Source organism: Limnothrix sp. FACHB-1083 (assembly GCF_014696485.1).
In the GTDB taxonomy this organism is placed as follows: Bacteria; Cyanobacteriota; Cyanobacteriia; order CACIAM-69d; family CACIAM-69d; genus CACIAM-69d.
This window is the reverse complement of the sequence record NZ_JACJQD010000005.1, coordinates 57,672-115,342: the sequence shown is the minus strand read 5'-3', so window position 1 is coordinate 115,342 and position 57,671 is coordinate 57,672. Positions and strand designations below refer to the sequence as shown.

The following is a 57,671-nucleotide window of genomic DNA, read 5'->3' as shown; positions in this document are numbered from 1 at the left end:
ATTTGGAGCCAGCCCCTCCGCCCGATCGGGGTGATTTGCGGATCATTGCCATCAGCGATCTGAACAATGGCTATGGCGAAACGGATTACCGCGCGGAGGTTCATCAGGCGATCGCCCTGATTCAGCGCTGGCAGCCGGATTTGGTGATTTGTGGCGGAGACATGGTGGCGGGCCAAAAGCTGGGCCTCACCCGATCGCAGTTCCAAGCCATGTGGGGCGGGTTCGATCGCACCATCTATCAACCGCTGCGCCAAGGGGGGATTCCCTTTGCGTTCACCTTGGGCAATCACGACGCTTCAAACATCACCTTGCCCGATCGAACTTTTAAATATGCACTCGATCGAAACGAAGCCGCAGCCTATTGGCAAAGACAGCGATCAACCATGAATTGGGACTGGGTGGATGATGCCTGGTTCCCTTTTTTTTATGCATTTCGGATGGGAAATGCCCTAATTGTCTCCTGGGATGCTTCGGGGCCCGTCATTAGTGCGGAACAATTATTACGGGCCGAACAGTTGTTTACCTCAGAAGTCGGCCGAGCAGCCCAGGTGCGATTGCTGTTGGGTCATATGCCACTCCATGCGGTTACTCCCCAACGCAACCAGCCGGGAAATGTATTGCGAGACACGGCTCCAGTGCAATCGCTCTTGGAACGGGCCCAAGTCACTGCCTACATCACGGGCCATCACCATGCTTACTTTCCGGCGCGTATGGGTATGGTCGATCTATTACACCTGGGATGTTTGGGAGGCGGTGCGCGATCGTGGCTGGGCACCTCTAGCACTCCAATCCGCACTTTGACCGTCATTGATGCACGGTTTGGATCTCCCAATTTGCGGTATAGCAGTTATCAACTCAATCCTTTCCGCTCCTTGCGTGATGATCAGCTACCTCGGGAAATTGTTGGGTTTAACGGTCGGTTGGTGCGGCGCGATCAACTACTGTCCAAAAATCATGCTTTGAAGGTCAAAATTTAAATAGAGAACACTAAAAGTTGGGCGCGAAAAATTGAACGCTAATCCCAAACGCCAATCGATTTTTCGCCAATTCTGCAAAGTGTTGGTTGGGTTATTCCCGATCGACCATTGGGTAGACGATCGATGAGCGATGGCTGACTAGCACTCAAAAACGACGGCCCGGGATTGCCAAAACTAGGGCTGATGTCGCTGATAAGTAGGGGCAGGCATGACTCAAGGACGAAATGGTTGGGGTGTAGTGCGCAGTCAACGAAATCATCGATCGAGCTGCCGAATCCGGCGGCCGGGGGGTAAAAGTCGTCCGCCACGATCGGTTCTCCCGTTAGGGTTGGCTGTGGCCTTGGTGATCTGCTTGGGTTGCATTGAGGGGGTGGGGCGATCGGCCATGGCGCGATCGCCCCAAGATTTGGGAACCGGCCCAACGCCCACAACCCCTTGGCCCGAAGAATTGCCGCATCGCAGCCCCTACACGGAATTGTGGGGCCCCCTGGGCTTAACGGGTTTGTCCCTGGTGCTGTGGCTGAGCGATCGCCTCTTGCGCCATCGCCTGCTGAAGGTTTTGGATCCAAGCCTGATGGCGGCGGATTCCTTGGGGGCGGTTCCTGGGCCGCTGGGCCGTTGGCGCTGGCTCTGGCCTCGGGTTCGATCGCCCCAATTTCCCCGATCGCTCCGATTGCCCCGTTTTCTGGCCCATGCCAACCCTGAGGCGTTGGGGGATGGGGTGGTGCAAGGGGGCAACCGTTCCATGGGGCCCATGGGGGGTGCAGCCAGTGCAGAATCTTGCCCTTCCACCGTTGCGGCGGCTGCGTCTTCGTCCTTAGCCGAAGCCCAATCCCCGGCCTATGCCGACTTGTGGAACCGGGTTGTGGCCGTAACCAGTGCGGCGGCCGATTTTGACTCCGCTTTGGAAGAAGCGTTGCAAGTGTTAGGCCAAGAAACCGGCTGGGTGGCGGGCGAAGCTTGGGTTCCCAGCCTGGATGGTGCGTCGTTGGTTTGCAGCCCCGCTTGGTTCTGTGCGATCGAGGGGGTGAACTTGTTTCGGCAGGCGAGCTTGGACTTGACCCTAAAGCTGGTTTGCCAGCCACCGGGACGAGTCTGGCAAACCAAACGCCCGGAATGGATCAGCAACTACGAGCTGGAGTCGATCGACCATTGCAGCCGCAGCCAAATGGCCCTGGGGGTGGGCTTGCGATCGAGCGTGGTGTTGCCCATTTTGACCGGCGATCACGTGTTGGCAGTGCTGACTTTGTTTGCCACCAGCCCCCGAGAGCGGGACTTAACCTTGCTGAACCGGTTGGCGATCGTCACCGCCCAACTGGGGCCCATTTTGCAGCACAAACAGGCCGAAGCCCGTTACCGCAACCTGTTTGAACGGGCGATCGAGGGGATTTTTCAGGTGGCCCCCGATGGTCGCTATCTCCATGCCAATCCCGCCTTTGCGGCCATTTTGGGTTACGAGTCTCCCGCAGCGGCCCTGCGGGCCCTGAATGCCACCGATCGCCGCCTCTACGTGCGCCCGGCCGATGAAGTGCGTTTCCTGGAACTGTTGGAACAAAGTCAGGACGCTTGCAACTTTGAATGTCAGGTCTATTGCCAAGACGGCCAACGCATTTGGGTGGATCAACGGGCCCAGGCCGTGCGCGATCGCAACGGACGATTGCTGTATTACGAGGGATGCCTGCTAGACATCACCTCCCGCAAATGGGTGGAAGCCCAATTGCAATACAACTCCTCCCATGATGTGCTGACGGGCCTGTGGAACCGGGCTTGGTTTTTGGAGCGGTTGGTGGAGGCCGTGTCTCGGGGGCGGCGCGATCCGCAGTTTCGCTTTGTGCTGCTGTTTTTGGATATTGACGGCTTCAAACGGATTAACAACAGCCTGGGCTATTGGGTGGGCGATCGGCTGCTGATGATGCTGGCGGGCCGTTTGGAAAAGGCCATTTCCCCCGATTATGTGCTGGCTCGCACGGGGGGGGATGAGTTTGTGGTGTTGGTGGAGTCCGCCGCCACCTCCGACGAGGGGCAATTGGCCGCCGCCAAGGCCGCCGCCCACCGCCTTCAGGATGTGTTTCGCGATCCCTTTGTGGTGGATGGGCGCGATGTGTTTTTGCAAGCGAGCATGGGCATTGTTTGCCGCCCCGATTCCCACGGAGATTCGCGCCCCGACCAGCCCTATCGGATTTTGCGCGATGCGGATGCGGCTTTGCATCGGGCCAAACAACAGCGCAATGGCAGTTTTGTGATTTTTGATGCGGCCCTGCAATCGGACACGGAACAGCTCTTGCAACTGGAAACGGATTTGCGCTGGGCGATCGAGCGGCGGGAATTTTGTTTGCATTACCAACCGATCGTTTCCCTCGATTCCCGATCGATTGTGGGGTTTGAAAGCCTAATTCGCTGGCAACACCCGCGCCACGGGTTAATGATGCCCGCTTCTTTCATTGGGTTGGCGGAGGATCGCGGGGCGATTGTCCCGATCGGGAATTGGGTGTTGCAGTCCGCTTGCAAGCAAATTGCAATCTGGAAAACCCAAATGCCCGAAGTGTTTCCCATTTGGGTGAATGTCAACCTTTCGGCCCGGCAACTGGTTCCCGAGTTGGCTGACCTGATTGAAGTGCTGATGGATGCCTACGACCTGGAAGGCTACGAACTGCGCCTAGAGATCACCGAAACCTCCTTGGCGCTGGATCCAAACGCCAGCCGCGCCTGTCTCGATCGACTGCGGGAACGGCGGATTAAAATTTGCCTCGATGACTTCGGCACGGGCTACTGCTCCCTCAACTATTTGCGGGAATTCCCGATCGACTCGATCAAAATCGAGCGATCGTTCATTCAAGCCATGCTCGAAAATCAACGCGACGCGGCGATCGTCCGCGCCGTCATCGGTTTAGCCAACGATTTGGGCCTCAGTGTCATTGCCGAGGGCATTGAAACCCAACCCCAAATTGATCACCTGCAAGACTTGGGCTGCGGCTTTGGCCAGGGCTATTTATTCTCCAGAGCCGTGCCCGCCGAGGAAGCTGGTCAGTTTCTCAATGCCGGATTGCCACCGGCCATTCGTTCCTTGCCCCGTTCCCAGTCGGCTCGCCATCCCCTTTGCTAGGTTGCTGATTAACCCCCATGGTCGCGATCGGGTCTGATCGATGCCCGATCGAATGGCAGTATCAAAACCGATACTTTTTTGCTGACGGATGCTAACAAATACATAAGTTGAGATGGTCTCTCAACCAAGGCGTATCAACCAATGCCCGTAGGAAAATCCCACGAGCACCATTGAGATCCCGATTCATTGATCGCCCATCAACCTTCGACTTGATGACCCGAGAGCCGCCAATCTTCACGATTTCACCTGTCCACGAAACAGTCTTGGATGTGTAGGCTTCGTTGATATTGGTCAAAGCAATCTTGCCCAACTCCCAAGCTTTCCACTCCAGATGTTTCTTGAACTGGTAATGCGATAGGGTCAACATCTGCCGCACGGTTTTCGACTTGATCTTGCGACGTGATTTGCTCACCATTTGAGACGATTCAAAGCTGGGCAACAAGATCACATCAAAGTTTTCAGTCAGGAACCGTGCGGTTTTGTGGTGAAGTTCTTTCACCAGATGTTGCACCTTGGAACGCAGGCGATCGGCGGCTTTCTTGAGGCGGCGCTTTTGGGCTGATTTAGCCTTGGTGATTTTGGCAATCAGGCGATCCAGCTTGAAGCACAGCTTTTGAATCAGCAAGTTCGAGTCATTGCCGATCCATCCGTAGGATGACTCAGCAAAGAAGGTCATGAATGTGCGAACACCGGGATCTAAGGCAACCACTCGCCCTTGGTTTTCGGACTGAATGGGTTGCACCTCTGTTGAGGTGATCAGGTAATACTCACCATAGGCAAGTGTCAACCGACCATCACTGAAGCCATCAGGAATTGATTCTTTCAGAGCTGCTTTCCCCAAGATGGTGTGGTAAACACCGTTTTCACTGATGGCTGATTTGGGGATGTAGATCGTTTGTTGTCGATCTTTGCGACTACGAAAACGGCACTTGTGAATTTGCCCGTCTTTTTTGAAGCCCTTTTTAGCTTCTCGAACGGCCGTGCAAGCATCTTTGACCGCAATCTTTTTGATCTGATAGGGAACTGACTTGGCCCATTCGGGAAGCGAACCCAGGATGATGGGCGCAACTGCCATCCAATTGGCTTTGGTTCCCGGCTCCTGAAGATGTTTGATCGTGGTGTTGTAGACGTATCTAGAAACGCCAAACCATCGCTTCAGGAGCGCTTTTTGATCAGGGTTTAGGAAGATTCGGATCTTCCTGGATCGCCTTCCGGTAGCTTCTGAGTCCGGGCATTCGACGAGAGAAGAGGTGAAGGGTGGCGAGCAGATCCGCTGTGAGTTCGGATTCTGGGCAGTGAACAGATTGGTCGAGAACCATGAGTTCGCCACCGTTTTGTTGAGCCATGAACTCGAACAACTCGAATCCGAATCGACACAATCGATCGCGGCAGGCAACCACAATTTGGAGCTGATCGCCGCGCATGAGTCTGACCAGTAGGGATTGCAATCCTTTTCGCTGGAAGTTGAGACCTGATCCGATATCTTGGATGATTTCGGCATTGGGATAGCGATCGCGCATGAACTGGACTTGTCTTGCGAGATCATCTCGTTGCTTGGCTGAACTGACGCGGCAGTAGCAAACAACGGCAGATCGAGTTGCGTTGCGTCCATACGACTCAACGTTGTAGAGCCGCTGGCCCGCCTCGTTTCGGATAGTCTCGATCTTTCCTTCATCTGCGTACTTTCTTAGCGTATTTGGATGCAATCCCAGAAATTCGACCGCTTTTCTGAGAGGAATATATGCCATGGTTAAATATTGGCATACGTTAGCGAATGTTAGTAAATTAATTACTGTTGATCAACCTCGATCGGGAATTGGCTCAAGAACGCGCAATCAAGATCGGACAAGGCCGCCACAGCTCAAGGCAGCAAAATTGAGTGCAGAAAAGATTGTTACTGTCATTTGTTTAAATATTGGTTAAACGCATATTATCAACAGATCAAATTTCAATAAACATCCCCTTAGCTCATTTCCTAAAAATATCCCCAAAAAAGATCATGAAGATCTCTTAAACCGATGATTCAATAATGATCTTATTGTCACGGCAAAGCCTTGCCCTGACAACGCCAGGCTGATTGAAATCAGATGCTTTGACAAGATTTCATGGTAGATCTATTCTGTCTTTCCTGCTGTAAGATGCTAGCCTTGAAAAGGATAGAAGTCGGGAACGTTTACCTGCAACCAAGTAATCTTAAGACCCCGATTCCAAGCGATCGATTCATCAAACCGAGTCAATTGACCGAGGCCACTGACCAAGGCGATTGGTTGATCAACACTGGATTCCCTTGGGGTTGTATGGCTATCTAAGGCGATGTCAATCGAGCGTGCCAGCCTGATTCATTCTTTCCCATGACATCTCGGTTCTGATATCGGCCCCAGGCTCCGAGTGCAACGCTCTGAACCTGTTGGCGGCTCGCCCGTCCCTCTGCACCCTCATTTCCTATGCTTGCCACTTCCACTTCAACCATGGCTGCTCCGGCTGTGCTGCCCAATCTTGCTGCCTCGCTGAATTTGGAGTCCACGCTCAATGACCTGTGCCTATCCTGCTTTGTCATGGATTTGTCACAGCCGGGGATTGAGCTGGCCCAAGCCTTGGAGGCGGATCCCCTGCTGCCAGGGGCCGTATTGCTCGATCGAGGAGCCTTTGCAGGGCTGCTGTCGCGGCGGCGTTTTTTTAAGCACCTGAGCCGACAATACGGCCCGGAGTTGTTCTTACATCGGCCCCTGCGCGTAATGTATCAATACGCCCATGTGCCGCTGTTGGTGTTGTCGGGCAGCACGCTTGTGGTGCAGGCGGGGCGGGCGGCCCTGGAGCGATCGCCCGATTTGCTCTATGAACCGTTGGCGGTGGAATCCCAGGAAGGCTGCTATTGCCTGCTGGATATTCACCAGTTGCTGGTGGCTCAATCCCAAATTCACGAGCTAGCCATGCAGCGAATTCAAGAGCAAACCCGCGCTCAGGTGATTCAAGCGGAGAAAATGGCCAGCCTGGGGCGGATGGTGGCGGGCATTTCCCATGAAATTAAAAATCCGGTGAATTTCATTTCGGGCAATGTGGTTTATCTGACTCAATACGCCCGAGATTTGATTGAACTGGTGACGGCCTATGAAGCCCTGTTGCCGGAAATTCCCGAGACCTTGCAACAGTTGCGATCGACCATGGAGTTTGACTTCCTGCGGGAGGATTTGCCCAAACTGATCGACAGCATGGCGATCGGGGCAGACAAACTGAAAAAAACCGTTGCCGGTCTCCAAAGTTTCTCCCATGTGGGATCAGAAACCTTTAAACCCGCAAATTTGCACGATTGCATCGAAAGCACCCTGATTGTGCTCAACAACCGCCTGCGGGAAGGGGTGGAAGTGATCCGCACCTATGGCGAATTGCCCCTGGTGGCTTGCCAGTCGGGGCACCTGAGCCAAGTGTTCATGAACCTACTGGCCAATGCGGTGGATGCGCTGCTGGAGGTACAAAGCCAAATTCCACTGCTGGAACGGCGACGCTGGCAACCGACCATCATGATCCGCACCCAATGCGTGGATGAGTTACCGGCGGATTTGGCGGCGATCGAGCCGGCCTCGATCGCGGCGGTGGAACCCCGCACCATGGATGTGACGGGCTGGGTGATGGTGGAAATTGCCGACAATGGCCCCGGCATTCCCGAAGCGATTCAGACCAAAATTTTTGAGACCTTTTTCACTACCAAACCGATCGGGAAAGGAACGGGCCTGGGTTTGGCCATCACCCACGAAATCATTGCGCGCCATGGGGGCCACCTCCGCCTGCGATCGCCCCGTTGGCCAGAAACCTATCCCGATCGCCCCTTTGACTTACCCGGCACCAGTTTTGAAGTGTGGTTGCCCCTCACCGCCGATCTCTAAGATCACTCGATCGCCAACCCGGGCCCAGCGCCAGCCGTCCATGGGCGATCGCGAGCCAAAACTAGGGCGGGCCAAAGCTAGAGCGAGCCAAACTGAAGTTGCCCCAAGCTCACGGGAGTCGGCGGCGGGATGACTCGATCGATACGCCGTTGCCAGTCTGCCGCATCCGGCAGCGTCAACACCACCTGAGCGTATTGATGGCCCGTCAGCCTCAACGTCAGAAACTCTCCACCGTCATGAGTGGCATACCAAAACTCCCGGCCGCGCCTTGTGTAGTAGGTTCCTGCTTTGATCACACCCGGCAGAAACGTACCCGGCGCACGCAGTTCTCGCCAGTCACTGGGCGGTGCTCCTAACTGCACGGCTTGAATTTGTGCGATCGGGACTTCCAAGTAGAGGGGCCAATGAAAAGCCCACAGCTTTTCCCAACCCTCCAAGTCAATTCTGAGGGAATCGCCCATCAGGCTTAAATGCATGGGTTTTGCTCCTTGTGCTCGGCACAGAGTGGCCCATGGAGCACAACTGGAATCATCTCCATTCTGGCGCGGCCAACGCTGATTGGGAGCAACCGCCCAGCCACGCTGCGAACAGGCAGCCGAACCCCTCCCCAGTGATCGAAAGCCAACACCCGATCGCCTGGGATACCAGCCCATTGATTACCAGCGCCCATGCACGCCATTAGTTCACACCGTCTCCCCGTTTACAGTGGTTAGGGGGTTATTTGCCGCCCTTCTGCCTGGGATCTCTCAAGACTTCAACCGATCCCGACAGATCCCCACAGATCCCCATAGATCCCGATCGCCCAACATCTGGTCAAATTCACGACCTACCCCCGGTCGCACTTCGCCTTAAAATCTGCTAAAGCTTAAGCCAAGCTTTACGCCGATCCGGCCAGGGCGATCCCACGAGCGATCGCCTCAGCCTTATTAATTGCGCTCTAGGACAATTGCTATGACCCTTGGCTATGTCGCCCTCGTCCTGCACGCTCACCTGCCCTTCGTCCGGCACCCCGAAAGCGACTACGTTCTAGAGGAAGAGTGGCTCTACGAAGCCATCACCGAAACCTACGTCCCCCTGTTACGCGCCTTTGAAGGACTCGAGCGCGATGGCGTAGATTTCAAAATCACCATGAGCATGACCCCGCCCCTGGTGTCCATGCTCCGCGACCCCCTCTTGCAAGACCGCTACGATCAGCACCTCGCTCAGTTGCAAGAACTCGTCGAAAAAGAATACGTCCACAACGAATTCAACGGACACCTGCGCTACCTGGCCGAGCACTACATCAAAGAATTCCAGGAAGTACGGGAACTGTGGGAACGGTACGATCGCGACCTCGTAACCGCCTTCAAGAAATTCCAAGACTCCGGCAACATCGACATCATCACCTGCGGCGCAACCCACGGCTACCTGCCCCTGATGAAGATGTATCCCCAAGCCGTGTGGGCCCAACTGAAAGTTGCCGTTGACCACTACGAAGAAAACTTTGGCCGCGCTCCCAAGGGCATTTGGCTGCCCGAATGCGCCTACTATGAAGGCCTTGAACGGATGGTGGCCGATGCCGGCCTGCGCTACTTCCTCACCGACGGCCACGGGATCTTGTACGCGCGGCCCCGCCCGCGCTTCGGAACCTACGCCCCCATCTTCACCGAAGCAGGGGTGGCCGCCTTTGGGCGCGACCACGAATCCTCCCAACAGGTTTGGTCTTCGGAAGTGGGCTACCCTGGCGCGGCCGAGTACCGCGAATTCTACAAAGACATCGGCTGGGAAGCGGACTACGACTACATCAAGCCCTACATCATGCCCAACGGCCAGCGAAAGAATGTGGGCATCAAGTACCACAAAATCACCAGCCGCACGGCGGGCCTCTCGGATAAGGCGCTGTACGATCCCTACTGGGCGCGGGAAAAGGCTGCGGAACATGCCACCAACTTCATGTTCAACCGGGGCCAACAGGTGGCCTATCTGAATGGCTTGATGCAGCGGCCCCCGATCGTGGTGTCGCCCTACGATGCGGAGCTGTTTGGCCACTGGTGGTACGAAGGCCCCTGGTTCCTAGATTTCCTGTTCCGGAAAGCTTGGTTTGACCAAAACACCTTCCAAATGACCCACCTGTCGGACTACTTGCAAAAGCAGCCGACCCAGCAGGTCTGTCGCCCGTCCCAATCGAGCTGGGGCTATAAGGGCTTCCACGAATATTGGCTGAACGATACGAACGCCTGGATCTATCCGCACCTACACAAGGGCGCGGAACGGATGATCGAACTGTCCAAACTGGAGCCGGCCGATGAGCTGGAATGGCGGGCCCTGAACCAAGCGGCGCGGGAGTTGCTGTTGGCGCAGTCGTCGGACTGGGCGTTCATTATGCGGACGGGGACGATGGTTCCCTACGCGGTGCGCCGGACGCGATCGCACATGATGCGGTTCACGAAGCTCTACGACGATATCCGCGCGGGCAAGGTGGATTCGGGCTGGCTGCAAAAGGTAGAGGCGATCGACAACATCTTCCCCAATGTCAATTACCGCGTCTATCGCCCGTTGTAATTTCCCCGGCATCAATGGGGCGATCGGGTAGGGTGAGTGGGAGAATGCTTGCGGGGTAACGATTTGGCTGGTTTGGCTCCCACGCACCGTCGATCGCCCCTCGGGAGTACGAGTTTGCCCGCGTCAATGGTAGTAGCGGTGCGTAGGGCACAAACCCCATCTCGGGAACCTGCGAACCGTTGCCCTACGCACCGCTACGGGGTTTCGGGTGGGGTGTTGAGTAGTTGCAGGATGAGAGAAGTTCAGCCGAGGATTATTCTGCCCAGTTTTGAATGGCAAGGTCGGGAACACGGCTAAATTCTCGGACATTATTGGTCACGATCGTCAGGCTCAAGCTGAGGGCGTGGGCCGCGATGAGTAAGTCCATGTTGCCGATCGATTGTCCCTGGCGTTCGAGGCTGTAGCGAAGTTCGCCATAGTGATGGCTGGCAGTGCGATCGAAGGGGACGTTAAGGGCAACAAGAAGCGATCGAGGGCGGCCTGATTGCGATCGCGCTGTTGGCTTTTGGCAATGCCGTAGTCGAGTTCAGCAACGGTAATACTCGAAATGGCAATATCGCCGAGTTCGCAGGCGCGGAAGCGATCAATAACTTGGGGCGGTTTGTGTTTGATTAAGTAAATACAAATGTTGGTGTCGAGGAGGAATTTCATGGAAACCATTCCTCGCGTTCTTGGGGAAAGTCTTGGGGGCGAGTTTCTGGCCAATCCTCGAAGTAATCTTCGGAAAATAGGGTGAGGCTCTCAAACAAAATTTGCCAGGGATTGGCAGCGGGGAGCAAAATCAGGGCGCTGCCTAGGGGTTTGAGATAAACTGCTTCGCCGAGGAAGTCGATCGACTCGGGCAAAATGATTGTCCAGCCCTGATCTTGTTTAGTAATTTCGACTCGTTCCATCGAGAATTCCTTCGGTGATGGTGTTGGCGGTCATTAATCGTGGGTGCAGGACGTTCAGGATTGCGTTGTCTCAATGGTATCGCGGGTCTTGGGGTGGGGCGATCGCCCCTGGGGATCGCGAGTTGCTTGCCTGCGTCAATGGCCGACGGGTAGGGTGCATGGGAGCAAGGCCAAGGGGTCACGAAATGGTTGATTTGTACTCCCATGCACCGAGAATTGAGCGCCACTCAACCGATCGGGGATGGTCGGTGAATGCGGCATGGGTGGCGGTGCATGGGAGATTAGGGGCAACGATCATTGACGGCCGAGCGTGCTCCCATGCACCCTACGGCTACCCATGGCTTTTCCTCGCTCGATCACTGGGGGTGGATCTGTCCTTAGGGCGATCGTAGCTCGCAAATGGTTGATTAACCCTGGCTTAATTTGGAGCGGCGGGGCAATCATCCATCCACTAGTTTTTGGCCGTAGACTGGCTGGGTTGGGACTGTTGGGATCAAAACAATGTCGAACTCGTTGCTGCGCGATCGCTTTCGTCAGGCCTATCGCAACTTGAACTTGCAACCGCTGCTGGATGAAAAAGCGATCGCCCAATTTGGCATTGAGTATGGCGAAGAGTCGATCGCAGAACTCGAAAATCTGATCGACCTAGCCGAAGCGCCCCACAACAAAATCATCTTTGCAGGCCATCGGGGATGCGGAAAATCGACCCTGTTGGCCACCTTGGAGCGGCGGCTGAATGCCGACCCAGAACAGCGGTTTTTTATTGTGCGGTTCTCGATCGCCGATGTGGTGGAACAGTCGGACGTGAACCATGTGAATCTGCTGTTTTCAATCGCCTTGCAAATTATGGAACGGGCGGTTGATGCTCAAGTAGACCTTTCCCAAGAGCAACGAAAGCGGATCGAAAATTGGTTTGCCGAGCACACCCGAACCGTCACCGAAACGCCCATTAGTGCCGAAGTGGAAGCCGGGTTTGACTTTGTGTTCTTTAAGGGCAAGATGAAAACCGATTCATCAGTACGAGATGAAATTAAAAAGAAATTTGAGCGTAGTGTTTTTGATTTAATTCAACAACTAGATGGCATCGCTTCTGTGATTGAGTTGGTCACTCAACAAGAGCTTTTGGTGATTATTGACGACCTAGATAAATTAGATTTGCCCGTTGCTCGAAATCTCTATTATGAAAATGTTAATGCCCTATTTGCTCCTAGCTTTCGGATTTTGTATACGGTACCAATCGGGGCAGTACGAGATATTACCTTGCTGAATAGCGTGAAGACTGCTTCAGATAACCAAATGCACTTCATGCGGGTCTCGAAGCTTTATAAGCGGGGTGACAGTCGAAAAGCCGATGTGCCCCCGAATCCTCAAGTGATAGAAGAGCTGACGGAAGCACTCTATCGGCGGATTGACCAGGACTTGATGGAGCCAGGGATTGCCGGGAAAATCGCTGTGACGAGTGGTGGGGTGCTGCGGGAATTAGTCCGGATTGCCAATGAATGCTGTCAGCAAGCTCTGTTGAAATTGCGGCGCGATCGCACCCTGGCGAATCTCAAAATCAATGAGGAAATCTTGCAGCTCGCGATTAATGAATTACGCAATGATATTGCTGCGCCTTTAACCCAAAATAATTATCGAATTCTGCTGGAGATTTATCATAACTATATCTACGATGCCCAGGACGACCAAGAGCGCCAAACCTTCTTGGATCTGTTGCAGTGGCTGTATGTGTTGGAATATCGCAATGCAGATGATTGGTTTGATGTGAATCCGTTGGTGGTGGATTTGTTGAAGCGGCGAGGATTAACCAACAGCCATGACGAGTCTCCAAGATGATCCGGCGCGGCAAGATGAGCTGACCTTTGAGCGGTTAATTGAAACGATTGCCGCCAGCAAGGGAATGTCGGCCCTGTTGGTGGCGGTGAGTGATGACCCGTTTCAGGAGGAATCGATCGTCCGGCGCTGTGAGGTGGAGTTGTTGCAGCAAGAGGGCATCCACACGGTGGAGGTGCAGTTGGCGCGGCGCGACCCTAGTATGCGGGCGGCGATCGAACAGGCCTTGACCACAGCACCCCACGTCCGCGAGGGGCGGCCGAGTGTGCTGATGGTGCGCGGGGCGGGGGGCTTGTCGGGGTTGAACTTGCGGGCGGAGGACGACAGCCCCACGGAAATTGATCGCTTTTTTGGGTATTTGCAATGGACACGGGAGGCGATCGGGCAGATTCCCTATCCGATCGTCTTGTGGCTGACACCGCGCCTTTACAAGCAAATGGCCCAGCGTGCTCCTGACTTTTGGAGTTGGCGACGGGGCACATTTCAGTTTCGCCAGCGCACCCCCGTGGAAACGGGGCCAGTTCGCTCCCCGGATTCCTTCGGCCAGGTCGCCCGTGATGATTCCGATGACGACAGCATTCTTTCCCTAGAAGACTTGCAGGCCGCAATCGCGGCTAACTCCGACAACCGCACCCGCCTAGCCCGTTTGTGGAATCAGTTGGGTTGGCGATATAACGATCGCAGCAACTATCCCCAGGCGATCGCGGCGTTTGAAGAAGCGCTAGACATTGCTCGCGAATTGGACAATCAGTATGAGGAGGCCTATGCGCTAAATGGTCTGGGCAATGCTTACTATTTCCTGGGTGAGTATCATCGGGCGATCGACTTTTACGAGCAATCCCTAGCAATCAGGCGGGCGATCGGCGATCGCCAAGGAGAGGCAGGTTCTCTAGGCAATTTGGGCAATGTTTACAAGTCCCTGAGTGAGTATCAACGGGCGATCGACTTTTACGAGCAATTCCTTGCGATCAGACGTGCGATCGGCGATCGCCACGGTGAAGCAGCTTCCTTAAACAATTTGGGCAATGTTTACAATTCCCTGGGTGAGTCTCAGCGGGCGATCGACTTTTACGAGCAATCCCTAGCAATTCAACGGGCGATCGGCGATCGCCAAGGAGAAGCTATTTCCTTAAACAATTTGGGCAATGCTTACGATTCCCTGGGTGAGTATCAGCGGGCGATCGACTTTCATGAGCAATCCCTAGTGATCAAACGGTTGATCGGTGATCGTACTGGAGAAGGCGGATCGCTCTGTAATTTGGGCAATGTTTACCGTTCCCTAGGTGAATATCAGCGGGCGATTGACTTTTTCGAGCAAGCCTTAGTAGTTTGTCGTGAAGTCAGCCACCAACAATTCACAGCTAATACCCTCGGCAGTCTGGGAAATGCTTACCGTTCCCTAGGTGAATATCAGCGGGCGATCGACTTTTACGAGCAATCCCTCGCGATCCAACGGGAAATTGGCGATCGCCATGGTGAAGCAATATCGTTGGAAAATAAAGGGACTTCCCTAGCCAAGCTGGGCAAAAAATGGGAAGCCAAAGAATATTACGAAGCGGCGCGGCAAATTTATCAAGACTTGGGGTTACAGTACCGTGTTGATGCTGTGAATCAAAATCTTCGAAATCTGCTGCAAGTGGTCGAGCCGTTTGGGTCGGTGGACTTGGCAAAATTGCAGGAGCCTCGCCAGCCGGAGCCTTGGGAATTGGAACGCTTCGACCAACCCCAGCCCCCACGACCCGCCGGCCCGCCCTGGTGGCAACGCCTTTGGCGGGCCTTTCGTCGTTGAGTTTGTCGCCTGTGGCAACCCTAGGGCCTCTGAAACAACCAATTCAGCCTTTCGTCACCGACTGGTCTGGTTGGTGTGCGCCCTCCCGTTTTGCTGGATTTGTGCATCATAAAGTTCACTGGCAAGGAGCAACAGGCGGCACTCCCTCAGACAGCGCCATGGTATCGGGAGCGATCGCCCTGGCCCAGGCCTATGGAGTTGGGGCAGGTGGTTCTAGCTGATTGAGGGCCCCGCAGATATATTTCTTGACGGTTTCGCGACTGGCAGTCACACCGCTGGGCAGCGTGAAAACCATCTCAACAGTGGTTTGGTTGTTTTCCGCCAAAGCAAACACATCAATCGGCAAGGCCCGCTGAAAGGCAGTGGCGGGGTTTTCCGCTCGCATCATGCCGCCGGCCACATCAGTGCTGAGGGTACGAATGCCTTCGCGGGCCAAAATCACCCGCAATTGAAAAAAGGCCCTTTCGACGGATAGGCCTTCAACCTGCACACGGGCAAAATAGGCGGAACCGTTGAAGAAATCGCCTTTTTTGTCGAAGCTTTCTTCACAGGTGGTGGCCAAGGCGGGCGTGCCAAGGCAGAGCAAGGCCAGGCTCAGGAACAGCGATCGCATGGTTTGCATGATCGGATCAAAGAACAAAACCTCAGGATTGCCGATCGGGAATGGGCATGGCCAGATCGGTGTGACACCAAGGAGCCACAGCAAGCGATCGTGTAGAGAATGATGGCGGCCCAAGCGATCAGAAAGGGTCGGTTTGCCCGATCCACCGATCCACAACCTCCGCGAAACAAGGCGGGTTTCAGTCGATCGCCCCAGGTTGTGGATCGGCTAACGCGCGTTCTAGCCGACCGTGATATTTGGCTCCTCGCAGAAATTCACCAACACCGTTTCGCTTTCCGACTCATCCTCAAACACAAAGCTGATGTACCACTCACAGGGCGAATCATTCGTATGCTCCGCCCAGGTGACCGTTGCCCCCTCTCCAGAAGCAATTCCCTCTTCTGGCAAATCGAACTGCGACCACTCCTCATCATCGGGCGAAACCCAAATTTCCAGGATGGCTTGGTCTGTGTTGTTGGTGACCACAAAGCTAAACAAATCGTCCGACATGGGGGGTACATCCCAAAATTGCAGAATACGGCTCCGTTCTAGACTTCAAAGCGGGTCGCTGTGGGCTTTCCTTAGCTTTTCTTCACCACGCCTCTTCACCACGCCGTTTCCTCGCCCGCAATTCAGATTCCAACTCCTATGCTGAAGGTAACCCCTGGTCGATCGGGCATTCCTGACCCGATCGGTCTTGGTTTTGATGAATTTTGATCAATTCAGGAGCAAGTAGGAGCAAGATTCAATGAAATGGACTGGTAAACAAGGCCCATGGCTCGCGGGATTGTCCCTCGCGATCGCCAGTACCGCCGCGATCGGGAGTTGGGGATTTAGCCAATGGCGGGCCCAACAACCCGCCGCAACGGCCCCAGGCTCCACCACCACCGCCCAGGCTAGCCCCGCCCTTTGTCCGCCTGGTGGGGACGCGGCCGGCGGCATGGCGCATCATATGCACTCGATGCAGGTGAGCAGCGAGTTTGAATTCATCAGCCACATGATTCCGCACCACCAGGAGGCGATCGACACGGCCAAGCTCGTGCGCGATCGCACCCAACGGCCGGAAATGCGGCAATTTACCCAGGCGATTATTGATGCCCAAAGCCGGGAAGTGAGCCAAATGAAAACATGGCTGCAAACCTGGTATCCCAACCAAACCAGCACCCAGGCCTACCAGCCCATGATGCGTCCCCTGGAACCCTTGCAAGGCGATGCGCTGGATCAGCAGTTTTTGCAAGATATGGTGATGCACCACCAAGGGGCGGTGATGATGGCCCAAAGCCTGATTCAAGGCCAATTGGTAAAACACCCGCCAGTGCAGTCAATGGCTCAGGATGTGATTCGCACCCAAAGCCAGGAGATTGGTCAGATGCAGACCTGGTTGGGGGCTTGGTTCCCGAATGGTGGCCAATGCGGGCGATCGACGGCAACGGATTCCACGGGCAACGGATTGATGAACCACGGGAATATGAACCACGGGAACATGAACCACGGGAATATGAACCACGGCATGAACCATGGAAAACAGCTTTAGGCTCCGTGGGATTTGCCATTGGGTTTGCACCGTGGTGATTCGCCGCTATGACTAATCTGGGTCAATAGTCCAGCAGGGGCCGTGTAGGGCCGGCCGCCAGCATCTATCGGGAATGGCATGGGATCACCATCCCGATCGCCCATCGATTTTGGTTGACTATGGTTGATTCTTAAAGAAATGGCTAAGGAAAAAGCAGCCATTAGGCACAACTTCAGCGAATTTTCTGAGGAAATGGCCCTGGCACTTTCTGGGACAATTTGGACAACCCAACGCCCAGGGGGCATTTTCTGAGCCAAAAAAACCGTCAGGAAATTTTTACAAATTCCACAGGAGGGCGATCGCCGGCCGGCGGGAACCTTGGTATCGTGGAGATATAAATCGTATACCGCAATACGAAATAAATCAGGAAGCTTATTTCCTAACGTTATATTTGCGCCGTTTTAGCGCTCGTTTGGCGCTGTTCTGGTGCTTTGCGGGGTTTCGCTCACGCCACCGAACTGCTCGATCGATTCATCACCGCCGAATCTGTTCCTCAAGAATTTCACCGTATGCTGGCCAGCGATCGCGCCCTGAAATTTAATCCCCTGGATGCGGGGCAACCCAGCCGCATCCTGATTGTTGAAGACGAAGAACTAATCCGCGATATGGTGGCTGCGGCCCTGCGCGACGAGGGCTATGAAGTGTTAGTGGCGGCCGATGGGGCTGCGGCCTTGAACCTGTTGAATCTCAACAATCCTGGCGACATGAACCGCCCGCCCGATTTGATTGTTCTGGATTTGATGTTGCCTCGGGTGAATGGGCTGGATCTGTGTCGGCTGTTGCGCCAGCGCCAAGATCCCGTGCCGATTTTGATGCTGAGTGCCAAGGGCAGCGAGACCGATCGGGTGTTGGGGTTGGAAGTGGGGGCCGATGACTACCTCACGAAGCCCTTCAGTATGCGGGAGTTGGTGGCTCGTTGTCGGGCCCTGCTGCGGCGCAATCGGATCGTGAGCGCGGCCCAGCCGGAAGTGCTGCGCTATCGGGATATTGAACTTTATCCCCAGGAATGCCGGGTGGTGGTGCGGACTCAGGAAGTGAACCTGTCGCCGAAGGAATTTCGATTGCTGGAATTGTTTGTGCAACATCCCCGGCGGGTTTGGTCTCGGGAACAGTTGCTGGAGCGAATTTGGGGCATTGACTTCATTGGCGACAGCAAAACCGTTGATGTGCACATCCGCTGGCTGCGGGAAAAGGTTGAGCTAGATCCCAGCACGCCTGAATACATCGTCACCATTCGCGGCTTTGGCTATCGATTTGGTTAGTGTCCTAGTCGGTTTAGGACTGGGGCTAGGGGTTGGGGTGTGGCAACAGGCGCGGCTGCGTTCTCGCCTGATGCAGCTTTTTGCGCCCATTTTGGCCGATGAGGTGGCGATTCCGTTGGGGCTGGAGTCCTTGGTGCGGCGCGGGGTGGTGGCGGCGCTCGATCGGGAAGTGGCCCTGGAGTCTCAGCTCGAAATTTGGGAGAAGGCCCTGGCGGCGGCTCCGATCGCCTTTCTGTGGGTCGATCGCGATGATGGATTGCGGTGGTGCAATGACCGGGCGCGGGAGCTGTTCGCCATCCGTCAGTGGCAACCCAACCAAGACCGCCTCTTGATTGAGGTGGTGCGCTCCTACGATTTGGATCAGTTGGTGCAACAAACCCGGCGGGGCCGGCTCACTTGCCAACGGGACTGGACGTTTTATGGAGAGCCGCGGCCGGAGCCAACGGAATCGACGGAGGGCCCGGAGTTGAGCGACCACGGGACGATCGATCCCCCTTTGCCGGGGCCAGGAACCGCTACCAAGGGGGTGGGGTTGGCCCTGCGAGGGTGGGGAATTCCGCTGCCCCATGGTCACGTGGCGATTTTTGTGGAAAATTGCCAGCAGATGGTGGATTTAGCCCGCAGTCGCAACCGGTGGATCAATGACTTGGCCCATGAGTTGCGCACGCCCCTCACGTCCATTCAGTTGGTGTTTGAAACCCTGCAAAAGCAACTGGAGCCGCCCCTGAGCCATTGGGTCGATCGAGCCATGCCGGAAGTGAAACGGCTGGTGCGCTTTGTGCAAGATTGGCTGGATTTGAGCCAAATGGAACAGAATCCGGGGCAAATTTTGCGCCTGGAGGTGTTGGACTTGGTGGAGGTAGCCCAGGCGGCTTGGCAGTCGGTGGAACCCTTGGCGGAACGAAAATCGGTGGCGCTGGTGCTCGATCGGGATGGGTTAGATCATCTCTGGCTCCAGGGCGATCGGGCCAAGCTCCATCGGCTGCTGTTGAATTTGCTGGACAATGCGATTAAGTACAGCCCGGAAGGTGGGCAAATTTGGCTGCACATTTCCCAAGATGCGCCGGCCTTGACCTTGCCCCAACCGCCCGGGGAGTTGGCGGAAGATTTGGCGGAGGAGTTGGGTTCGGCGAACCAGTTGGGCGATCGCGCCTCGGAGCCTGACCCGCACTGGGCCGCCGGAGCGCCCCAGCCCAACCCCCAAGCCGCCACCCCCCTCTCCGACCCAGACAACGACCCGATCGCCACCTGGGCCTATGCCGATGTGATTGATATGGGGCCCGGATTTTCGCCCACGGATTTACCTCACATTTTCGAGCGGCTCTATCGCGGCGACGCTTCCCGCACCCGCGAAACTGATGCCATGATTGCGCCCCAACTCCCCAGCACCGGCAGCGGACTGGGGCTGGCGATCGCCCGGCAAATTGCGATCGCCCATGGGGGACAAATTACCGGCAGCAACGACCCCAAAACCGGCGGCGCAAGGCTGCGGGTAGCCCTGCCGATTCGGGCCATCCGCCAACCCCTGGATGATTTGTAGTGCTTGACGATGGGGAGCAATCCCCAAAAACACCAATAACCAGGGCGATCGAGCTGTTTGGTAGCCAACAGCACCCCAATCGGTGCAAAACTTCTGAACAATCATCCCAGGGGTGAGGCTCCTCGGGATTGTGGCAGATCAGCCCACTAAAATTTGGTTAAATTCCCACTAAACTTCTGAGCCGGAACCCCCATCTTAAGAAAATATAAGATATAAAGGAAAGGCAATCTTTTGAAATGCATCCATTAATTTCTCATTTCCATTCCCCTTTTTGCCGAGGCATTTTTATTCCAATCCTTATCCATCGGACAATCACTAACTTACCCAGTGGCAACCCAGATTAATCCTAGATTAGTCCTACATAAATTGTCCTTCCATAAACCTTTGATCAAACAGCATCATGAGTAATTAGTCACCCCAACCAACATTCTGTTGCTATTCCCTATCATCTTCCCGAGCGATTTCAGATCGCAATCAGTATCAAAATTGATTGAAGTTTGATCAAGCACTTCCTCGTTTTAGTCTCGATCATTGCCTAAAAATTTTCCAAAAACTTCCCAGAAATTTCCCGAAAGTTGCCCAACAGCTTCTGCCTCAGACCCTTTTGGGTAACCGAACTCACGGCGCGATCAGCCCTATCCCCAGCGCTGTTCAAAGTTCTAGTCAAAATGATGGCAGTCAAGCTCAAGGGCCCTCAGTTAGAGTGACTTTTTCCTTCTAACTTCAAAACCAATAGCCAGCAATTCATCAAGAATCTATGATGCAACTCCTGGTTTTGAGTCTTTACTTTCTTCAAGTTGCACTATCAGTGATCTATCCATTTTTCAACACCTTCTTTCATCGGTCAATGCGGCTCTAAGGCTTCTTGGGGGCTGGTGTCTTGATTTCCTGAAGTGGATGTTCTCAATAGAACTGGGTTGGTGGTTTCACTGCTGAGCAACGCCTAAATTCAAAGGGAAATCATTCTGAGCCAATCATCACGGTTTCCAAAGTAGGGTTGGGACGAGCTGTTGATTCATTCCGTCGTTTATGAAGGTTCCATGATTGCTGTAGACGTGAAACGATCTTTGTTTTCCACTGCTTCGGGTGCGGCCACCAAACCGACGGCGATCGAACGCAAAATCAAGCGAGTTTGCCAAGATGTGCTGCGGATGGGAGCGCTGGTTGAGGATTCGTTTCGCCTCACTCAGCAAGCCCTGTTTGCCCGCGACCTGTCCACGATCGAGCGGATTAATGCCCTCGAAGATCGCATCGATGAGTTCTATCGCCAAATTGAACTCGACTGCGTGGTCACCATGACCCTGAACGCTCCGGTGGCGGAAAATTGCCGCTGGCTGAGTGCCCTGATGCAGTTGGTGCGGGACTTGGAACGCATTGGCGATTATTCTCAGGACTTGGCGGATATTGCGGTGCGCCTGTTTCCCTATGGGCCCCATCCCCATTTGGAGGAGGTGGAAGCCATGGCTCGCCAAACCCTGACCATGTTGGGCATGAGTTTGGCGGCGTTGGTGGAGCCAGATCCCGAGGCGGGGGCCCGGCTCCAAGCGGCGGACAATGTGGTGGATGAGGCTTACGATCGCCTCTATGGCCTGTTGGCCACGCAGCGGGATGTGCCGGGGCCGATCGAGCCGGTGTTGCTGATGGTGCTGACCATTCGCCACATTGAGCGCATGGCCGACCATGCCACCAATATTGCCCAACGCGCCTCCTATATCGTGACGGGTCACCGCTCCTAGCCATCCCCTAAGCCCCAAACAGCCAAAGCCAGAGGGGCAGGGTGAAGGGCAAAACCACGGTTCCCAGGGCCACGCTGGACACGGCTAAGTCCCGATCGAGGTCGTAGGCTTCGGCAATGACCAAACAGGCAAAGGCGGGGGGCATGGCCATCTGCAACACCAAAACCAAAAGGGTTGGCCCCTGCCATCCCCAACCCCGCAGGGTCAACCCCACCACCAGGGGCACGATCGCCATTTTGATGACCAACAGGGCGATCGCTGGAGCCGTGGCATTGCCCCAACGCAACTGACTGAGCCGCATTCCAATTAACACCAAGGCCAGGGCCACCACAGTCCAAGCGATGGCCGTCAGCCCTCGATCGATCACCTGGGGCAGGGCGATCGATCGCGACCCCAAGCCCGCCAGGGCCCCCCAAACCGTCGGATTCACCAAGCCCGCCCGCACCATGCCCCAACCGTCGCTCGATTGGCCCCCCAGCCGGGCCGCCAGGGCTGAACCCACCCCATAGGCCCCCAAAGTTGTGCCCGCCACATCAAAAAACAGGGCCCAGGCAAATTGCCCACTCCCGACCAAGGCCAGGGCGATCGGGAAGCCCAAATAGCCCGTGTTGCCAAACATGCTCCCCAGCCAAAAACTGGCTCGCCGTTGGGGAGCGGTCACCCCTTGCCAGTGCAGCCATCCCCAAGCAAGACAACCGGCCAGGGCGATCGACCCCCAAGCCACCAAGGGAGCCAGCCAAGCTTGGCCGCTCAGATCGGTTTGGCGCAAAAAGGCCACGCAGCTCAGGGGCACGCCCACCCAAAACAACCCTTGCCCGATCGCCCCGGACACCCGCGCCGGGAGCCAGCGGCCCAACAACACCCCCAAACCCACCCCACCGGCCAAGGTGGCATATAACTTCCCCAACACAACTGCATCCAACGCCATTCGTTTCCCTGCCTTTGCCCAACAGTTCCCAATTCAGCTCCAATTGCAGACCCAATTCAGATCCCATTCAGACTCAATTCAAATTCAGCTCCCGATCCAATCCCGATCCAATCCAGACCCAATTCAAATTCAGGTCAAATTCAGTCCGGGTTAGTTTCGGGCCAAGATTCCACAAAAACTCGCCCGATTTCCATCAAACCCATCCCCACAGCGCTCCAACCGGCCGCCGTTGCCGCCAAACACTTGGGCAATCGCCATTCGATCGATCACATCCTCTCTTTCGCGAACCCCATGGCAAGCGCTACAGTGTCGAAAACCAAATAAGCCACGTCAGAATCTGGCAAGCCTCGCCCATTTCCCTTGGCTTGCTGATCCGACGATCGCACCGTTAAATAAAACGTGAAGCATTCCCGGGGAGAAGCCAGCTAAACCATGAAAGCCATGATCCTTGCGGCAGGCAAAGGCACGCGTGTTCGGCCGATCACCTTCACCGTGCCTAAGCCGATGATCCCCATCCTGCAAAAGCCAGTGATGGAATTCCTGATCGAGCTTTTGCGCCAACACGGCTTTGATCAAGTGGTGGTGAACGTCAGCCACCTGGCCAAGGAAATTGAAGACTATTTCCGCGATGGCCAGCGATTTGGGGTCGAAATTGCCTACTCCTTTGAAGGATTTGTGGAAGACGGCGAGCTGATTGGCAAAGCTCTCGGGTCTGCGGGTGGCCTGCGCAAAATCCAAGACTTCTCCCCCTTCTTTGATGACACCTTTGTGGTGCTTTGTGGCGATGCGCTGATTGATTTGGACTTGACCGCCGCCGTCAAATTCCACAAGGCCAAAGGCTCCCTCGCCACGATCGTCATGAAATCCGTGCCCCGCGATGAGGTGTCCAGCTATGGGGTGGTGTTGACGGATCCGGACGGCCGGATCAAGGCATTCCAGGAAAAACCCGCCGTGGAAGAAGCCCTCAGCACCAGCATCAACACTGGGATTTATATCTTTGAGCCGGAAATTTTCAACTACATTCCCCCGGGCTGTGAGTATGACATTGGGGGCGACTTGTTTCCCAAGCTGGTGGAAATGGGTGCGCCGTTCTATGGCATCACCATGGACTTTCAGTGGGTGGATATTGGAAAAGTGCCGGACTACTGGCGGGCCATTCGCAGTGTGCTGTTAGGGGAAGTGCAAAACGTGGCCATTCCTGGACGGCAGGTGCGTCCGGGGGTTTATACGGGGCTGAATGTGGCGGTCAACTGGGACAAGGTTGAGATCCAAGGGCCGGTGTATATCGGGGGCATGAGCCGGATTGATGATGGGGCAAAGATTATTGGCCCCACGGCGATCGGGCAAAACTGCCACATTTGCAGCGGGGCCACGGTGGAAAACAGCGTGATTTTTGAATATTCCCGCTTGGGGCCGGGCGTGCGACTGGTGGATAAACTGGTGTTCGGTCGCTATTGTGTGGATAAGACGGGCGCGACGATCGATGTGCAGGCGGCGGCCCTGGATTGGCTGATTACGGATGCCAGACAGGTGATGCCTGCTACACCCACGGAGGAAGGCCAGGCGATCGCGGAGCTGTTGCAGTTGGAGTGAGCCAAGGAGGGCGATCGGGATCAGGCCCCGATCGAGCCAGCCCCTGAAGTGAACTCGGCTGCGGGAATTTCCCGATCGACAATCCAGGAAATTCCCATCGGGTCTGCAAAAGACCGTCTACCCTTTTGCAGGATTGTCAGTTAGCATTGGCGAGAAGTTTTAGACAGGCATCAGTATGGCCGAGGGTCGAGTAGCGTTTTTAGCAGGCTGCGCCATTACGGGATCGCTGGCATTTGCGGTCGCGAAGGGATGGATTGCGGTGGGCGCGCCTCCGTCCTCGGTTCCCGGGCTGTCGGAAAATCCCAGTGGGGTTCCCCTGCTTGAAGGGGGTGGCCAACTGCCCCCGGCCCCCACGGTGACCATGCTGCCCTCGCCGCCACCCACGGCCTTGTCCGCCGCCCGCCCCAGTGCCGCCGCGAATGGTGCGGCTGATGCGACGGCCACCCCTCCCACAGGCGACAGCACGATCGCCAAGATTGAGGAGCGGCTGCGGAAAAGCGAAGACCAACTGAAGGAAATTCAAGCGGACTTGCGAGAAGACCGCAAAGATCGGGAGCGCCTAACGGCGGCGGTGGATAAACTGAGCACCGCCGTGCAGGGCCAGGAAAAAAACCTCACTTCCATGGCCTTGGATGACAAGTTGGCGCAAATTGCGGCTAACCGGGGCGAACAGCAACCCCCGGGCCAGTGGGGCAACGGCATCCTTTGGGCCCTGGGGGGCATGGTGCTGACGGTCAGCAGCATTGTGATGGCGGGGGTGATTTCCACCATGGCCCGGCAAAACCGAGGAAGCTATGGTGCGCCGCCCCACAGCCCGCAACCGTTCCACCCCATCCGAGTGGTTCCTACCTATTTACCTCGGGCCCGTCAGGATCAGACGGTGCGCCGGGAACCGGGGACGGCGGATTTTGTGGAATACGATTACTAATTAGCAAGCGATGGGCCGGTTCTAGGCTTTTGCGAGATAGTTGCAAGGTTTGGGTGGCGATCGGGAAATGACGGTGGGTGGCCTGTGGGTGGCCGGTGATGGCAATGCGTTCCTGATCATGGGGCGGTGATGCACGATCGGGCGTTGAGTTTGGCCCGCCAAGGGGATTGGCCGGGAGCGATCGCCCTGTGGCAACAGATGGCGGCGGCGGCCCCCCACGATGGGGCCACTTGGAAGAATTTAGGAATTGCCTATTACCGATCGGGGCATTGGCTCCAGTCGATCGACTGCTATCAACGGGCGATCGCTCTGCGGCCGGCGGATCCGGGCTTGCGGGTCAACCTGGGAGCGGCCCTCAAACAGGCCCAACAGCTCCCGGCGGCCGTGGCGGAATATGAACGGGCGATCGCCCTGGATCCCAATCATTGGGATGCCCATCGCAACCTGGCCAATGCTTTGGAAAAGCTGGGCGACCTAATTTTCGCCGAAATCCACATTCGGCAGGTGGTGGCAGCGTTGCCCCAATGCGCCAAAGCTCGCCACAGCTTGGGCAATATCCTTTGGGAACAGGGGCGCTATGAGGATGCGATCGCCCAATATAACCAGGCCTTGGCGATCGAGCCGGATTTCCATGAGGCGATCGCCAATCGGGGCATGGTGCAAATGACCCTCGGCCAATGGGAACAGGGCCTGGTGGACTATGAGCACCGTTGGTTTTGTGTGGAAACGGCGCGAGGGCTGCCGCCGGTTCCCTTTCCTCAACCGGTTTGGACGGGAGCGCAACCGCTGGCGGACAAAACCATTCTGCTCTACTCAGATATGGGCTTTGGGGATGCGCTGAACTTTGTGCGCTATGCTCCCCTGTTGGCGGCCCGAGGAGCGCGGGTGCTGCTGGAATGTCCGAGGCCCCTGGCTCGGCTGTTTGGGACGGTGACGGGTGTGGCGCAGGTGGTGATTCGGGGGGAAACGCCACCGCCGTTCGATTATTGGTCGCCGTTGATGAGTTTGCCGGCCGCCTTTGGAACCACGCCGGCCACCATTCCAGCGGATATTCCCTATTTTCAGCTAGGCCAATCGCTTCAGTCGCCGCAGTCACTTCCAGGGTTTCCACCGTCAACCCAGGGACCGATCGAGCCGGAACCTTCACCAATTGCCTCGCCAGCGGGTCAACGGTGGGGATTTGTTTGGGCTTCCGGCAAAACAGGAGCCACAGCCCGCAAGCGATCGACCGCTTTGGCCCAATGGGCGGCCCTGTTGCGATCGCCCGGTTATCAGTTTTTGAGTTTGCAAACGGAAACCAGCCCCGAGGAGCGGGCCTGGCTAGCCGATCGGGGCATTCCCGCCTTGGGCGATCGGCTCACGGATTTTGCGGACACGGCCCACGCGATCGCCCAACTGGATGGGGTGATCACCGTAGACACCGCCACGGCCCACCTGGCCGGAGCGATCGGCAAACCGGTTTGGATTCTGTTGCCGGCCGTGCCCGATTGGCGCTGGCTGCTGAACACCGATCGCACTCGTTGGTATCCCACGGCCCGACTCTTTCGCCAACCCAAAATTGGGGATTGGGCGGCGGTTTTTGACCAAGTACAAAGGGCGCTGGCCCCATGACCAACGCCCCAAAAATAGCCGATTCGCAAGATATGGCCCCCGGGCAATTCCCCCCGCCAGACTAACGACTCACGAGAGGGGCCAGCCGGGCGATCGACTCGCCCTAGAAACCCGTCCTAGAAACCCATCGCTTGGGCCACCGCCGCCAACTCCGGTTCAATCCCTTGGTGGTACTGGTTTTGGGAGGTTTTCAGGGCCGTATCCGGATCCTTCAACCCATTTCCCGTCAGCACGCAAACCACCGTGGCCCCGGCGGGCACTTGATCGCGCACCTTCAGCAGCCCCGCCACGGAAGCCGCGCTAGCCGGTTCGCAGAACACGCCTTCTTCGCCCGCTAGCAGTTGGTAGGCCTCCAGAATTTCCTCATCGGTGACCGCCTCAAAGCCGCCTTGGCTGGCATCCCGCACCGCCAGCGCCTTATCCCAACTGGCGGGCTTGCCGATGCGAATAGCCGTCGCGATCGTGTGTGGATCCAAAACCGGACGGCCCACCACCAGCGGCGCAGACCCGGCCGCCTGGAAGCCCATCATTCGGGGCAACCGCTGGCATCGTTGCTCCTGGTGATATTCACAGAAGCCCATCCAATAGGCGGTGATGTTCCCGGCATTCCCCACGGGCACACAGAGCCAGTCCGGCGCATCGCCCAGGGCATCCACCACCTCGAAGGCGGCGGTTTTTTGCCCCTGAAGTCGATAGGGGTTCACGGAGTTCACCAGGGTGATCGGATAGTCGTTGGCCATTTGACGCACCAACTCCAACGCCCGATCGAAGTTGCCCCGAATCGCCAGCACCTCAGCGCCGTAGAGCAGGGCTTGGGCCAGCTTGCCCAAGGCCACATAGCCATCGGGAATCAAGACAAAAGCCTTGAGGCCACCCCGGCGGGCATAGGCAGCGGCGGCGGCGGAGGTGTTGCCCGTGCTGGCACAAATCACCGCCTTGGCTCCGGCTTCCTTGGCTTTGGTTACGGCCATGGTCATCCCCCGGTCTTTGAAGCTGCCGGTGGGATTCAGACCGTCATATTTCACGTAAACTTTCACGCCACGCCCAATCCGATCGGCCACGGACGGGACGGGAATTAACGGTGTATTACCCTCGTGTAGGGTGACAACGGGCGTGGAGTCGGTAACGGGGAGGTAGCGGCGATAGGTTTCGATCAGGCCGCGCCAGCCTCCCGGGGGCGCTGGAACCTGTGCCGTACTGGCCGTGCGAGGATCAACAATTGAGGCGGATTCGACGACGGGTAAACGAGCGGTCACAGAGCGTCTACAACTCCAACGTGCTTGCAGATTACCCAAACAGTTTAACCTGACAGGCCCGAACGCGGCGACGACGAACCTATCAAAAGCTGGGGTCTAAAAATTGAATCATGGCCATTGAAATGATGCAAATGGTGATGAAAAGGGTGAGCAAAAGGTGAACAGAATATGGCCTTTCAACTGACGCAGGTGGTTCCTTGGGGGCGATCGTTTGCGGACTATCGGAAAATGTTTTCCCTCACGGGGGAGGATTTGGAGCGATCGATCCTCGACTGTGCCGGTGGGCCGGCCAGCTTTAATGCGACGATGCATCGGTTGGGAAAACGGGTGATTTCCTGCGACCCGATCTATCAGTTTTCGGCGGCGGAAATTGCCCAACGGATTGAGGAAACCTGTCCCAAAATCGTGGCGGGATTGCACGAAAACCACGATTGGTTTGTGTGGTCTGCGGAATTGTCCACGCCGGAAGCTTTGGCGGACTATCGGTTGCAAGCAATGGGGGAATTTTTGGCGGATTTTCCTGCTGGATTGCAAGCACGGCGCTACCAACCATGCAGCTTGCCAAATTTGCCCTTTGGGGATGGGGAGTTTGAGTTGGCGCTCTGCTCCCATTTGCTCTTTACCTATTCCGCTCAATTTTCCCTGGAATTTCATCAGCAATCGATCGTGGAATTAGCCCGGGTGGCGCAGGAAGTGCGGGTGTTTCCGTTGCTGGAAAACTATCAGGTGACCCGATCGCCCCATGTGCAACCCACGATCGATCACTTGGTCGATCGGGGCCTGCGGGTGGAAATTTTGCCCACCACCTACGAATTTCAGCGGGGTGGCCATGAGCTGCTGCGAGTTTGGCGCGCACCCTAGCCAGAGCCAACGGGCAAAAACGCCCTTGATCGTCAGTGCCTGATCGTCAGTGCGATCGAGACTGGCGCGATCGAGGCCAGGGGCAGGAATTAACCACCGGACAAGTTCCCAAAAGCGTGCTATCGATCGGATGATGTGCCACTCCTTGCTTCGTTATCGATGGTTACTGCTTTGGCGCTATTGATCCTGTTCTCGATCGCCCTGCTGCCACCGTTGCTGTCCCTGCGGGCCGTTCGCCGCTATGAAGCCCTGGTGCAAACCACGGTTGCCCGGGCCCGCCTGACGACCCGATCGCCCCGGCCGTCCTTTCCGGGGCCTCAGCCTCCGGAGCTGACCCACATTCCGGGAGCGGGTTATGTCATTGGCAATTTGAGCTGTCGGTTCAATGCCCGATCGCCCCAGTTGCGTTGTGCCGTAAATCCCAGTGGCCCCTGTGCGGGTTGCCATTGGTTTGAAGCCACCCCTTAGCAGGTGGTTAATCAGCTAATCAACCAATTAACTAATCAACCAATTAACTAATCAGCCGTTGGAATTGACCAGCGATCGCAAGGGCCGCCCGTGGCCAGAATGTTGCCCGCCCGATCGAACAGGGCCACGGCCACGGCCAAAGGGCGATCGGCGTATTTTTGGGCATAGACGGCCGATCGCTCACTAATGGCGGCGGCCAGTTGCCCCAAAACGCGCTGACTCCAGCCCAACCGTTGCAAATCTTGCACCGCTTCGGCCACTGTGCTTTTGGCCAGGATCGATCGCCCCAAGGTGGCATCTCCCCCCGATCTCAGGGCCGCCGCTGCCAAAATTTCCAATTTGCCGTCAGCAATGTGGCTGGAGGTGTTGAAAATGCCCCCAGCTAGCTTCAACAATTTGCCGTGATATCCCAGCAGCAACACCGATTCTGCTCCCCGCAAGGCCGCTTCCACCAACATGGCCCCAATCCAGTTCCCCACGGGCACAATGGTGGCGGCGGACAGACCGAGGCGATCGGCCACCTGCTGTCCGTTGCTGCCAATGCAGAAAATCACATGGCGATCGTGGGCCAGAACCGCTGCCAGTCGATCGCGCGATGCATCCAGTTGATCCGTCGCCGTGTGGGGCTGGGAAATGCCACTGGTTCCCAGGAGTGACAGCCCCTGCAAAACCCCAAAAGCCTCGTTAGACGTGCGTTTGGCCAAGTTGCGACCCTCTGGCAAAATCAATCGCACCACCGCCACGCGATCGGGCGGAACCAGGGGCAACAGGTTATGTTCCAGGAGCGATCGGGCAAAGCGATAGATCGCCGGCCCCTCAGCCGTTTGCCCAATTCCCTCGCCTCCTTCCAGCCGGAGCGGCGGGCCTTCGCGATCGACGCGATCGATCAATTGCACCCAAGCCCAAACGGGAGTATTTCTGGTCAGATCCAGGTTATCGCCCGGATCGCTGCGGGTGATGGCCAAGGCGGTGCGCTCATCCAATGGGGCGATCGACTCCAGCGCGATTTCTGCGGTTTGTCCGTCTAACAGATCCAGGGTGACCACCGCCGGGCGATCGCCTTGCAACCGCAACAGGGCCCCCCGGGCCGCCGCTGCCGCAAATACCGGTAAGGTGTAGCCCGATCGCGCCATAGTGCTCCTGAAAATGACCCTAATTCACAGTCATTCGATTGAATTTCGATTTGAATTTCGATCTTTGAATTGCGATTGATGATGGATGAAAGGGCGATTAATTAATGCCCATTAATCCATAACCGTTAATCCATAACCGTTAATCAATTAATCAATGGCCATTGGCGATTTACCCACGATTGCCCCCAGCGTTGCTGCCAAAATATCGGGCGTTTGGCCGCTGGTCGCAAAAATGCTAGCCTCGCCCTGCAATCGATAGGCGGGGTTGGTGGCCAGAATGCCTCGCCCCCCTTGGGCCACGAGGGCGACTTGGGTGGCTCGGCCCATTAGGGCGATCGCCTGGGCCCGCAGTTGCAGTTTTTGGGCATAGGGTTTGTCGATCGGGCGGCCATAGACCTGTTGCCGCAATTGGTCAAACTCCCGGCGCAAGGTGTCGTGGGCAACGGCGATCGTCAGCAGGCGTTTTTCCTGGAATAACACCGCTAGCCGATCGAGGGCCGCTTGGGTGCAACCGAGGGCGAAGTAGACCCCTTGCAGGGCGTTCCGGCGATCGAGTTGCTGAATCCAGTCGATCGGCTTGAGGCCGATCACGGCCGCTTCGGGAATGAGCCAGCGATCGAACGTGACTGCTGCTGTGTGGGTGGCGTTCATGGCTCCCAACACCATGGGCGGCTGCGGCTGAATGTTGCGATCGCCCGATTCCACCGCCGTCAGCGGCACAATGCCGAACAGCACCCCGGCCGCCGTCGGCACAGCCAACACCGCCTCGGGAAAGTGCCCCACCCCGGTCACCCAAGGAGCCGTGCCCGTAATTTCCCAGCCACCGGCCACGGCACGCCCCTCGATCGGGGGATCATCCGCCCGCCGCAGATGCGAAAAGGCGATGCCCAATTGTCGATCGCCCCGCGCGATCGCCGGTAAATATTGGGTTTTGAGGTTGTCATTGTCTCCGGAGGCAATCAGCGCCGCTGCGGTTTGGTGCTGGGCTTGCAAAAAGGCTAAAGCACCGGAACAGCGAGCCAGTTGCTCCCGAAACCAACCATATTCCGCTTCGTTCAGGCCTTTGCCGCCCCACTCGATGGGCACTTTGAGGGCTAACCAACCCTGTTGCCCCAGCCACTGGAGGGCCGCGGTCAGGGCTTCTGGCTGGCGATCGAGCAAATCGGCCTGGGGCCCCAGGGTGGTCAGCAACTGGGCCGCCGCTTGCTCTAACCAAGCAGGCAAATTGGGCCCGTCCGTCGCGGCCAGCGCCGAGGTCACCGGGTTGGTCTCTGCGTGGTTGGTCTCTGCATGGTTGATGACTTCGCCGTTGGTGTCATGAGGGCCGGTGTTGTTGGGGCTGATATCTTGAGATGGCTCCACCTTGGTCGATCGGGGATGAGTAGTGGTTTACGGCTATTGTGCTACGGCCGGGAGTTTTCGCCCCCTGGCCAGCAGCGTTTGAGCAGCGTTGTCAACGAAATGTTAACTCTAAAGTTAAGGTTTCTTGCACGAACGAGGCCGCCCGAAACGCGCCGTGATAACTTTCTTCTCGGTTAGCAAAGCGCCAACCGCCATCAATATCTCCCCACCCATTCGGAACCTTAATTTCGGTCAATTCGCTTGCTGAAATTAACATCGGAAGATCAGTTCAAGATAATCGCAGATTAATCATGAGCGCTTCCTAAAACTGATGGGTAATACCAATTGATTGGTGAACGATTGATCGTGAATTTCGTAAATTACTGATCAAACTGGTTGACCACATCAATTAGAAATTGGTGAGATTTTGAAGACAGTGGCTCCGCTTGCCAACCTGCTTGAATCACGCCGTTTTACTTCTCTGGCAGTAGCGATGTTGACCCACAAAAGCGATGCACCGGTTCGTGAAAGCTTCAGCGATTATGTAGCCGAATTGCAATTGCACATGAGTTTGCAAGCGCGAAACCTGGTTCCTTCATCGGGCCAAGCGGAAGAAAACCGTGATCGCTTGCTGCGAGAAACCCAAGAAACCGTCGAGAAAATGCTATCGCGGCAATTGGGCTAAGGTGCTTTGGTCAAGACATCTTGATCAAGGGGCTTGGTGATTCGCCACCAACAAACCATAACAATCTGAATAAAAACGCTCTTCGGAGTGGTTTTTAAAGCGCAATCAAAACTCAGTTGTTTGTTTTTTCTTTCCTTTTAATTGCTTTTTCAATTCCTTTCTTGAATGCCCGATCGCGCCTTTTTTTAGCGATCACTCTTTTAATTCCGCAAACTACTGTATAACCAAAAGCACGCTCCGATTCTGGGGCGTGCTTTTGGTTTCTGGCCCCAATGAACCTGGGGGGCAATTTTTCCGCTTGCCCGTTTTTGCATCATGACCCTTGCGATTAATTTGAGCTTTGCGATTCCCGAACCAACGGGCTTGGCAACCTACGCGATCGAACTGTTGCCCTATTTGCGATCGCGGGATCCTTTGCTATTTAGCCCCTGGGAAATGGCGGGGTTTCGTAACCAGCTTGTGCCCGCCAACATGACCTCAGATTTAGGCGCAAAGGGTCATCTACGGCGACTGTTTTGGACGCAATTTCGCTTGCCGCAACTGTGCCGTCGATCGGGTGTTGAGCTGCTGTTTTGTCCGGTTCCCGAGGCCCCAATTCAGTTTGGCACTCGGGCCCTGCGTACCCTGGTGATGGTGCATGATTTGATTCCGCTGCGGTTTTTTCCGCCCCGATCGCGCCTGCATCTTTACAGCAAATATTATGTGCGCCGTGTTGCTGAACAGGCCACCCATTTGCTCTGTAATTCCCAGGCTACGGCCGATGATTTGGGCCGTTTTTTCCAAATTCCTGCCCAGAAAATTACTGTCACTCCGTTAGCCCACAACGCCGATCGCTATCGATTTTTAAACCTGCCGCGCCGCCCCTATTTTTTCTATGTGGGGCGCAATGATCCTTACAAAAATTTACCGGGGGCGATCGCGGCCTTTGCCCAATTTTTGCGGGCGGCTCCGGCCAACGACTGGCAATTTTGGATTGCTGGGCCCATGAACCCGCGCTATCAACCGGCCTTGGCGGCCCAAATTGCGGAATTGGGTTTGGGCGATCGGGTGCGCTTTTTAGGGTATGTGCCGATCGAGCAATTACCGGTGTTGCTGAACCAGGCGATCGCGTTGGTTTTTCCCACCCGCTGGGAAGGCTTTGGGATTCCGGCCCTGGAGGCCATGGCCTGCGGTACGCCCGTGATCACCTCCAATCTGGCTTCGTTGCCGGAGGTGACGGGCGATGCGGCGTTGTTGATTGACCCGGAGCAGCCCCGCGCCATTGCCGATGCGATGGTGCAGGTGGCCACCGATGACCGACTTTGGCAGGAGCTACACCAACGCAGCCTCGATCGCGCCAGTCAGTTCAGTTGGGCCAAAACCGCAGCCCAAACTCAGGCCGTTTTCAGGCAATTGTGTTGAGGCCATTTCAGGCCCCTTGAAGGCAAGATGCTGGTAATTACAAAACCAGCGAACCCAAGGTGCTGGAATAGCCACTGGTCTGCGCATTCTTCACCACGCCAAGCGCTCAAACAATTCAGGGGACGATCGCCCGATCGCCCCCTGAATCTGGATGCTGGTTTCCTGAGTAAATTGTAATAAATTGTCCCCAGTGTCCGTTACCCAGTCAAGCCAATTGACTTAGCCTATTCAGCGGTGGCCAGCTCTTCCGTGCTGCCCCGGCTGCGGCGGCGGGTCAGGGTGTTAAACAACATTTGCCCGATCGCCTTGATCAAATTGCCTTCCAATTCCATGAACATTTTCATGTTCTTGCCAAACGCATCATTGGCTTCATCCACAATGCGATCGGCCGTGGCTTCATCGATCGGCAATTCGTTCAATGCTGCCCGATATTGGTTCTTGAAAGCCTTCTCATCAGAGATGGTTTCAAACTCATAGAAAGCCGTTCCTTGGCCATCGGTCAAGTTCATGGCATTCACGGCAATGTTCTTGAGAATTTGCCCACCGGACAAATCACCCAAATAGCGCGTGTAGGAATGGGCCACCAACAGTTCGGGAGCCGTGGCCGACACTTCCCGCACCCGAGCAATGTAGTCTTGGGCGGCGGTCGAAGGCTTCACTTCTTCACGCCAATTGGAGCCGTAATAGTAAGCCAAATCGCGCTCCAGGCTGCTCTTGCGATACAACTCTTGGAAGTTGATCGGCGCAACAACCGGGTGATCTTTGTGCTTCGTCATTTCCTCTTCCATTGCCGTGTAGACAAAGTAGAGGTTGCCCACCAGTTTGCGATAGGAGCTTTTTTCGACTACGCCTTTCAGAAAGCACTTCACGAAGCCGACATTCTCTGCCATGCTGTGTGATTTTTTCGTGCCTTCGCGTAGTTTGGTTGCTAAATTGACGCTCATGTTAAAGAAGTTGAGAAGTCTGCGAATACCAGTTTGCCAATTTTGTGCGGTTCCTGGGCAAAGGCAGCGGGGGAGAAATCCACACCCCCTACCGAACGCGAGCCCCTAAAACAGTTAGGTTGAAAACAGTTAGGTTGCGACGGTTGCCGACACAGGGCAGCACTTAACCACGGCGAAAGACGGCCAAAGCAAAATCCTGTCTCGATCGCTGGGTGACTCGATCGTTAGATTAGCGGGATTTTCTGAACGTTATGGTTAAGAATCATGACAAGCACCAAAATCATCGGGTTTGATCAAATCAATCATTTTCGTATCTCTCCTCGCTTGAATCCCTGACTGTGAGTTTTTGCCTAAACCCCCAGTGCGATCGCCCGCACAATCCCGATCAGGGGAATTTTTGCCTCAATTGCGGTGCTCCCTTGCTGTTGCGGGGGCACTACCGCGCCATTCGCCCCCTGGGCCGTGGCGGATTTGCACGGACCTACCTGGGCATCGATCTCGATCGGTTGGATACCCCTTGCGCCATTAAGCAATTTTTGCCCAGTGCCAAGACCCCCGCTGGCCGCGACAAGGCGATTGAGTTGTTCACCCGCGAGGCCCTGCGGCTGCGAGATTTGGGCGACAATCCCCAAATTCCCGCCCTGTTGGGATTTTTTGAAGAAGGGGGCTATCTCTACCTAGTGCAGGAATATATCGCCGGGGAAACCATCGATCGGGAATTGCAACGATCGGGCCCGTTCAGCGAAGCCAAGCTGCTGGCTTTCCTGCGGGATTTGCTGCCCGTGTTGCAATTTGTGCACGATCGCAGCACGATTCACCGAGATTTAAAGCCCTTGAACCTGATTCGTCGTCAGCGGGATCAGCGAATTGTCCCGATCGATTTCGGCGTGGCCAAAGTGCTGGAAGCCAACACCCAAAGCCGCCCCGGCACGAAAATCGGCACGGCTGGCTATGCCCCCGATGAGCAATTGCGCGGCGGCCAGGCCTATCCCGCCAGCGATCTCTACAGCGTGGGAGCGATCTGCGTGTTTCTGCTGACCGGTGTGGAACCGGAGGAGCTATACAACCCCCTGACGGGCCAGTGGCCTTGGCGAGAACAGTTGGCCCAATGGCGAGATGAGCTGTCGGGCAATGGAGATTCGCTAGATGCGTCCCAACGGAAGCACTTGCCGGTGTCTGACTCGGTGAGCGAAGGGTTGGGCTTGGTGCTCGATCGACTCTTGCAACCGGCCGTTGCCGATCGCTACCAAAGCGCTCTGGAAGTGCTGGCGGACTTAGACAACATCATCCGCACCATGCCCCCTTCTCCCTACCGTCGAGAAGAGTCCATGGCGGTCGATCGCGATCGGGCCAAGCGCTTTTGGCTGACTCGAATTGGCACATCTTCCGGCGGCAATTTTTCATAGAACTCGGGCAGTTTGACCTTAATTGTCCAGAGCACTGCCTTTTCAATTTCCAGGTGCGATCGGTAGCGATAAACAAACTTCCAAGCCAACCGATTGGGCAAAAAGATAAAGACCAAAATCTTGGTCAAAATCTTGATGGTGCAATCACGGTTTTCCCGCACAAATTCCCAATTATCGCGCCAAATCCAATAGGCCAAATAGCGCAGGGCCAAAAAAGCACGGTTGCGGTGAATTCCCCCATCCATCGCCTTATAAAGCAGAAATTTATAGCGATTATTCAGGGTCATTTGCACCAGCTTGCCAAAACGCTTGCGATCGGCTGGATTTTGACTGAGGCGTTGGCGCTCTCGGTTAATGATCGCCAAGCTCACCTGCTCCATCTTGATCGCATTGGTGGAGGCGGAACCCCTGACCTGGCGATAGTGTACCTGTAATTTCGGCACACAGATAAACTCATAGGATTCCGCCAAGCGCAACCAAAAATCCCAATCCTCGGCCGGGTGCAGCGATCCTTCGTAGCCTCCCAGTTCAAAATAGGCATCGCGTCGGATCATTGTGTTTGATCCCGACTGCACAATGTCAATCAATAAAATCTGTAAGTAGGTGTTATATTCCGTGTCAATAAAGCCCCCGTCACGAATATAATTTCCCTCTTCATCAACCCAATCAATCCAACTGTAAACGGCTCCGGCTTCTGGGTTGGCTTCAAGGGCATTAACCTGATCTTCTACCTTGTCCGATGTCCACAAGTCATCCGCATCAATAAAGGTTAGATATCGCCCTCGGGACACCATGGCCCCATGATTGCGGGCAGCGGCCACACCAGCATTTTCCTGTTCAATCAGCTTCAGGCGGGGGTCTGTGAATTGCCGCACCACGTCGGAGGTGTTGTCGGTGGAACCATCGTTTACAACGATCACTTCGATGTCCCGCAAAGTCTGATTCAGGACGGATTCGATCGTTTCAGCAATGGTTTTTGCCCCGTTATAGGCGGGAATAATAATCGATGCAGTGGGGACGGCATTCATGGGTGGGGCCATCAGAAATCAACTAAACCGGGAAGAAATCGTGCCTTGAGCATAGCCTCAGGCTTGGGGCTGCTGGTAGATCTGGTAGATCTGATTGTCTTCCCCATTTCTGAAGTTCACGCGGAATTGGCCCAATCCGCCTAAAACGCAATTCGTGATTGTTTTCGATCGGGTTTTTGATGGGTCACGATCGGGGCATGGAGGAAGCTGCAAGAACCGCAACGGGCTGGGTCAAGCGCTGAATAAGCTCGGGATGCGCTGAACTTGCTGAACTCGTTGAATAGGCTGAATTTACTGAATGGGCTGAGGCAACCCCTAGGAACCACAGCGGGCCCGATCGGCTGCGAGGCGCTCTTTCAGCTTCGGGGTGAGGCCGGTGGTGGCGTTGCTCCAGAGGCGATCGAACTCCCGCTGAAACAGGGTCGCCACGATCGGGTGCTTGACCACCAACAGGGTTTCATCATTGAGGCGATCGGCCGCCGCCGACCAGTTGTGAGAACCGGTCACCACCGTTTGCCCATCCACCAAGCCAAATTTGTGGTGCAGCAGGTCGCCCATGGGCAACTCCGGGGAACCAACGGTGGTGATCGGCGGGTTCCAAGGCCGCTGATTGGGTTCCAGTTCACAGGTTCTGCGGCGCAGGGTCACCCCCAACAGATCCAGCGCTTCGCTATAGTCCCGCGCCAAAAAGCTGGGATCCACCAACACACGCACTTTGGCTCCTCGGCGGTGGGCGGTTTCCATGGCATCCGCGATCGCCTGCTCAGAAAAGACAAACAGGGCCACATCGATTGATCGGGTGGCTGGGCCCACGGTGGCCGCAATCACTCCGTTGGTGCGTTCAGCAAAGGGAACGGCGGTTTTCATGGGTGAAAACTGAATGCCAATGGTGGCATCACCCACTTGGGTCGATCGTAGGGGGCGCAGGGGCTTGTTTGTGCCAAAACGGCTGTCGGGCTGGCCGCCCGGCCCATCTCCCCACATCAGCCCAAATTCCTCCAACAGCCAACCGGCCACCACGGGGCTGTCAATTTCCAACAGATTATTGGGATTGCCACGACTGGCGGGCCGGCCCATGTCGCCATGGACATCGCTGAGGGTGAAGTTTGCGGAGGTGATGATCGATCGATTGCCGTCCACCACGATGAACTTGTGGTGCATCAGGCCCGATCCCTTAGAGCCATCGGCGGTGTCGTCGAGGGTGGGCACGCCGGCCTGGGCCAACATCACCATGGCATCGGTTGCCAGCACCTCCGCCTCACTGACGGTTCCATCGCCGTTGCGATCGCCCAGCCGGAAATAATCTTCAATGCGCGATCGCTCCCGATCGCTCAGTTGCGCCAACTCCTCCGGGCTGTAGCTGCTCCAGGGACGGCTGGCGCTGTTTTCCAAAATTACCCGTACTTGCAGGCCGGCCCGGTGGCGATCGACCAAGGCTTGGGCCAACCGAGGCAAGCGCAATTCCTGCACGGCCACCACCACGGTCGATCGGGCACTTGCGACCAACTGCACCATTCGCCCTTCAAGGTCATCGCCCGATCGCTCAATGCCCCGGTAGGGATCTCGATATTGGCTAGCAGGATTGTGATTAAAAAATGCCCGCACGGGGCCCGGTTGGGCGATCGGGGAAGGACGACTTTCGGCGGAACCGGCTGAGTTGTTGAATTCAGCGGCCGGCGGCAAGGATCCCCCTTGAAACTGAGGGCCCGCCGACCCGCAACCCCACAGGGCGATCGCACCCAAAAGGCTAAACGTCCAAAGACTCGCCCAGGATTTCAACCGCCCGATCGCCCATCCGTTCGTTTCCATCACCCCGATCGCCCGTTGAACGGCAACTAGTCCACAACGACTGTTGAGCTGTTGAGCAACTCGTTCAGCCAAAGTTGAGCCACACGAGTTGAGCCAAATCAAGCCAACTTGAATTCAGTCAACTTAAGCAGTTACAGCCTTTACCTAGAGTTATTGGCACGCCATATTACAGATGCCATGAAGCAACGGTTTGGTGGGCAATGCCCACCCTACGGTCAACTGTGCTTAGTAATTGGGGTAAGGGCTGTAAGTCAACCTGAATTTAGCCAACCTAGATTTAGCCAACCTGAATTCAGCCAACTTGAATTAGGCCAACCTGAATTCAGCCAACTTGAATTAGGCCAGGTTAACTGCGCAATTACTGGTAAGCAGCCACGCACTTGTCAACCAGCGCCGCCACCTTGTCCGCCTCTTGCCAACCGAGAATTTCCGTCACCTTCTTTTCCAGGTTCTTGTAGGTGCGGAAGAATTCAGCAATTTCTTCCAAGCGGTGGGGGTGAATGTCCTTCAGGGAGTTCACACCGGCATAGCGGGGATCCGCAGCGGGAACACAAAGGATCTTTTCGTCCCGATCGCCCCCATCCACCATTTCCAAGAAACCGATCGGGCGTGCGGCAATCACGCAACCGGGGAAAGTCGGCTCATCCATAATCACCATCCCATCGAGGGGATCGCCATCATCCGCCAAGGTGTTGGGAATAAAGCCATAGTCAAACGGATAGCGCACCGAGGCATACAACACCCGATCGAGGGCGAAGGCTTGCATATCCTTATCGAACTCGTATTTGTTCTTGCTGCCACCGGGAATTTCCACCAGCACGTTCACAATTCCGGGCTTCGGTTGGGCAGGAATGCGCGACAGATCCATGGTCTCGATCCTAAAAGCTTGCTTGAATACTTGCTTGCGCCAGAGCAAACTCCAATTGATCGCGCTCGATCGTCCATCATCACTGACTCCCTGCAATGGCTGGATTGGGGCCCAGCTTCTTAACCCTCAGGCAATCGAGGGTTGGGCATCGATCCTGACAGACACCGGGCGCGATCGGAGCGCCCCTTTTGGCCCTCCAATAATTGCATGGAGCGCGACCCCAGGGGTAGCAACCGGCGATCGGGCGGCGGAATTGGTCGCTCAGAACGATCGACACTCAGGATCCTGAGCACTGCGAATCTATTTTGCGAATCTATCCAGTTTGCGAATCTATTTTGCGAATTTGTCCAATTTGCGAATCTATCCAGGGCCCAAAGCTCGCTTGAGCGATTAAGGCATCGGCTGTTCCGCACGGAAGACCGCTGGTGTTGGCAGGGCAGTGGAGGGCATCGCATCCCAATTGGAATAAACCACCGCCATCCAAGGCAAGGTCAGGGTTAACAGGGCGATCGTCGTTCCCAAACAGCGGGCCCAAACCGCCGAGGGGGGTTCCGTCAACATCGCCGGACGCGACAACAGAACGGGGGATGGAGGATCGTTAGATTTTGAGGCTGAGTTTAGGACAGAGGCTGAGGCTGAATTTTGGGGCGATTTTAGGGTGCGATTGGATGGAGAACGGAGGGGGAAGGCAGAATGCAAAAGCGGTTCGAGCGGACGACTACTACCGTCACTATCCATAGGGAAGTTTGAAATCAGCAATCGGATCTCCGCTGAGTAAACCAGCGATCGGGGGCTGGGGTTGGCCGTGGCTGCGGGTCGATCGGGCAGAAAACCCACCCCTCACAACCCAGCTCGGGCCGCCACCAGCTCGATGGGCGATCGATTCATCCAGTCAAATCGGGCCGCCGGGAGACACCGTGCCGATCATCGTAGCAAGTCCCCAGGCTGGGTTGGTGTTGGGAACTTGACCAAACCTACAATCCAGCAATTTGGGTGAGGGAAATTTCTCCCCGCAAAATTCCCACCACCAACACCAACGCTAAACAGCCCACAAAGGACAGGCCCAGCGTAAACAGGGCAAACAGTTCCCCGCCGGATAGGGGGCGATCGGTCGGATCCAAGTACAAATTGGAAGACTCGAAGGAACTGGGGGGCTGCAAATTTTGCCAGGGCTGCACCACCGTCCAGCGGGAATAGCCGATCGAGAGGTCATATTGCTCCCGGCGATCGGGATTGCTCAACACCGCATAGGCCTGGTTCAACTCTTGAAATTTGACCGTGGCGATCGGGAGCGGCAACTCGGTCGTGTCCGGGTGATAGGCCTTGCTCAGTTCGCGATATTGCCGCCGAATTTCAATCACATCCGCCGAGGGATGCAGCCCCAAAAGTTCGTAGTAGGTCATTTTGGGATCAAGAGAGCCAGACTGTGCCGTTCGATCGCCTGCCATAGTTGACGAACCCAATTTTGATGAACCCAATGCTGAATCAGGGTTAATCAACGGTCAATAGCCGCTAACCAAGATTCCGGTTTGATCGGTTTCCTGATTGTACTGTGATGGCCTCTCCGCCCTTGCTGCGGTGGTGCTGCGGTGGTGCTGCGGTGGTGCTGCGGTGGTGCTGTGTTGAGCGGTTAACGGGTTGCCGCTCCCAGCACCGTTTTGCCGCCCAGGTAGGGTTGCAGGGCTTCCGGCACGGCGATCGACCCATCCGGTTGTTGGTAATTTTCCAAAATTGCCGCCATCGTTCGGCCCACAGCCAGCCCGGAACCATTGAGGGTGTGCAGGAATTGGGTTCCCTTTTTGCCCGCCTCCTTAAACCGCAAATTTCCCCGACGGGCTTGGAAATCGCCACAGTTCGAGCAACTGGAAATTTCTCGATATTTGTTTTGGGAGGGCAGCCAAACTTCCAAGTCGTAGCACTTTTGGGCCGAGAAACCCATGTCTCCCGTGCAAAGTTGCAACACCCGATAGGGCAGCTTCAGGGCCTGCAACACGCCCTCCGCATCCTGGAGCAATTGTTGGTGTTCTGCCTCCGAGGTTTCCGGCGACACAAACTTAAACAGCTCCACTTTGTTGAACTGGTGCAACCGAATGAGTCCGCGAGTGTCGCGCCCATAGCTGCCGGCCTCGCGCCGGAAACAGGGCGTGTAGGCGCAGTGGTAAATCGGCAACTGATCATCGGTCAAGATTTCATCGCGGTAAAGGCTGGTGACCGGTACTTCAGCGGTGGGCGCGAGCCACAGATCATCGCGATCGCACTTGAAACTTTCCTCCGCAAACTTGGGCAACTGGCCCGAGGCGGTTAACGAGGCGGAGTTAATCAGGATGGGGGGCAACACTTCCTGATAACCGGCGGCAATGTGGCGATCGAGCATGAAGCTAATCAACGCTCGCTCCAGGGCGGCCCCTTCACCAATCAACGCCACAAATCGGCTTTGGGCAATGCGGGTGGCCCGTTCAAAGTTCAACCAACCCAACTTTTCGCCAATTTCGTAGTGGGGCAAAATGTCCGATCGCGTGGGGATCAGTGCCTCGCCCCACCGCCGAATTTCCACGTTGTCGTCCTCGTCCTTCCCGATCGGGGTGGTGGGGTCGGGCAAGTTGGGAATGGTCATCAGGGCGCTTTCAATTTGCGCTTTCAAGTCCCGTTCCTGGGGTTCCAGCTCTGCCAATTGGGCCTTCAGTTGGTTGCCTTCTTCCTTCAGGGCCGCCACTTCTGCCCCCTGGGGATCGGCCCCTTGCTTCATCTTTTGGCCCACCAGTTTGCCAATTTCGTTGCTGCGGGCCTGGAGATCATTGCGCCGCTGTTCCAAGTCACGCACTGCCCGATCGAGTTCCAAAATCGGAGCAATGTCGTATTGGCCACGGTGGTTCAGGCGTGCTTGTACATCATCAGGATTCGCACGCAGTAGCTTCAGGTCTAGCACGATCGATGGGGGCTGTTTTCAGTAATATCTTGAGGTGCAACCATTCTATCGGCTGGTTTACCCTTGCTCGATCGCCCCGGCCCATTTCTCGTTGCCTTGGGTTAATTAACCGCCGGCCCTGTTGGCATGAACGCTATCCGTTGATTCAACTGATTCAACCCAACCCTGTCTATGGATTACGAAACCGCCCGCGGCTTTTTGATTGGCCAAGGCAACGCGAGTTCTGAAAATGCCGATGCATTTTTGAATCGGCTGAAGGCAGGCAAACCCCCAATTCCCGGACAAGTTACCTCCATTCTGTTGGCCCTGAAAATGGTCTACAACGCTTTGGAAGGAACTCCCAGCCTCAGCCGGGAGCTGGCCGGGCCGCTCTATCGGATTGCGGTAGAAAGTCGCGAGGCCTATGAACAGGGCGATCGACAGGGGGTGAACTGGCCGCCGCTGTTGGATGAAGACTTGGGGCGGATCGCGCGGGCCGCAGGCAGCATCTTTGCCGGAAGCTGGCAAGATTAGAACTTCAACAGCATTTCAAGAGCACAAGATTGCCGCATGACTGAGGGGAACCGTTGGGGCATCGCCATCCACACCGCCAGCGCCCAGTTGGGATTGGCTAAGGGAGACTCGCCCCGTGACATGGTGGGGCGGGTTTGGGAATTGGGCACAAAACTATCCAGCGATTTCCACGATCGACTGTCGGAGTTTGTGTATCCCCTGCCTTGGTCGGCGGTGCAGCTTTTGGCGGTGGCGATCGGCCCCGGCGGTTTCACCAGCACCCGCATTGGCGTGGTGGCGGCCCGCACCCTTGCGCAACAGTTGGATCTCCCGCTGTTTGGCTATTCCACCCTGGCGGCGGCGGCCTGGCGACAGCGCCAACGGGCCCAACCGGGTGAATGGCTGGCGGTGCAAATGCCGGCCCGACGAGGAGAATGGCATGGGGGCATTTATGAGGTTACGGCGGCGGGCTTGGTGACCCATTTGAGCGATCGGGTCTTGGCTCCGGAACAGTGGGAAACCACGATCGCCCAGCAACCGGCTCCCTGTGTGATCGTGACGGCGGAGGCAGATTTGGGCCAAGACGCGATCGCCCTTTTGCAACTGGCCCAACAGGATTGGGCAAAGGACGTTCGGCCCCATTGGTCTACGGTATTGCCGCACTATGGCCAACATCCGGTCGATCGATAGGGCGATCAACCGCAATTTCAGCGCCATCGATCGGCTCAAATAAACGGCCCAGCTTCATCAGCTAGAACCAATCAGCAGCTCCAGCCCATCAGCACAACCGCAGACAGACCCATGGCCAATCGATCGAGCCAGTTTTCGTGCCTTCCTTGGGGCGATCGCCTCCGCCAAGCCGGGCGATTGGTGGGCAAACTGTTCCGCTCGATCGGGTTGATCGCGTTGATCGGCTGCCTAATCAGCGGGCTGTGGGGCAGCGCCTTGATCCCCGCCTGGGCCGCCACGGAACCGATCCCGCTGGCCGCGCCCGGGTCAGCCGCCCCGATTTCACCCGATGCCAGCGCCGTACCGGCCGAAAAGGTGACCCAATTCGTGCGGGCCTATTTGCAAGTGCTGGCCCTGTTGGAGCGGCGGGAAGGAGAGCTGCGCCAAGCGGAAACTGAACCGGAAGCCAGCCGCTTGGAGCAGGAAATTGAGCTGGAGGCTTTCGAGGCGATCGAGCAGGCGGGTTTGAAACCCCAGGAATATGTGCAACTCCTGAGCTTGGCGAACAACGATCCCGATTTTGGAGAACGAATTGCAGCCAGGCTTCAGGAATTGGAAGCTGAACCCCGTTGAAATCAGCGATCTAGGCGATCTAAGCGACCTAAGTGATCTATCTGTTGCGTCAGTCCTGATGAAGCGATCGAGCCAACAACCGATCAATCGGGCGATTCGAGCGGGTGATTCAAGCGAGCGATTCAAGCGGGCGATTAAGCCGCCGCTTCCACACAATTCAACAGCGCCGCCAAGGACTGTTCCGCCACTGCCAAATCGTAGGGAAAGGGTGGTTTCATGGGTCGGTAGTCAAGGCGATGGGCTGCTCCGTGACGCACCACAGCATTCACCACCAAACAGGGATCTTGGCTGAAGTTCAAAGCACCATGGGGCACACCGGGCGGAATGGTTAAAACCACCGGCACACGATCGCTCAAAGGAATGTATTGATAGCGACGGTTTTGCAACACCACCATCACAAAACTGCCCCGCACCACCAACAATTGATCGGTCTGAAACCGATGCACAAATAAATCATCCCGCGCCATGGCTGGCACTTGCACCAACATTGTTTCATGGCAGGATTGGGGCGTGTAAAACTCTGCCATTCCCGACTTCATGGAGTCGAGCCGCTTCACTTGGATTGTTTGAGAAAGTCCCATGATCTATACCTCAAGAGCATTTGAGCGATCGATCACAATGGCGCTGGCGGTTAGTCTAACGCATTTTTTAAAAAGTCGTGGGAACTGGTTTTTTCTGGCTAATTTTTAGTTTTTTGATCTTTTTGATACAAAATTTCCATTAACCCAAGATTTCTCAGCAAAATTCTTAGGCGAAACTTTCCAGTTAAATGCCAACACAGGCTCTGGGTCAAAGCTCAAGATTCGCGCCCCCCAAAAGGTCAGCAAAGGCATGACATAAGCCACGCAATGGTAAACATCGGGGAGCAATTGATCGCGATTGATTCTGAAGGTTTTCTAAAAAGTCTGCTGAAGATTCTGGGGCGTTTTTGGGAGCGATCGATAGCAAACCCCAAGCCTAGCTGTCAGTATTGGAAGGTTTCCAATCCGGTGCAATTGATACAGTCTCCGAGAACGGGTTATCGTACAAATTAATCGCGCCGCCGCCGTTGAGGCTGCCCCCTAAAAACCGTGTTTGCGAAATCTCGTCAGTCGCCATTTCGATCGCCCCATGACACCGATCGCCCCAACGCCGAGGCCACCGACTCCCCGGCCCCGCCCGATCGCCGCCATCGCCTTTGTCGTCCCTTGGCGACCTATGCCTTGCGCGGCCTGGCGATTCATCAGGATCAGGTGCTGGCCTTGGATGCGGCCCGGGGCCATCTGCTGCTGGTGGACTTGGCAACCGACTGCACTGAAGTTCTGAATGTTTATCAGGTTGGGGATTTTCTGGATGCGATCGGGCTGGCCATTGGGCCGCCGTTGGCCGGAGCTGATGTGCCCTCGGTCTGGTTCACGCGCGATCGGGAAGTGCTCGCCTGCAATTGGGGCCAGTGGGAACCCAAACCCATGTACACCCTGCCCGAGTGGGTGGAAGGGGTGGCGATTTATCGATCGACCCTATACGTGTCCTCCCAGCGATCGGGCTGTATCTATGTGCTGGATTTGAACACAGGACGTGAAATTACCCGGTTCTATGCCCCCGGGATTGGGGTAGAAAATTTGGTGGCAAGGGGCGAAGAACTTTGGGTGTGCGATCGCCTGGAGCAAACGGTTTATTGTCTCGATCGGGCGACGGGGCTGGTGAATTTCAGCGTCCTGACTCCCTACGAATCGCCCACGGCTTTGGCTTTTGATCAAGCGGGAACCCTTTGGGTGGCCTACTCGGGCGAAGAACCCTACATCCGCGACAACCCCAACGATCCGGAACCCCTGCAAGTGGCGTTCCGCGATCGGGTGACGATCGGCCCCCTGGACTATGGCTTTTATCCCGATCGGGGCTATGCCCTCTCCAACGGCTACCGGATTGAGATGTTCTATGTGGAAGAACTGTCACCCTTGGAAGGGGTGGATTTCAGTCTGCTGAAGGATTTGGAGTGGCGCATTTCCTTGCCGGCCAACACCGATCGGCAAACGGTGCAAAGCGTCGAACCCGTGGGGATGCCCTTTGAAATTGAACTGTTGCCCGACGGTCAGCAGGTGGCGGTCTTCAAATTTGGCTCGATCGAGCGGGGTGAAGGGCGGCTGTTTGGTTGGAAAGCGATCATCGATGTGCGGGGCATTCGCTACCAACTCACGCCGCCGGATGTGGAACGGTTGCCCTCCCTGGCGGACTGCCAATTGCCCGCAGACTACACCGAAAAATATTTAGTTGATAACGACAATTTGGCGATGGATCAGCCTTCGGTGCGGGCGGCGGCCCGCGAGGCGATCGGCACCGAAACCAACTTGCTGCGGCAAATGTTGGCCATTCGGAACTATGTTTACGATCGCCTGGGTTATCGGATTCGTCGCAGCATTGAACCGCCCGATGCGGTGCTCGATCGCGGTTATGGCTGTTGCGGTGAATATGTGGGCGTGTTGCTGGCCCTGTCTCGGCTGAATGGCATCGCCACCCGCACCGTAGGTCGTTACAAGTGCCCACAACCGGCCGATCGCACCCAAGTGGCGCTCTATCCCGACTACAACCACGTTTGGCTAGAGTTCTTCATTCCCGGGTTCGGCTGGGTGCCCATGGAGTCCAACCCCGACGACATCCAAGAGGGCGGCCCCTATCCCACTCGCTATTTCATGGCCCTGCCTTGGAACCATGTGGAAATTGCCAAGGGATCTCGATTCCAAGGAATTCAGTTGGGTGGGCAACCCTTGGCGGAATTGTCGGATCTGAAGGTGGGTGATTTGGCGCTCAACCATGTGCGGTTCCGAATTTTGGAAGAGCTGGATCCACTCGATCGCCCCTAAAGTCCACGGCATCCGCGAGATCTCGTGTAGATCTCATGGGGATAGATCTACACGAGATCTGCATCGGATCCACAGGCTCCATTTTTGCGCTGATACTTGCAAGTGATTGGCAAGAAGCAAGCGAACGTCATAGGATGACCTGTGGCTGACCTTGCCCTTTGCCTTGTGGATTGCCCGACCATGACCGACGCTGCCGCCCGTTTGGATTTGGCCATTTTGCATTTAGACTGCGTAACCCGTCGCTATCAAACCGGGCCGGCTGCGGTCGATCGGGTAACGCTGACCCTGATGCAGGGCGAACTTCTGGCATTGTTGGGCCCCTCCGGCTGCGGCAAAACCACCTTGCTGCGACTCATTGCCGGGTTGGAAATGCCGAATGAGGGGGCGATCGTGTTGTCAGGGCGGCCCGTGGCGGGGCCGGGCGGTTGGGTTCCGCCGGAGCGCCGCCAACTGGGCATGGTCTTTCAGGATTACGCCCTGTTTCCCCACCTGACCGTGGCCCAAAATGTCGGTTTTGGGCTAGATCGATTGCGGAAACAGGCTCCCCAGGCATTACACGATCGGGTGGCCGAGGCGATCGCCCTGGTGGGATTAGAAGGCCTGGAAAAACGCTATCCCCACGAACTGTCGGGCGGCCAACAGCAACGGGTGGCCCTGGCTCGATCGATCGCCCCGCAGCCGTCCTTGATTCTGTTGGATGAGCCGCTGAGTAATTTGGATGCCCGGGTGCGCCAACGGTTGCGCCAGGAAGTGCGAGCCATTTTGAAACGGGCCGGAGCCGCCGCCGTTTTTGTCACCCACGATCGGGAAGAGGCTATGGCGATCGCCGATCGAGTGGCCGTGATGCGTCGGGGCCAAATCGAGCAAATCGACAGCCCTGAAGGTCTCTATTGGGAGCCGGATTCCCGGTTTGTGGCCGGGTTTGTAGCAGAGACTAATTTCCTGATCGCCACCCGATCGGCCCAAGGTTGGCAAACGGAATTGGGGCTAATTTTGCCGGAACAACTGGGCAACGATCCCCCGGGCGATCGGGTGGAGCTGGCGATTCGCCAAACGGATGTGACCCTGGAAGCCGATCCCCAAGGCCACGGCCAATTGCTGGAGCGCCAATTCCTAGGACGGGAATATGTTTACCTGGTGCAATTACCCAGTGGCGAGCGGTTGCAAGTGGTCACGGACTGGCGGTGCAAGCTGGAACCGGGCGATCGGGTGCATCTCAAAATCACCAGCCCCCGATTGCGGGCCTTCCCGATCGGCCCAGACTAATCCCGCTGCGCAACTCACGCGATTCAGCCAACCTAGGCCGCTTGGGAGGGTTGATCGATCGGGGAGACTTTGTGTTGGTCGATCGCAGCCTTGCATTGGTCGATCGAACCCCGATCGCGCAGTTGGGCCACCAAAGCACCATAGGCCCGCTCATTTTGTTGCAGCAGCGTCTTGGCTCGCAAAATCGACAAATTCATTTGGGCGGTGGCATTGGGGCGGTTGCCTTGGCCCTGGGTGCTGAGTTGGGCCCAAAGGCTCAGGAGTTTTTGGCGATCATCACTGCCGCCTTCTGCGTTGCCATAGACCAACTGTTCAGCAGCAATGCCCGCCATCCAAACGGTGGCGTAGTGGCTGAGAATGCGGGCCGGCACTTCACCGCGATCGAGCCATTGGGCCAGTTCCTGATCGGCAAATTGCACCCCACCGGAACCGGGATAGCCCTGCTGAAATGCTTCCCAAGCATTGAGGGCATAGCCAGAAACGGGAATTTCCAACAAGTGGGCCACCAAAAAATGGCCCGCCTCGTGGTGCAAAATGCGATCGCGGTGGGCCGTCGATCGGTTGGCAAACCAGTCCACCAGCAACGTGCCGCCCCGACCTTGCCACCCAAAGCGATCGACCGCCGCCAATCCCAAAAAGCCAGCGGTGAACAGGGCTGGCACTTCCGCCGGAAGGGCAATCAAGGGGCCAAACAGGCTAGACAAGGTGACCACAAACACCCCGATCGCAACCAGATTGAGCGTGATGTTTCCCATAGCGGCGGTGGCAAAGCGGCCAAAAACGGTATAAAGAACAGTATTTGTAGCTTAATAGTTTTTTCATAGAAACCCCTATCATGAGCGGAATTCCCCAGGATTTAGCCGAGGCGATCGCCCAAGCCCGCAGTGCCACCCTTGCCGCTTTGGATGAGGGGCTAACGCTCATTCAGGTGGAATTGGTTTTGCCGGAGCTGAAAGTGATGCCCGTGGCGGAAAGTTTCCTCGCGGCCTTGGAACCCTGGGGCGATCGGCTCAAAATCTTTTTCCCCGATGCGGGGGCGGCCGCCTTGGCCCGGCGCGATTGGGGCGATCGCCCTTTTCGGATCACCGATGTGGGATCGGGGCGCACTCCCATGACCGGCAAGGTGCAACCGGAGGATGGCATCTTTTTGTTCATTGAACCGTCGGCCGTGGAAGTGACTCAGGTGGAGCAACTGTGCCAAGAGGCGGGCGATCGACCCGTGATTTTCCTGAATCCTCGGATGGAAGACCTGGCGATCATTGGCATTGGCTACGCGGGCCGGCAACTGCGCGATCGGTTCTTAAACCAAATCGTCACGGCCTATTATCTGCGCCCCATCGAAGGAGCAGCCGTGCGCCGGGCTTTCCCGGGCCAGTGGGAAGTGTGGCTAGAACCCGCTGACGAGAACGCTGATTATCAATTGGTGGCCACCCGTCCCCAACGGCCCGCTGGCGAGGCCTTGGATGAAATCTTGCTGCAAGCCACTGGCGGTGAGGACACCAACAGCCCCAACGCGGCCGTGAATGCGGCGGCCCAGCGCCAAGGCTTCCTGGGGCAATTGCAAAATTTCCTGAAGGCCCTCAGCAACTAGAGCTTCCGCAGTTCGGGCCTTTGCCATTGGGTTAATCAACGAACTGAAGATGAGGGGAGCGGGAAGCGGGTTTGAACACAAGCCATCGGTTCGATCGAGTCCGGCCGCGATGGCTGATTCTTCTAACCCCAACCCACCCAGACAAGGGGTTTAAACCCCTTGTTCCCACGATCGAGCAGCGGCAGCTTGATCGGCTTGATCGGTTCGATGCGATCGGCTGGATCGGCTCGATCAGCTACATTCGTCACCGTAACTTGTGACGATTCTCACGGGCGATCGTGGATCAGGTATTAAGCGGTCAAAACCCGATGGCGCTAAGCTGTAAGTCGAATTAACGGCGGTCTGCGAAAAAATCCCCCATCAGATCGCGATCGTGAACTGGCATGTTGGGGCGATCGCACGTCAAGATAATAGGTATGGATGCGACTTCAGCGACTCGAAAAATTGTCATTGGTGATGTCCACGGACAATACGATGGCTTAATGCACTTGTTGGGCTTGATTGCACCTGGCCAGGATGATCAGCTCTGCTTTGTGGGTGATTTAATCGATCGCGGCCCCAAAAGTGCCCAGGTGGTGGATTTCGTGATGCATAGCCCCTACCAATGCTTGCTGGGGAATCACGAACGCATGTTGCTGGACATTTTGCACGAGGGTCAAGTGCTGCAACAACCGCTGCAAGCCTGGCTCTTCAGCGGTGGACAAATGACCCTGGTGAGCTACCAAGATTTTTATGGCGAGCCGGGAATTCCCCACGCGCACTTTGACTGGATGCGATCGCTCCCCCTCTACGTTGATTGGGGTGACTATTGGATCGTCCATGCGGGGGTGGATCCCACTTTGCCTTTAGATGTGCAAGGCATTCAGCAATTTTGTTGGATCCGTGACTCGTTCCACAGCTTCCCCCAGCCCTACTTCAACGACAAAACGATCGTGACGGGCCACACCATCACCTTCACGCTCCCGGGCATTGAACCGGGGCAATTGGCTCGGGGGCCCGGCTGGCTGGACATTGACACCGGAGCCTATCACCCCCGCAGCGGTTGGTTGACGGGCGTTGACCTCACTCAGCAAATGGTCTACCAGGTCAATATTTATCGCAGTGAAACCCGAATTCGGCCCCTGGCGGAAGCGACGATTTCGATCATGCCAGAGGCCGTGGTGGGTCGATTCTAGGGGCGATCGCCTGTTTTCAGTGCCCGTTTTTAGCGCCTGGCCGTTAGCGCAGGGCCGATCGCACAAATCCTTGATATTCCGCATTGTCCAGCCCCATGCCATTGCTGCCATTGGGGCCAATCAGTTGCAGCAATCGCGCCACCCGTTCATCACTGTTGGGGTGAGTGCTGAGGATGGCAGGCGGTTCCCGCCGACTACGAAGTTTTTGTAAAAAGCTGGGCAACCCGATCGGGGCATATTGGGCCCGTTGCAGCAGGGTCACCCCCACTTGATCAGATTCAAACTCCGCTTGGCGACTGCGGGGCAAATTTAACGCCAACTCCACACCCAGGCTGGTGGCCCGGCGGCGATCGAGACCCGTGGCGCTCAAAATTCCGTCCGACAGGGCCCGGCTCCGCAGGTTTTTGACCACATGGCGCTCGGTGATGTGGCCAATTTCGTGGGCCATCACGCCAGCGAGTTCCGCTTCGTTTTCGGCCGCAACCATCAGCCCCAAATTGACATAAACAAAACCGCCCATGGTGGCAAAGGCGTTGATATCGCGGCTGTTGACCACCCGAAAGGTGTAGGGAATGTTGGGGCGGCTGCTGACGGCGGCGAGGCGCTGCCCGATCGAGTCCACCAGCCGATTGAGGGGACTGTTATTCACCAATCGCAATCGGCGGCTCAGTTCCCGATCGATCTGTCGCCCTAAATCCACTTCTTGGGCATCGGAAAGATTCGAGAGTTGATAAACTTCAAAGCCGCGTCGGAGCAGGTCTAACCAATCGACCGCTTGGACGATCGGTGGCGTGCTGAGGGTGGTGATCACGGCCGCACAAAGGGCCAGCAAACCGTAAATCCAGCGGCGCGATCGCCCGGAGGTGAGGAAAGTCATAGCTTCAGTTCCTTTGCCGATCCCTTTTCCCATCTATCATTGACCGGGATGCCTCAAAACTGCGGGATTCGATCGGCCACTGACGCGATCGACCAATCCTGAACTAGGCTGCTCTGAATGACGGAATTTCCCATTCTCAAGATCCAACGACGCTGTACTTTGGAGATAGAAATCAGCAGGGGTGCATTAGCGGTCGAAATTGCCCAAATTCAACCATTCTCATCGCCAACATTTTCCACCTTCAGCATTTCCAGCATTCTTCAGCATTTCCAACATTCTTCAGCATTGAAAATTCCCAGGATTCAGCATTTCCAGGATTTAGCATTTCCAACACAAGGGTTAACCAACAGCTAGGCAAGGATTGAGGTATTGGCGTGGAAACAGCGGAGCAAGCAAATCAGCAGGTGAACCCAATCCAAATCACCTATCCTGAGAAAACGGTGCATCGAGCCGCGCGTGCTGTCCGTTGTGCGCCGTTTGGGGTGAAGTTCTACGAGTCCATGCGCAGTCGCAGTGTGGCGATCGCGGAGTTGGTGGGTGTGGCGGCTGTGCAACAATCAATGACCCGATCGCCCTTGGGCGAATTGGCCGCAGAAAACGAACTGATGTGGCTAATTCAGGTGGGGATGTTACGACGGGAGGTTGATGGTCAAGGCTTGACCGATCGATTCCGGCTCACGCCCCTGGGGTTTTTGTTGCTCGATCGGTGGCAGGCGAACCCCGCCGCCTGGACTCAGGGCCGATGGGGCGATCGCCTGCGGAATGGTCTGTGGCGCTGGGGACGATGGCCGCTCTAAGTTTCGGTCTCTCGTGATCATTGCTCAGTTTCAGCTTCCAGTTCTGTCGCCCGGCTTCGGCCCGGATTTCGACGCGAACTTCGGCATGAATCCTTCCCCGCCGTGGTGAAGGCTCTTGCCCCTTAAAACATTTCAGTAATCGCAGTATTTGGGATAACCGATCGTTTATCGGTTCCGAAGTTGAAGTTTATGGACACACAGGCTCTCAAAGCAATTTTGCTGATCGGCACAGGTAACGCGGCCGGGAAGTCGCTGTTGGCTTCGGCGCTCGGTCGGCTGCTGTATCGACGGGGCCTGAAGGTGGCTCCCTTCCAAGCCCAAAGCACCTCCTCGATGCTCTACACCACCAACCAAGGGGAACAAATCGCCTATTTCCAGGCGGTGCAAGCCTGGGCGGCCCGCACGGAACCCCAAGCGGATTTCAATCCCCGCTGTTCCGGTGATCAGTCTCCGGAACGGGTCTGGGCGGTGCTCAAACAATCCCTTGAGCGGTTAACTCAGGCCTTTGATGTGTTGGTGGCCGATGGGGTGGGCAGCCCGGCCGATGCGTATTTGACGGGGCAGGATGTTTGTAACTTGCACTTGGCGCAAACCCTGAATGCGCCTGTGGTGTTGGTGGTGGATGCCGATCGGGGGGGCTGGTTGGCCAGCGCGATCGGGACGTTGGAGCTGATGGATCCAACCGAAAAAGCATTGGTACGGGCGATCATCATTAACAAATATCGGGGCAATCCCGATCGGCTCAAGCCCGGTCGCGATTGGTTGGAACAGCGCACCGGAATTCCCGTGGTGGGAGTTATGCCCTGGCTCCAGAACCTTTTCCCTTCGCCCGAGTCGATCGACCTGTTTGCTCGCCGTCGTCGTCAATCGGACATTGAAACCACGATCGCCGCCGTGCGCTTGCCCCACATCGCCAGCTTCAGCGATCTGGATCCGCTGTCGGCCGAGCCAACAGTTTCCCTTCGCTACATTGATTTGGGTCAAGAATTGGGCTATCCCGACGCGGTGGTTTTGCCGCGATCGAACAACCTGGCCGAAGATCTCCAGGCCCTGCACCAATCCGGTTTTGCGGAAGATCTCCAGCAATACGCGATCGCGGGCGGCACTATTTTGGGCATTGGCGAAGGATTCCAGATGCTGGGTCGCCAGGTGGTGCAACTGCAAGGGCTAGACACCGCTTCCCAAGAACTGATGGGACTGGATCTGTTGCCTATCTCCAGCATCACCACAGGCGACTGGATCGATCGGGAACGCCAGGCCACCTCCAACTATCCCCAAGCGGGCTTGCCGGTCACCAGCCGTGAATTTCGCCAAAGCTACACCCAAATTTTGGACAGCCAAAGCGTGCAGTCCCTCTTTGACGATGCCAAGCTGGGCGTGGTGTCCAGCAGCCAACTGGTTTGGGGAACCTATCTGACGGACATTTTTGATAGCAGTCCCTGGCGGCGGGCTTGGCTCAACCGTTTGCGCCACCAACGGGGTCTGTCTTCCTTGCCCACGGGAATTCCCGACTACCGGGAGCACCGGGATATGTTGCTGGACTCACTGGCCGACGATGTGGCGGTCAATATCAATCTCGATCGACTCTGGGCCGCCATCGGCCTTCACTTTAAATAACGCAAAATAACGCAACAGAATGAGCGATTCAAGACGCGGCTCAGGGTGTTGCTTCAGAAAATGGGTGACCTGGGATTCGAACCCAGAACCAGCGGATTAAGAGTCCGATGCGCTGCCGTTGCGCCAGTCACCCTGGTTGCTTGTGGGTCAAGCTTGTTTATATTGCCAAAGATGCTGAAAAAGTTCAAGCACCTTTGCCAGAATTCACCCAGAATGGGAATGGAAAACACGATCACCCCCGCCAAGGATCGCGATCAGCCAGCAAATTAGCCCCTCAGCGGCGATATTCTCAGGTGCTAGACCCTCAAGCGCCAGATTCTCAGCCAGAGCACGACAAGGTTAGTTTGCCGTTTCCAAGCTTGGCATTTCCCGATCGGCTCATCTCCAGCATCCGCCAACCCCCGCGCACCCCGCCCAATCCGCTGCCCGATCGTCCCTTGGCAGCCGCTGGTGGTGATGCCCAGTGGCGAAAAGCGGCCAGTTCCGCGATCGGGGCCCCGCAATTCGGGATGAGTGATACCTTGGCTAGAGTTGGCATTCACGGCGGCGAGTTGGGAGAGCAAGGTTATGAGCGATCGCGATGGGTCCGGCATCTTGGCCAGTCCCGAGGTTTCCAGACTCAATGCTGAAATCGATCGCCTCAATGCCCACAACGCTGCCCTTCGTCTTCAGCAGGAACTGTTGGGCAGTTGGATCGTGACAGCCCGAATGACCACCGCCACCGGCTTGGTGCTGCGGGCCCTGACTCAACAGATCTTGGAAGCCCTGCAATCCCTGTGCCAGGCAGAACAGGGCAGTATTTTTCTCCTCGATGAGCACCTGCAAGCCACGGAATGTTTATTGGCCCGAGGCTCCACCATTCGGGAGCAAAAGCGAGAAATCGTTAACCAAATTCTGAAAGAAGGGCTGGCAGCCTGGACGATCCAGCACCGACAAATCGCGATCGTGATGGACACCATGAACGATGAGCGGTGGTTGCAACTGCCCAACCAGCCCTATACGGTGCGATCGGCCCTTTGCATCCCCATCCAGCGCGGAAAACGGCTGTTGGCGCTGGCCACCCTCATGCATAGCCAACCGCACCACTTCACCCCCTTGCGTGTGGAGCAGGCCCAATTTGCCGCCGACGCGATCGCCCTCAACTTAGAAAACGCCTTGCTCTATGACCAGCTCACCAGCAGCCTAAACGAAAGTAAAGAGGATCCCCTCAGCCACGAAGCGCCGTCCTTTGGGGGCGAGTCCAACGCCTTGCCCTCCTTGGCGAACCCCTTTGAAGACTCGATCGCCAGCTCCAACATTCTCCCCAGCAGTATCCAAAGTGCCGTCAACGCCAGCGAAGCCCGCGGCCTCGAAGAAACCGGCCTTTACATCACCACCGCTGAAGGGCGATTACGTTACGTTAACCGCTGCTTTGCCCAAATTTTTGGCTATCGGCGGCGCGAATTGGCGCGGGTTGAATCCATCCTGGATTTAATTCCCGTGGACTATCAAGCCATGCTGGTTCACAAGCTGGAAGACTGCATTCGCGACAACCAGCGCCCCTTAAGCTGCTTGCTGCCGGGACTGCATCGATCGGGGCGGTTGATTGGCCTCGACTTGTACGGTGAGCGGATTCACTTTTCCGGCGAACCGGGCGTGATTGGCATGGTGCGCCGGGTCGATTCATCGCCCTATCGCACGGGCAACACCGTTTAAGGAGAGTTGTTGAATTAGCCAGTGGTCTACGGGTCAGGTGGGCAATGCCCACCCTACTAGCGCGGCTGCCTTAATTTGCTGGGTCAACTTACATGGCTGTTATCGTCACCTGATCGTTAAGCAGCAAGGGGCTTAAGCCCCTTGTTACCACGATTGGCTCCGCAACTTTGACCCAGTGTATTCAGCCTGTCGTGCTACTACCGGCTGTTGATTAACCCTTGACCCGATCGCACCCCGGAGTCCTGGTGGTTAGTAGTGGTTACCCACTTTGCGGTGGTGAACGGCCGTGAGGGCATTTTCCTTCGAGACCCGACCGTTATCCACGGCGCTGTAGACCAGCCAGTGATCCCCGCAATCCATCCGGCTGCTGACCTGGCATTCCAGATAGGCCAGCGCGTCGCTGAGGATGGGGGAGCCGTTGATGGCTTGCTGAGTTTCCACACCGGCAAAACGGTCTTCACCGGGGCCAAACCGCTTCAGGAAGTGCCGCATCAGGTGGCCGTAGTTGCCCTCTTCCAAGATGTTCAGCACGAAGCGATCTCCCACTTGCATCAGCGACTCGATCGCCCGGTCTTTGGCCACCGCGATCGTGATTCCCAGGGGCTGGAAGCTGGCTTGCACCACCCAAGAGGCCAACATGGCGCTGGCCACATCGCCCTTCTTGGCCGTGATGATATACAAGCCGCCGCTCAAACGACCCAAGGCCTTATCCAAATCGGAATCCAGGGACTTCATTTGCTTGACGGTCTCTTTAACCATCAATGCCTGGCCCAAGTCCGTGCCCGCTTCTTCGCAAAGTTGGTAAGTGAACGCTTGGGGCTTGGTGCTAATCCGAATTACGTCAAAGGCTGGCTTCAGACCCAAATCCCGGAAGCGGTTGAACAGGGGATAGCTCGGCTCGTCTTGGCCACCGCCAGACTCAAACACACCAATCCGCTGCTTGTTGTTGGCCACGGTCAAGATGGTGCCGATCGCCGCTTCGCATTCCCCTTGGGGCGGTGCAGCCAAAACCAGCGCCACCGATCGCTCCACCAACTCCCGCAACTCCTGAGGATCAGCCGCTTTCAGATCCATCATTTCCACAGCCACGCCGGTTTTGGTGAT

The 57,671-nt window shown here is 56.3% G+C and carries 54 protein-coding genes, 1 tRNA gene and 1 pseudogene (2 of these 56 cut by a window edge); 32 read left to right on the top strand and 24 right to left on the bottom strand.

Annotation, left to right across the window (positions count from 1 at the left end):
- Both H6F46_RS08340 and H6F46_RS08335 read left to right on the top strand, forming a co-directional pair.
- On the top strand, positions 1-977 hold the 3' portion of the coding sequence (locus H6F46_RS08340; RefSeq protein WP_190354463.1) for a metallophosphoesterase. The gene continues 115 nt to the left of window position 1, outside the view; 977 of the gene's 1,092 nt are visible here — the last part of the coding sequence; its start codon lies off the left edge, out of view; the stop codon is at positions 975-977.
- Positions 978-1,311: 334 nt separating this feature from the next.
- On the top strand, positions 1,312-4,080 hold the full coding sequence (locus H6F46_RS08335; protein WP_190354464.1) for an EAL domain-containing protein: 2,769 nt from the start codon (positions 1,312-1,314) through the stop codon (positions 4,078-4,080).
- A gap of 91 nt (positions 4,081-4,171) precedes the next feature.
- Here the strand turns inward: H6F46_RS08335 and H6F46_RS08330 are convergent, their stop codons facing one another.
- Both H6F46_RS08330 and H6F46_RS19805 read right to left on the bottom strand, forming a co-directional pair.
- A complete protein-coding gene (locus H6F46_RS08330) occupies positions 4,172-5,239 on the bottom strand; it encodes an RNA-guided endonuclease InsQ/TnpB family protein (RefSeq protein WP_370567111.1) in 1,068 nt (355 codons plus the stop codon).
- Between the two features lie 13 nt (positions 5,240-5,252).
- Positions 5,253-5,828, bottom strand: a complete 576-nt coding sequence (locus H6F46_RS19805) for an IS607 family transposase (RefSeq protein WP_190354465.1) — start codon at positions 5,826-5,828, stop codon at positions 5,253-5,255.
- On the opposite strand from H6F46_RS19805, the gene H6F46_RS08320 reads away from it, so the two are divergent.
- Together H6F46_RS08320 and H6F46_RS08315 are read left to right on the top strand one after the other, a co-directional pair.
- Complete coding sequence (locus H6F46_RS08320) at positions 5,827-6,003, top strand: hypothetical protein (protein ID WP_190354466.1); 177 nt, start codon at positions 5,827-5,829, stop codon at positions 6,001-6,003. The two genes, H6F46_RS19805 and H6F46_RS08320, sit on opposite strands and share 2 nt — an antisense overlap.
- Before the next feature lie 521 nt (positions 6,004-6,524).
- On the top strand, positions 6,525-7,961 hold the full coding sequence (locus tag H6F46_RS08315) for a sensor histidine kinase (protein WP_199291460.1): 1,437 nt from the start codon (positions 6,525-6,527) through the stop codon (positions 7,959-7,961).
- A gap of 77 nt (positions 7,962-8,038) precedes the next feature.
- On the opposite strand, the gene H6F46_RS08310 is transcribed toward H6F46_RS08315, so the two are convergent.
- Complete coding sequence (locus H6F46_RS08310; protein ID WP_190354467.1) at positions 8,039-8,437, bottom strand: hypothetical protein; 399 nt, start codon at positions 8,435-8,437, stop codon at positions 8,039-8,041.
- A 475-nt stretch (positions 8,438-8,912) separates the two neighbouring features.
- Here H6F46_RS08310 and H6F46_RS08305 point away from each other — a divergent pair, with 475 nt between their 5' ends.
- The gene (locus H6F46_RS08305) at positions 8,913-10,502 is read left to right on the top strand and encodes a glycoside hydrolase family 57 protein (RefSeq protein ID WP_099534451.1); all 1,590 of its coding nucleotides are present in this window, start codon (positions 8,913-8,915) and stop codon (positions 10,500-10,502) included.
- Between the two features lie 253 nt (positions 10,503-10,755).
- Here H6F46_RS08305 and H6F46_RS08300 read toward each other — a convergent pair.
- Positions 10,756-11,153: pseudogene (locus H6F46_RS08300) on the bottom strand (type II toxin-antitoxin system VapC family toxin).
- Entirely contained in the window at positions 11,150-11,395 is a 246-nt protein-coding gene (locus H6F46_RS08295) for an antitoxin (RefSeq protein ID WP_190354468.1), read from the bottom strand. Before H6F46_RS08295 ends, H6F46_RS08300 begins: the two are co-directional and overlap by 4 nt.
- Before the next feature lie 185 nt (positions 11,396-11,580).
- Between H6F46_RS08295 and H6F46_RS08290 the strand changes: the two genes are divergently transcribed.
- The 4 genes from H6F46_RS08290 (at position 11,581) to H6F46_RS08275 (ending at position 15,238) form a co-directional block, all read left to right on the top strand.
- The gene (locus H6F46_RS08290) at positions 11,581-11,787 is read left to right on the top strand and encodes a hypothetical protein (RefSeq protein ID WP_190354469.1); all 207 of its coding nucleotides are present in this window, start codon (positions 11,581-11,583) and stop codon (positions 11,785-11,787) included.
- A 109-nt stretch (positions 11,788-11,896) separates the two neighbouring features.
- A complete protein-coding gene (locus tag H6F46_RS08285) occupies positions 11,897-13,231 on the top strand; it encodes a P-loop NTPase fold protein (protein ID WP_190354470.1) in 1,335 nt (444 codons plus the stop codon).
- Positions 13,212-15,017, top strand: a complete 1,806-nt coding sequence (locus tag H6F46_RS08280) for a tetratricopeptide repeat protein (RefSeq protein WP_190354471.1) — start codon at positions 13,212-13,214, stop codon at positions 15,015-15,017. Before H6F46_RS08285 ends, H6F46_RS08280 begins: the two co-directional genes overlap by 20 nt.
- Positions 15,018-15,028: 11 nt before the next feature.
- On the top strand, positions 15,029-15,238 hold the full coding sequence (locus H6F46_RS08275; RefSeq protein WP_190354472.1) for a hypothetical protein: 210 nt from the start codon (positions 15,029-15,031) through the stop codon (positions 15,236-15,238).
- Here the strand turns inward: H6F46_RS08275 and H6F46_RS08270 are convergent.
- Positions 15,208-15,630: a hypothetical protein gene (locus H6F46_RS08270; RefSeq protein WP_190354473.1), complete on the bottom strand. Its 423-nt coding sequence runs from the start codon at positions 15,628-15,630 to the stop codon at positions 15,208-15,210. The genes H6F46_RS08275 and H6F46_RS08270 overlap by 31 nt on opposite strands.
- A gap of 228 nt (positions 15,631-15,858) precedes the next feature.
- On the bottom strand, positions 15,859-16,128 hold the full coding sequence (locus H6F46_RS08265) for a hypothetical protein (protein ID WP_099531546.1): 270 nt from the start codon (positions 16,126-16,128) through the stop codon (positions 15,859-15,861).
- Positions 16,129-16,366: 238 nt separating this feature from the next.
- Between H6F46_RS08265 and H6F46_RS08260 the strand changes: the two genes are divergently transcribed.
- The 4 genes from H6F46_RS08260 to phoU all read left to right on the top strand — a co-directional run bounded on the left by H6F46_RS08260 (position 16,367) and on the right by phoU (position 21,729).
- Positions 16,367-17,152, top strand: a complete 786-nt coding sequence (locus tag H6F46_RS08260) for a DUF305 domain-containing protein (RefSeq protein WP_099531545.1) — start codon at positions 16,367-16,369, stop codon at positions 17,150-17,152.
- Between the two features lie 551 nt (positions 17,153-17,703).
- Positions 17,704-18,453, top strand: coding sequence for a response regulator (locus tag H6F46_RS08255; RefSeq protein ID WP_190354540.1), 750 nt, complete (start codon positions 17,704-17,706; stop codon positions 18,451-18,453).
- Complete coding sequence (locus H6F46_RS19705; RefSeq protein WP_190354474.1) at positions 18,434-19,993, top strand: cell wall metabolism sensor histidine kinase WalK; 1,560 nt, start codon at positions 18,434-18,436, stop codon at positions 19,991-19,993. Before H6F46_RS08255 ends, H6F46_RS19705 begins: the two co-directional genes overlap by 20 nt.
- 1,040 nt (positions 19,994-21,033) lie before the next feature.
- Positions 21,034-21,729, top strand: coding sequence for a phosphate signaling complex protein PhoU (phoU, locus tag H6F46_RS08245; protein WP_190354475.1), 696 nt, complete (start codon positions 21,034-21,036; stop codon positions 21,727-21,729).
- A gap of 7 nt (positions 21,730-21,736) precedes the next feature.
- Here phoU and H6F46_RS08240 read toward each other — a convergent pair whose 3' ends face one another.
- On the bottom strand, positions 21,737-22,657 hold the full coding sequence (locus tag H6F46_RS08240; protein ID WP_190354476.1) for an AEC family transporter: 921 nt from the start codon (positions 22,655-22,657) through the stop codon (positions 21,737-21,739).
- A gap of 432 nt (positions 22,658-23,089) precedes the next feature.
- Here H6F46_RS08240 and H6F46_RS08235 point away from each other — a divergent pair, with 432 nt between their 5' ends.
- The 3 genes from H6F46_RS08235 (at position 23,090) to H6F46_RS08225 (ending at position 26,789) form a co-directional block, all read left to right on the top strand.
- Entirely contained in the window at positions 23,090-24,250 is a 1,161-nt protein-coding gene (locus tag H6F46_RS08235) for a sugar phosphate nucleotidyltransferase (RefSeq protein ID WP_099533069.1), read from the top strand.
- 175 nt (positions 24,251-24,425) lie between these two features.
- The gene (locus H6F46_RS08230; protein ID WP_190354477.1) at positions 24,426-25,178 is read left to right on the top strand and encodes a hypothetical protein; all 753 of its coding nucleotides are present in this window, start codon (positions 24,426-24,428) and stop codon (positions 25,176-25,178) included.
- 129 nt (positions 25,179-25,307) lie between these two features.
- Positions 25,308-26,789: a tetratricopeptide repeat protein gene (locus H6F46_RS08225; RefSeq protein WP_190354478.1), complete on the top strand. Its 1,482-nt coding sequence runs from the start codon at positions 25,308-25,310 to the stop codon at positions 26,787-26,789.
- Positions 26,790-26,905: 116 nt separating this feature from the next.
- Here H6F46_RS08225 and thrC read toward each other — a convergent pair whose 3' ends face one another.
- The gene (gene thrC / locus H6F46_RS08220; RefSeq protein WP_099533102.1) at positions 26,906-28,009 is read right to left on the bottom strand and encodes a threonine synthase; all 1,104 of its coding nucleotides are present in this window, start codon (positions 28,007-28,009) and stop codon (positions 26,906-26,908) included.
- 204 nt (positions 28,010-28,213) lie between these two features.
- On the opposite strand from thrC, the gene H6F46_RS08215 reads away from it, so the two are divergent.
- The gene (locus tag H6F46_RS08215; RefSeq protein ID WP_190354479.1) at positions 28,214-28,906 is read left to right on the top strand and encodes an SAM-dependent methyltransferase; all 693 of its coding nucleotides are present in this window, start codon (positions 28,214-28,216) and stop codon (positions 28,904-28,906) included.
- A gap of 159 nt (positions 28,907-29,065) precedes the next feature.
- A complete protein-coding gene (locus H6F46_RS08210; RefSeq protein WP_099533073.1) occupies positions 29,066-29,374 on the top strand; it encodes a DUF6464 family protein in 309 nt (102 codons plus the stop codon).
- A gap of 47 nt (positions 29,375-29,421) precedes the next feature.
- Here H6F46_RS08210 and cbiD read toward each other — a convergent pair whose 3' ends face one another.
- Together cbiD and H6F46_RS08200 are read right to left on the bottom strand one after the other, a co-directional pair.
- Positions 29,422-30,507: a cobalt-precorrin-5B (C(1))-methyltransferase CbiD gene (gene cbiD, locus H6F46_RS08205; RefSeq protein WP_190354480.1), complete on the bottom strand. Its 1,086-nt coding sequence runs from the start codon at positions 30,505-30,507 to the stop codon at positions 29,422-29,424.
- 147 nt (positions 30,508-30,654) lie between these two features.
- A complete protein-coding gene (locus H6F46_RS08200) occupies positions 30,655-31,869 on the bottom strand; it encodes an acyl-CoA dehydrogenase family protein (RefSeq protein WP_190354481.1) in 1,215 nt (404 codons plus the stop codon).
- Between the two features lie 472 nt (positions 31,870-32,341).
- On the opposite strand from H6F46_RS08200, the gene H6F46_RS08195 reads away from it, so the two are divergent.
- Positions 32,342-32,533: a hypothetical protein gene (locus tag H6F46_RS08195; protein WP_099533076.1), complete on the top strand. Its 192-nt coding sequence runs from the start codon at positions 32,342-32,344 to the stop codon at positions 32,531-32,533.
- Positions 32,534-32,848: 315 nt separating this feature from the next.
- On the top strand, positions 32,849-33,934 hold the full coding sequence (locus tag H6F46_RS08190) for a glycosyltransferase family 1 protein (protein WP_190354482.1): 1,086 nt from the start codon (positions 32,849-32,851) through the stop codon (positions 33,932-33,934).
- A 224-nt stretch (positions 33,935-34,158) separates the two neighbouring features.
- On the opposite strand, the gene H6F46_RS08185 is transcribed toward H6F46_RS08190, so the two are convergent.
- Positions 34,159-34,878: a heme oxygenase (biliverdin-producing) gene (locus H6F46_RS08185; RefSeq protein ID WP_099533078.1), complete on the bottom strand. Its 720-nt coding sequence runs from the start codon at positions 34,876-34,878 to the stop codon at positions 34,159-34,161.
- A 338-nt stretch (positions 34,879-35,216) separates the two neighbouring features.
- On the opposite strand from H6F46_RS08185, the gene H6F46_RS08180 reads away from it, so the two are divergent.
- The gene (locus H6F46_RS08180) at positions 35,217-36,284 is read left to right on the top strand and encodes a serine/threonine-protein kinase (protein ID WP_190354483.1); all 1,068 of its coding nucleotides are present in this window, start codon (positions 35,217-35,219) and stop codon (positions 36,282-36,284) included.
- Here H6F46_RS08180 and H6F46_RS08175 read toward each other — a convergent pair.
- The 4 genes from H6F46_RS08175 to H6F46_RS08160 form a co-directional block, all read right to left on the bottom strand.
- On the bottom strand, positions 36,188-37,312 hold the full coding sequence (locus H6F46_RS08175; RefSeq protein WP_158234414.1) for a glycosyltransferase family 2 protein: 1,125 nt from the start codon (positions 37,310-37,312) through the stop codon (positions 36,188-36,190). The two genes, H6F46_RS08180 and H6F46_RS08175, sit on opposite strands and share 97 nt — an antisense overlap.
- A 315-nt stretch (positions 37,313-37,627) precedes the next feature.
- Positions 37,628-39,193 carry a phosphatidylserine/phosphatidylglycerophosphate/cardiolipin synthase family protein gene (locus tag H6F46_RS08170; RefSeq protein WP_190354484.1) on the bottom strand — a complete coding sequence of 522 codons (1,566 nt, stop codon included), beginning with the start codon at positions 39,191-39,193 and terminating at the stop codon, positions 37,628-37,630.
- Between the two features lie 286 nt (positions 39,194-39,479).
- A complete protein-coding gene (locus H6F46_RS08165; protein WP_099533103.1) occupies positions 39,480-39,989 on the bottom strand; it encodes an inorganic diphosphatase in 510 nt (169 codons plus the stop codon).
- A 390-nt stretch (positions 39,990-40,379) separates the two neighbouring features.
- Positions 40,380-40,565, bottom strand: a complete 186-nt coding sequence (locus tag H6F46_RS08160) for a hypothetical protein (protein ID WP_190808234.1) — start codon at positions 40,563-40,565, stop codon at positions 40,380-40,382.
- Positions 40,566-40,735: 170 nt separating this feature from the next.
- Between H6F46_RS08160 and H6F46_RS08155 the strand changes: the two genes are divergently transcribed.
- Positions 40,736-40,957, top strand: a complete 222-nt coding sequence (locus tag H6F46_RS08155) for a hypothetical protein (protein ID WP_190354485.1) — start codon at positions 40,736-40,738, stop codon at positions 40,955-40,957.
- Positions 40,958-40,963: 6 nt separating this feature from the next.
- On the opposite strand, the gene H6F46_RS08150 is transcribed toward H6F46_RS08155, so the two are convergent.
- Complete coding sequence (locus H6F46_RS08150) at positions 40,964-41,437, bottom strand: J domain-containing protein (protein ID WP_190354486.1); 474 nt, start codon at positions 41,435-41,437, stop codon at positions 40,964-40,966.
- A gap of 182 nt (positions 41,438-41,619) precedes the next feature.
- The gene (gene serS, locus H6F46_RS08145) at positions 41,620-42,915 is read right to left on the bottom strand and encodes a serine--tRNA ligase (protein ID WP_190354487.1); all 1,296 of its coding nucleotides are present in this window, start codon (positions 42,913-42,915) and stop codon (positions 41,620-41,622) included.
- A gap of 171 nt (positions 42,916-43,086) precedes the next feature.
- Between serS and H6F46_RS08140 the strand changes: the two genes are divergently transcribed.
- From H6F46_RS08140 to H6F46_RS08130, 3 genes are all read left to right on the top strand, one after another.
- A complete protein-coding gene (locus tag H6F46_RS08140) occupies positions 43,087-43,428 on the top strand; it encodes a Dethiobiotin synthetase (RefSeq protein WP_099533084.1) in 342 nt (113 codons plus the stop codon).
- 36 nt (positions 43,429-43,464) lie between these two features.
- Entirely contained in the window at positions 43,465-44,097 is a 633-nt protein-coding gene (gene tsaB, locus H6F46_RS08135) for a tRNA (adenosine(37)-N6)-threonylcarbamoyltransferase complex dimerization subunit type 1 TsaB (protein ID WP_099533085.1), read from the top strand.
- Positions 44,098-44,208: 111 nt separating this feature from the next.
- The gene (locus H6F46_RS08130) at positions 44,209-44,709 is read left to right on the top strand and encodes a DUF4168 domain-containing protein (protein ID WP_190354488.1); all 501 of its coding nucleotides are present in this window, start codon (positions 44,209-44,211) and stop codon (positions 44,707-44,709) included.
- Positions 44,710-44,843: 134 nt separating this feature from the next.
- On the opposite strand, the gene H6F46_RS08125 is transcribed toward H6F46_RS08130, so the two are convergent.
- A complete protein-coding gene (locus tag H6F46_RS08125) occupies positions 44,844-45,290 on the bottom strand; it encodes a dTDP-4-dehydrorhamnose 3,5-epimerase (protein WP_099533087.1) in 447 nt (148 codons plus the stop codon).
- Positions 45,291-45,896: 606 nt separating this feature from the next.
- Between H6F46_RS08125 and H6F46_RS08120 the strand changes: the two genes are divergently transcribed.
- Both H6F46_RS08120 and H6F46_RS08115 read left to right on the top strand, forming a co-directional pair.
- Positions 45,897-47,549, top strand: a complete 1,653-nt coding sequence (locus H6F46_RS08120; RefSeq protein ID WP_199291470.1) for a transglutaminase domain-containing protein — start codon at positions 45,897-45,899, stop codon at positions 47,547-47,549.
- Between the two features lie 180 nt (positions 47,550-47,729).
- The gene (locus H6F46_RS08115) at positions 47,730-48,815 is read left to right on the top strand and encodes an ABC transporter ATP-binding protein (RefSeq protein ID WP_190354490.1); all 1,086 of its coding nucleotides are present in this window, start codon (positions 47,730-47,732) and stop codon (positions 48,813-48,815) included.
- A gap of 32 nt (positions 48,816-48,847) precedes the next feature.
- On the opposite strand, the gene H6F46_RS08110 is transcribed toward H6F46_RS08115, so the two are convergent.
- Entirely contained in the window at positions 48,848-49,570 is a 723-nt protein-coding gene (locus H6F46_RS08110; RefSeq protein WP_099533090.1) for an ATP-dependent Zn protease, read from the bottom strand.
- An 80-nt stretch (positions 49,571-49,650) separates the two neighbouring features.
- Here H6F46_RS08110 and H6F46_RS08105 point away from each other — a divergent pair, with 80 nt between their 5' ends.
- Complete coding sequence (locus H6F46_RS08105; RefSeq protein WP_190354491.1) at positions 49,651-50,406, top strand: DUF1995 family protein; 756 nt, start codon at positions 49,651-49,653, stop codon at positions 50,404-50,406.
- 416 nt (positions 50,407-50,822) lie between these two features.
- Positions 50,823-51,581: a metallophosphoesterase family protein gene (locus H6F46_RS08100; RefSeq protein ID WP_099533092.1), complete on the top strand. Its 759-nt coding sequence runs from the start codon at positions 50,823-50,825 to the stop codon at positions 51,579-51,581.
- A gap of 43 nt (positions 51,582-51,624) precedes the next feature.
- Here the strand turns inward: H6F46_RS08100 and H6F46_RS08095 are convergent, their stop codons facing one another.
- Entirely contained in the window at positions 51,625-52,458 is an 834-nt protein-coding gene (locus tag H6F46_RS08095; protein WP_190354492.1) for a M48 family metallopeptidase, read from the bottom strand.
- Positions 52,459-52,832: 374 nt separating this feature from the next.
- On the opposite strand from H6F46_RS08095, the gene H6F46_RS08090 reads away from it, so the two are divergent.
- Both H6F46_RS08090 and H6F46_RS08085 read left to right on the top strand, forming a co-directional pair.
- Positions 52,833-53,255, top strand: a complete 423-nt coding sequence (locus tag H6F46_RS08090) for an Npun_F0494 family protein (RefSeq protein ID WP_199291458.1) — start codon at positions 52,833-52,835, stop codon at positions 53,253-53,255.
- A 189-nt stretch (positions 53,256-53,444) separates the two neighbouring features.
- Positions 53,445-54,872 (top strand): cobyric acid synthase, encoded by a 1,428-nt coding sequence (locus H6F46_RS08085; protein ID WP_190354493.1) that lies wholly within the window; start codon positions 53,445-53,447, stop codon positions 54,870-54,872.
- A gap of 61 nt (positions 54,873-54,933) precedes the next feature.
- Here H6F46_RS08085 and H6F46_RS08080 read toward each other — a convergent pair.
- Together H6F46_RS08080 and H6F46_RS08075 are read right to left on the bottom strand one after the other, a co-directional pair.
- Positions 54,934-55,005, bottom strand: a tRNA-Lys gene (locus H6F46_RS08080).
- A 163-nt stretch (positions 55,006-55,168) separates the two neighbouring features.
- Entirely contained in the window at positions 55,169-55,435 is a 267-nt protein-coding gene (locus tag H6F46_RS08075) for a hypothetical protein (protein WP_190354494.1), read from the bottom strand.
- Positions 55,436-55,439: 4 nt separating this feature from the next.
- Between H6F46_RS08075 and H6F46_RS08070 the strand changes: the two genes are divergently transcribed.
- Positions 55,440-56,567 (top strand): GAF domain-containing protein, encoded by a 1,128-nt coding sequence (locus tag H6F46_RS08070; protein WP_158234417.1) that lies wholly within the window; start codon positions 55,440-55,442, stop codon positions 56,565-56,567.
- Positions 56,568-56,816: 249 nt separating this feature from the next.
- Here H6F46_RS08070 and H6F46_RS08065 read toward each other — a convergent pair whose 3' ends face one another.
- A protein-coding gene (locus H6F46_RS08065; RefSeq protein ID WP_099533097.1) for a diflavin flavoprotein crosses the window boundary here: on the bottom strand, positions 56,817-57,671 show its 3' portion. 864 nt of this gene lie beyond the right edge of the window; only the last 855 of its 1,719 coding nucleotides appear in the window; the start codon falls outside the window, past its right edge; its stop codon occupies positions 56,817-56,819.

Coding starts and splice junctions, on each gene's coding strand:
- H6F46_RS08100 (WP_099533092.1), top strand. CDS start 50,823: ATGGATGCGACTTCAGCGACTCGAAAAATTGTCATTGGTGATGTCCAC.
- H6F46_RS08070 (WP_158234417.1), top strand. CDS start 55,440: ATGAGCGATCGCGATGGGTCCGGCATCTTGGCCAGTCCCGAGGTTTCC.
- H6F46_RS08105 (WP_190354491.1), top strand. CDS start 49,651: ATGAGCGGAATTCCCCAGGATTTAGCCGAGGCGATCGCCCAAGCCCGC.
- H6F46_RS08085 (WP_190354493.1), top strand. CDS start 53,445: ATGGACACACAGGCTCTCAAAGCAATTTTGCTGATCGGCACAGGTAAC.
- H6F46_RS08190 (WP_190354482.1), top strand. CDS start 32,849: ATGACCCTTGCGATTAATTTGAGCTTTGCGATTCCCGAACCAACGGGC.
- phoU (WP_190354475.1), top strand. CDS start 21,034: ATGATTGCTGTAGACGTGAAACGATCTTTGTTTTCCACTGCTTCGGGT.
- H6F46_RS08225 (WP_190354478.1), top strand. CDS start 25,308: ATGCACGATCGGGCGTTGAGTTTGGCCCGCCAAGGGGATTGGCCGGGA.
- H6F46_RS19805 (WP_190354465.1), bottom strand. CDS start 5,828: ATGGCATATATTCCTCTCAGAAAAGCGGTCGAATTTCTGGGATTGCAT.
- H6F46_RS08150 (WP_190354486.1), bottom strand. CDS start 41,437: ATGGCAGGCGATCGAACGGCACAGTCTGGCTCTCTTGATCCCAAAATG.
- H6F46_RS08140 (WP_099533084.1), top strand. CDS start 43,087: ATGGATTACGAAACCGCCCGCGGCTTTTTGATTGGCCAAGGCAACGCG.
- tsaB (WP_099533085.1), top strand. CDS start 43,465: ATGACTGAGGGGAACCGTTGGGGCATCGCCATCCACACCGCCAGCGCC.
- H6F46_RS08260 (WP_099531545.1), top strand. CDS start 16,367: ATGAAATGGACTGGTAAACAAGGCCCATGGCTCGCGGGATTGTCCCTC.
- H6F46_RS08285 (WP_190354470.1), top strand. CDS start 11,897: ATGTCGAACTCGTTGCTGCGCGATCGCTTTCGTCAGGCCTATCGCAAC.
- H6F46_RS08295 (WP_190354468.1), bottom strand. CDS start 11,395: ATGGAACGAGTCGAAATTACTAAACAAGATCAGGGCTGGACAATCATT.
- H6F46_RS08165 (WP_099533103.1), bottom strand. CDS start 39,989: ATGGATCTGTCGCGCATTCCTGCCCAACCGAAGCCCGGAATTGTGAAC.
- H6F46_RS08115 (WP_190354490.1), top strand. CDS start 47,730: ATGACCGACGCTGCCGCCCGTTTGGATTTGGCCATTTTGCATTTAGAC.
- H6F46_RS08125 (WP_099533087.1), bottom strand. CDS start 45,290: ATGGGACTTTCTCAAACAATCCAAGTGAAGCGGCTCGACTCCATGAAG.
- cbiD (WP_190354480.1), bottom strand. CDS start 30,507: ATGGCGCGATCGGGCTACACCTTACCGGTATTTGCGGCAGCGGCGGCC.
- H6F46_RS08185 (WP_099533078.1), bottom strand. CDS start 34,878: ATGAGCGTCAATTTAGCAACCAAACTACGCGAAGGCACGAAAAAATCA.
- H6F46_RS08280 (WP_190354471.1), top strand. CDS start 13,212: ATGACGAGTCTCCAAGATGATCCGGCGCGGCAAGATGAGCTGACCTTT.
- H6F46_RS08230 (WP_190354477.1), top strand. CDS start 24,426: ATGGCCGAGGGTCGAGTAGCGTTTTTAGCAGGCTGCGCCATTACGGGA.
- H6F46_RS08265 (WP_099531546.1), bottom strand. CDS start 16,128: ATGTCGGACGATTTGTTTAGCTTTGTGGTCACCAACAACACAGACCAA.
- H6F46_RS08305 (WP_099534451.1), top strand. CDS start 8,913: ATGACCCTTGGCTATGTCGCCCTCGTCCTGCACGCTCACCTGCCCTTC.
- H6F46_RS08095 (WP_190354492.1), bottom strand. CDS start 52,458: ATGACTTTCCTCACCTCCGGGCGATCGCGCCGCTGGATTTACGGTTTG.
- H6F46_RS08215 (WP_190354479.1), top strand. CDS start 28,214: ATGGCCTTTCAACTGACGCAGGTGGTTCCTTGGGGGCGATCGTTTGCG.
- H6F46_RS08320 (WP_190354466.1), top strand. CDS start 5,827: ATGGTTAAATATTGGCATACGTTAGCGAATGTTAGTAAATTAATTACT.
- H6F46_RS08270 (WP_190354473.1), bottom strand. CDS start 15,630: ATGCGATCGCTGTTCCTGAGCCTGGCCTTGCTCTGCCTTGGCACGCCC.
- H6F46_RS08235 (WP_099533069.1), top strand. CDS start 23,090: ATGAAAGCCATGATCCTTGCGGCAGGCAAAGGCACGCGTGTTCGGCCG.
- H6F46_RS08310 (WP_190354467.1), bottom strand. CDS start 8,437: ATGCATTTAAGCCTGATGGGCGATTCCCTCAGAATTGACTTGGAGGGT.
- H6F46_RS08175 (WP_158234414.1), bottom strand. CDS start 37,312: ATGAATGCCGTCCCCACTGCATCGATTATTATTCCCGCCTATAACGGG.
- H6F46_RS08110 (WP_099533090.1), bottom strand. CDS start 49,570: ATGGGAAACATCACGCTCAATCTGGTTGCGATCGGGGTGTTTGTGGTC.
- H6F46_RS08315 (WP_199291460.1), top strand. CDS start 6,525: ATGCTTGCCACTTCCACTTCAACCATGGCTGCTCCGGCTGTGCTGCCC.
- H6F46_RS08210 (WP_099533073.1), top strand. CDS start 29,066: ATGGTTACTGCTTTGGCGCTATTGATCCTGTTCTCGATCGCCCTGCTG.
- H6F46_RS08240 (WP_190354476.1), bottom strand. CDS start 22,657: ATGGCGTTGGATGCAGTTGTGTTGGGGAAGTTATATGCCACCTTGGCC.
- H6F46_RS08130 (WP_190354488.1), top strand. CDS start 44,209: ATGGCCAATCGATCGAGCCAGTTTTCGTGCCTTCCTTGGGGCGATCGC.
- H6F46_RS08290 (WP_190354469.1), top strand. CDS start 11,581: ATGGTTGATTTGTACTCCCATGCACCGAGAATTGAGCGCCACTCAACC.
- H6F46_RS08195 (WP_099533076.1), top strand. CDS start 32,342: ATGTTGACCCACAAAAGCGATGCACCGGTTCGTGAAAGCTTCAGCGAT.